Raw genomic sequence first — 55,872 nt, 5'->3', positions numbered from 1 at the left:
CATCTGTTCCGAGCCCCCAGATCAAAATGGCGCCCCTCGGCAAAGGCGCTTTCGACCAAAATGATTGAAATGATTTCACAACACTCCTGACGACCCTCATGCGACAGCATCACCAGCGCACCATAATCATCGGCCATCGCTCGTAGGACCCCGACCATAACACTGGAAAATCCCGGTAAGTCCGGAAGGCAGCACAACTGGTATTCCGTGGCTGAAAGCTCTCTCAACTCAAGCGCAGGCAAAGTCAGATCAGAGACAGCCAGTCTCACACGATCCGCAAGATCATCTAGGGAATGAAGAAACTCGACATAGGTGACACCCCCAAACCTGAGCAGTCGGCGCAGCCCTTCCATGTTCGGATGGGACACCAGATATGTTCCCAGATCTTCAAGGATTTCCGCCTGTGGTCGGTTGAGGTCAATACTCAGGGCCTCAAGCAACCGGGTCGTCATGTCATCGTCATAGATGAGCATGGCTTCAAACTCGACAAACCCAAGCCGCGCACCTTCGGTCACGCGAACCCAGCAGGATTGCCCGTAGGTCGCGCCGACAAAGGATTGTATCGCCCGGTTGATCAGACCATGCATCGGATGCCTCAGATTGGTGTCCTTGGCACTGTGGTCTGATAAACCTTAACAAATAGCCAAAATTCGCCCCGAGTTGCTGTGAATGCAACTGAGTATCAAGACGACTCTACCCACCTTGTCAGAAGTCCGTCGGCGCGCCGCCTTCGGCCTTGCGGCGTTCGACGAACTCGGCCAGTTCCTCGCGAATACCATCGTCCATCGGAGGGGCCTCAAAGCTCGAGATGATCTCTTTGAACATGTGATGCGCACGCTCAGCCGTCCAGATGCCTCCGGCGGCCTCCCAGCCTTCATAGTTCTTCCAGTCACTCAGGAAGGGCTGGTAGAAGGCCGTGCTGTAGCGATCCTGTGTATGCTGGATTCCAAAAAAGTGACCGTCATTGCCAACCGCTCGAATGGCATCCAAAGCAATCTCATCCGGCCCGGTCGCGGTCAGATCAGGGTTCATATAGCGCTGAATTTGCTGCAAAACCTCGCAATCCATAATGAACTTTTCCGGGCTGGCGATCAGGCCGCCCTCCAGCCAACCGGCGGCGTGGTACACCATGTTGGTGCCCGACTGTACGGCCGCCCAGAGCGAGTTTGAGGTTTCCCACACGGATTGCCCGTCTGGCACATTGGCCGCACAAACACCGGATGAACGCAGCGGCAGCCCATAATATCGCGCCATCTGCCCGGTCATCTGTGTCGAGCGCATGTATTCCGGCGTCCCGAAAGCGGGCGCGCCTGATTTCATGTCCACATTGGATGTGAAAGTTCCGATTACACATGGGATACCAGGGCGCACATATTGGAACAGAGCGATGGCGCACAAGGCTTCGGCTAGGGACTGTGCAACCGCACCTGCCATCGTTACTGGTGCCATTGCCCCCGCCAGCGTAAAGGGGGTTACGACAATCGCCTGCCCGCGCCGCGCCAATCTCAGGCAACCATCTATCATCGGATGGTCATGCTTCAACGGCGAGGTCGAGTTGATGTTGGTGTACATCCGTGGCGAGGCCTCGAATTCCTCGTGGCTGAGACCGCCCGCGATGCGCACCATCTCCATCACATCTTCAACACGTTCCTTACCCAACGAATAAGCGTGCATCGCCTTGTCGGTCAGGGTCAGCTTGTCATACAGAACATCCAGATGCCGGACACTGGCATGAATATCGACGGGTTCTACAGGATATCCGCCAGCGAAGTGAATACAGTTGAAGTACTGCGTCAGTTTCAGAAGATTCTGGCACATCTCGCGATTGCCCGGCACTTTCTTTCCGATTTCCATGTCCCAGTAATTGGGCGGAGATGAAACGTTGCCAAACAGGATATTCTTTCCACCTATCTCGATCCTGTGGTCAACATTTCGGGGGGTAATGGAAAACTGGCTGGGCGCCTTGGCGATCATCTCCATGACAAAATCGCGCCCCATGCGGACGTTGTCACCATTGATCGTGCACCCCGCTTCGCGCAGGATGCCGATTGCCTCTTCGTTGTAGAATTCGATCCCGATCTCTTCCAGAATACGCATGGCCCCTTCATGGATCGCTTCGATCCCGGCCTGATCCAGCGGTTCAGTCGGGCGATCTATATTGATGGGTGGGTCCCACGGCATCTGGTCAATCACCGCGCTACCCCTGCGCGCTGCCGCACCTGCGCGTCCTCCGCCGCGGCGTTTGCGTGTGTTGGTTTCGGCCATGGTTGCCTCCGTTCTGGCTTGGTACAAGCAAGACCCGAAGACGCGTTTCAGGCCGCTCCATCTGCGACAGAGCTTGTCGGTTTTCTATAATTGTTCGTCGATTTTCCGGATCAACACATCATTTTTCGGCCAGCCACGCTGGAATGTGACCGATATCCGGAAGGACCACATCCGCCATCGGTGCCAGCGCATCTGCTTCAGCCAATCCGGTCAAAACGCCAATGGTGATCATCCCGGCTGCGCGCCCCGCTTGCAGGTCATGAACACTGTCCCCCACCATTGCAATGCGCGACGGCTCGACCCCGACCTGTGCGGCAAAGGCCAGCAACTGACCTGGCCCGGGTTTGAACCCATGACCACTGTCATACCCGGCGACAAAATCGAAGTGTTCGCGTATTCCCGCAGATTCCAGATGCTGCAAAGCCGGATGCTCGCTGTCATTTGTCGCAAGGCCCAGTTTGATCCCGGATTGCTGCAACCCTTTCAGGAATGGACCCAACGGCACGGCAGGGGATTGAGGAGCCGCTGCGGCCTCGGCATTCATCATGTCTACAACTTCCTGCAATGTCACATCGTCAACATGCGCAATAAGCACCTCGGCGATTTCTTCGACTGTTGCGGCTATCACAATGCTATCCGTGGAATACCGCTCTTGCTCGAAGTCAAATCCGATGATGCTGCCGAGTTCCACAGCCCGGTCTACATCCCCCTTTGTCAGACGCATCAGCAACGACCGCCCGAAGGTTCCCCAGGTTTTGGCAAAATCGAACAAAGTGCCATCCTTGTCGAAGACGATTGCTTCTATTGGCATCGCGTGCTCCTGCGGAAAAGGTGTTCAGGTCCAGTGTACATCGCCACCGCCTGACAGAACCGCCCGCGCTTGGGCAGGGTGATCATAGGCGATCGAGTTGGCGTCACAAAACGCCATGACCCACGAATCGTCAAGCACTAGAAAATCGAGAACCGAAGCCAGAAAGTCCCGGTCACCGGCCCGATTGCGAACATCCCCGATCGAAGCACCTGTCGAGCCAAGAAAGACAGGCAAAAGCTCGTCATTGCTGACCAGCCAACCCAAGGCCGTCAGAGCAAGAGTCTCGGCTGAATCGGGCGAAATGGACATAAACAGTGCTCGGATCAGGTGATGGAAAGAGTTTGTTAACCAGACTCATAAACAATTTGTTCACGCATGCAATCAACGGTGAACGACTATGTCTGTGCAAGGCACCATCCTTGTCCTCGACGGGGTATCAACCAACCGCATAATGCTGAAGGTTCAACTGACCGCTGCCTGGTATCACGTGGTACAGGGTGGAAAACTTGAAGGGCTACAAGCCCTTGCGCGTCGCGTTCAGCCGGACCTTGTACTGACGGCACAGACATTGCCCGACGGAACAGCCGCAGATGTCAAGAAAGCCCTTACCGAAGTATCTGGCCTGGATGACGTGCCCGTTGTCGTACTTGCAGCACAGAATGACAAAAACGCGCGCCTGCGTGCCCTGAAAGACGGGCTGGACGATGTGTTGACGCATCCTTTCAAAGATACGTTGCTGCTGGCACGCATTCGCAGCCTTTTGCGTGCGCGCGCAGTTACTCAAGATTTGCAGGTCAGCAACGGATCACAACCTATTGGATTTGGGGAACCCGCCCCTGTCATGATCACCCCCCCGAACGCGGCCCGGGTTGATATCTTGACCAATACTGTCCGAACCGGTGCCCTTTGGCACAAGGCCTTGCAAGGCCAGCACCATTTCGATCTGTCCTGGCACCTTCAATCGAACTTGCAGGGCGTTTTGTCCGGACCGATACCGGACGCGATTGTGGTCGAACTGAGCTCGCACCCGTCCGCGCTGAATATCCTTGCAGATCTCAGGTCACGGGCAGCAACCCGGAACACTGTCCTGATTGGCGTCTTGCAAGACTACGATGCCGTGCAGGCCTCAGAAGCGCTGGACAGAGGAGCAGACGCCGTGTGCCTGGGGGGATTCTGCGCGCAAGAGATCCTGTTGCGGCTGAACAATCAGATTGCGCGCAAGGCGCGGCTTGATCATTTGCGCGTATCATTGAGAAAAGGGATCGCCGAGTCCTGGATTGATCCGCTGACCGGGTTGCACAATCGTCGTTACGCCATGCGGGCATTGGATCAGATCGTGCGCCAGTCTGCCCGTACCGGGTGTGGCTTTGCCGTCATGCTGGCGGATCTGGACCATTTCAAGGCCATCAATGACTGCCATGGCCACGGCGCCGGTGATTGTGTTCTGACGCTGGCCGCAAAACGCATGCAAAGCGCACTTGGATCCAAAGGTTTTGTCGCCCGTATCGGCGGTGAAGAGTTCATGTTCGCGGTGCCCGATGTGTCACAAAAGCAAGCCAGAAAACTGGCTGAGACCATCTGCGACAGCATTTGTCGCGCCCCGTTCCTGCTATCGGACCAAGGTTTACAGGTTAACGTCACGATCAGCATTGGGCTGGAGATGCCGCAATCGGGTCAGCCGGGAAAAGAACGCACGCCCGTTCCTGTAGAAGATATCCTGAAAGCCGCCGATAAAGCCCTTTACGCAGCAAAAAAAGCGGGGCGCAATCAGGTGAGTATCAGGCAAAGCGCCGCCTGAACCCGTCAATCCTTTTTCTTGTGTCCATGCGGCCCGCGTTCGACGATCTTTTGCAACCTGTCCGCATAAGACTGCCGCTCTGCGTCGCTCATGGCGGTGACGCGAGCCAGCCATCGTGTCTGCAAGGCTAGTTGCAGTTCTGCCGTTGCCTGCGACTGTTTCTGCAACAACACTTCAACGGCGACTGGTTCGAAGGGCACTGTGCGCAGTGCCAGGCTCAAGGCTTCAAAGTCCTGTCTGCGCCCCCTTAGGTCTTTTTCGCGTAGCGCAGACAGTTCCCCTCGCATCGCTTTTCGATCATCTTTCGGCAAAGAGCGATATAGCGCCGGGCCGAATCCCGGCGGTGCCTCGGTGTGATCTCCATCCTTCAGGCGCAGCACGGTTCCGACTGCAACACCGACAACCAACAGGTTCAGAGCCAATGACAAGACCAACAAAACCGTCATCCACCGGCGTTTCGGTTTAAGGGCAGCGTTCATTCGGTGCTCTCCAGAAAACTCGTGTCATATCCAAGGTCCGCCACAAAAAATGCCGCCTCTTGCGATGTCAGCAGATTGGCGGGATCGGGCAGGAACCCCGGCGCGGAAAAGCCGATCCAGAGCCCCGCCGCACTGGCGGCGATCAAGCCGCCCACCCCCTGCCAGCCACCAACGTTGTCCATCATTCGATGCCAGATCGAAGATTGAGGTCGAGGTTCAGGCCCTAGGCGACTAAGACGGAGTTTTTCAGCATCTGTCTGGATGCGCACGGCCAGATCATCGGGCAGCGCCGGTCGGTTCTGCCGAGCCTGCGCAAACAAATGATCCAGTTCCAGGTTTTCATCCGTCATCGTCATACCCCAGTTCTTCACGTCGCCCGGCCAGTATCGCGGTCAGACTTCGTTTGCCCCGCGCGGTCAAGCTTTCAACCGCTTCCACTGAAATTCCCATGATCCCGGCAATTTCAGTGTTGGGCAACTCTTCGATGTGGCGCAGAACCACAGCCTGCTTCTGCCTTTCTGGCAGCTCCGCCAGGGCAAGCTGCAACGCGTCCACGCGGGCTTCATCCTGCAGTCGGTCGGCCACGCTGGCTTTGCCATCTTCCGGCTCAGGAATATCCGACAACCTGCCGGGGGCCTTCCTGCGCCGGATGTCCACACACAGGTTCAGCGTTACGCGATACAGCCATGTCGAAACTTTGGCCTGACCCGGCACCCAATCCGGCGCCATCTGCCACAACCGCATCATCGCCTCCTGCGTTACGTCTTCTGCCTCGGCCCGATTGCCCAACATACGCAACGCAACGGAATAACAAAGCGGCCCAAGGCGATCGGTTAAAACCCGCGCAGCCTGTGCGTCACCATCAGCGAATTGGCTCAGCAACACATCGTCGCTGAGAGAGCTCGCGGTGCAATCCGCACCGCGAACATCGTGTAGGTGGGAGGTCAGGTCCTCCACCCTGCTTCAGTTGTCGATTGCACCTGACTTATGGTTCTTTTTCTTATGGTGCCGTCCCATCCGGTCTTTGGCATCGGCAAATTCCTGTTCCGATATTCCACCACTGTTATCTGCATCCATCCGGTCAAACATCTTGTCACCCCGGCGCGGTTTCGGCAACTCGTCCTGGCTTAGGAACCCGTCATTGTTCGCATCGTTGTTTTCGAACATTTTGGCGACCCGGTCGTTTGCTTTTTTCTGCGCAGCAGCCTGCATCTCCTCTAGGCTGAGCTGGCCGTCCCCATCGGTATCCGCGGCTGAGAAACGCTCGGTGTAATGTGCTTCCATCTCCTGCTGCGTCACTTGACCATCGCCATTGGCATCCAATTCCTGAAAGGACACTGGCTCACGACCACCCGGACCAGCCGCCAGAACGGACGTGCCGGTGATTGCAACACCCGACAGGACAATCGCCGTGATGAACTTTGCATTTTTCATTTCGGTTTTCCCTTGTTGACGCGGCCTGAGTGCCGCTGCTCATAACCATTCAAACGCGCGAGGCAGGGAATTCCGTCGCGGTGCCAGCAACTTTTTTTGAACCAGCGCGGTATTTCACGACGTGGTTCACCTGAGGTGCGTTGCAAAGCGACGCACCCCCCTTTAAAAACCACCCGTTCAGGCGCATTATCCGCCAAAGATTACTGCGCGAGTTATATTATGACGGATCAGACGATCGACACCACAACCCAGAACGAGCGAGAAACCTGGCCTGCATTGGTCAAAGGGTTTCGGTGCAAGTGCCCAAATTGCGGTGAAGGCAAGCTGTTGCACAGCTACCTGAAGGTGAATGACACCTGCTCGAACTGTGGGCAGGAACTGTTTCACCATCGCGCCGATGATGGCCCAGCTTATCTGACGATCCTGCTGGTCGGGCACCTGTTGGCCCCGGCCCTGCACGTCTCGTATGTGAACTGGCGCCCGGACCCATGGGTGATGGCCATCGGGTTTTCCATTGCTTGCGTTGCACTGTCGCTGTTTTTGCTCCCCCGTCTGAAAGGCGCTGTGGTCGCTTATCAGTGGGCGCGTCGTATGCACGGTTTTGGCAACGATTCATGAGCCGGAAGAAGCGATTGTTTTCCGCATGACGACCGACAAGACCGCCATCCGCGATGCCGCAACCGTCATCGTGCTGCGAAACAGGTGGACCAATCCGTCGATCCTGATGGGTCAACGTGGGTCCAAGGCCGTGTTCATGCCCAACAAATTCGTGTTCCCCGGTGGAGCTGTCGATCCGGCGGATGCAGATGTACCGCTTGCGACCGCACTGCCTGACCTGTGTTTTGAGCGGTTGGCGGAACAGGCGGAATCCGGAAAACAACACGCCCTTGCCGCCGCAGCAATTCGCGAGCTTTGGGAAGAGACTGGACTTGTCCTTGGCCAGACAGGACACTGGCCGGGCAGCGTTCCTGACGACTGGCAAAGCTTTTTCGCCATGGGTTACGTGCCGTCGGCAGCTGCGCTGCAATTTGTTTTTCGCGCAGTCACACCGCCCGGCCGCCCCCGCCGCTTCGATGCGCGGTTTTTTCTGGTCGATGCCGATGCGCTGCAGGGCGATCTGGATGATTTCAGCCATGCCTCGGACGAGCTGTCGCATCTGCAATGGGTGGAACTGGATCGGGCGCGTGAACTGGATCTGCCGTTTATCACTGAGGTTGTTCTGGCCGAGGTCGCAGCCCGGGTGACCTCACCCGAGCCGCCAGTATCGGTTCCGTTCTATCAGAACAACGAAGAAGCCAATCTGTTCCTGCGGCTCAGAGGCTATCCGATGCCCGAGCACGACTGACCAATCAGTTTCACCGCATCCGGCTGACAACCACCGTCACTTCGGGTTTTTTGCCGATTTCCACTTTTGCCGTCTGACGCACGATCCGGCGCATTTCGTCTTCCAGCTTGTCGTCATCTCGTAGGGTCTTGGCCGCCGCCCGCATTAGGAACTGGTTCAGGTCTTCTTCCAACACTTCGACCAATCCGGCGCGGGACGTTCCGACCTCGGGCAGGCCCATCGTGTCGCACCACGGTTCGCCCAGCGGCTCGTCTTCTTCATCCAGAACAACCGTCACAGTAACATGGCCGTTCAGAGCCATGCGAATACGGTCCCGTACCACGCCGTCCAACGCACCGATTTTCACCGTACCGTCCAGATAGGTACGCCCGGATTCGACATAGTCGACCACCACGGGTGCATTGCCGCTGAGGTCCAGCATGGTGCCGTTCACGGCCAGCACACCCGTTCTGCCGCCCTGCTCAGCCAGTTTGACATGCTCGCGCAGGTGCCGGTGCTCTCCATGCATTGGGATCACAATTTGCGGATCGATCAGCGCGTGCACCTTCTCAAGATCAGGTCGGTTCGCATGGCCAGAGACGTGATAGAGGCCCGAGCTGTCATCCACCACATCCACGCCCTTTTCACTGAGCTGGTTCATGATGAAAATCACGCCACGTTCGTTTCCCGGAATGGTTTTCGACGAAAACAAGAACAGGTCGCCTTCGGACAGTTCCAGACCACGGTACTTGCCACGGGCCAGTTGCGCGCTTGCCGCACGGCGTTCGCCCTGGCTGCCAGTCACGATCAGCATCAGGTTCTGGCGCGGCAGATCCAACGCTTCTTCCGCGCTGATCACCTTGGGGAAGTCCGACAGGATACCGGTTTCGGTCGCAGCTTCGATCATCCGCCGCATTGCGCGCCCTAGCAACACAACCGAACGCCCCGCGCGCGCGCCCGCCTCGGCTAGTGTTTTGACCCGTGCCACGTTCGACGCGAAGGTGGTTGCCACAACCATACCCTCGGCGTTTTCGACTAGCTTTGTAATCTCTGGCCCGACCTCGGATTCCGAACGGCCCGGATGCGCCGAGAAAACATTCGTGCTGTCGCAAACCAACGCTTTGACGCCCGGCTTGGCAATCTCGGCCCACAGGTCGGGATCAAAGGCTTCGCCCACGACTGGGTTTGCATCTAGCTTGAAATCACCCGAGTGCACCACGCGCCCTGCGGGCGTGTCGATGACCAAAGCAGCACTTTCCGGGATCGAATGTGAAACCGGAAGGAAGCCCACCGTAAACGGTCCGACTGAGATCGTTTCGGGCCAAGAGGACACGGTTGTCACCGCATCGGTCGGGTGCGCGTATTCTTCCATCTTGCGACGCGCGATATTGGCCGTGAAAGCCCGGGCATAAATCGGAGCTCCCAGTGCCTCATAGCAATGAGCCACGGCGCCGACATGGTCTTCATGCGCATGGGTGATGAAAACGCCATCCAGCCGGTCGGCCCGTTCTTTCAACCAAGAAATATCCGCATAGATCAGGTCGACGCCCGGTGTTGTGTCCATATCGGGAAAGGTGACACCCAGATCCACCAGGATCAGGCGTTCCTGCCCGGGCTGGCCATATCCGTACACGTAGGCATTCATACCAATTTCGCCCGCGCCACCCAGCGGCAGGTAGATCAATCTTTCACTGCTCATATCGAGCCATTATCCTTGTTATAGCGATGAATCACGGTCAAGCCGTGCATCGTCAAATCATCTTCGATTACGTCGAACCCCACGTCGGCCTGATCGAACAAGGGGGCCAACCCTCCGGTTCCCACGACTTTCATCGGCATTCCATATTCGGCCTTGATCCGCGCGATCAGCCCCTCGATCAGGCCGGAATACCCCCAATACACGCCTGACTGGATACAACCAACCGTATTCGTACCGATCACCTTCTCGGGACGCGTGATGTCGATATGCGGCAGTGCGGCTGCGCCCTGATGCAAAGCCTCAAGGCTGAGATTCACACCCGGAGCGATGACGCCCCCAACATAGGCACCGTCCGCGGCGACAACGTCGAAATTTGTTGCGGTACCAAAGTCCACCACAACGACATTGCCGCCATGACGGTCAAATGCACCAACTGCATTGGCCAGTCGATCCGGGCCCGGCACAGTCCCCTGATCCACGCGCGGCGGCACGGGCAACAGGCAATCCGGCCTACCTACCACCAGCGGCCTGCACCCAAAAAAGCGATCGGCAAAGATGCGCAGGTTGAACACCACGCGCGGCACGGTCGACGCAATGATGACATCCGAGATATTCGCCTCGATCCCGTAATGTTTCACCAGCGTCGAATACCAAGTGAAATAGGCGTCCGCCGTGCGTGCATGATGGGTCGAGGTGCGCAGGGTGCACAGAAATTCCTGACCGTTCCAGATCGAGAAGACTGTATTGGTATTGCCGCAATCAATGGCCAGAAGCATTTGCGCCCCTTTCAGAAATAGACATCCGCCGCAGGAATGCTCACGCGGCCTTTGGCGGTGTTTAAGACAAGGTTACCGCCTGCGTCTACCGTTTCGAAGGTCCCAACCGTCTCAGACGTGCCGGTACGGGCCGTAATAACCTCGCCCAGCCGGGCAGCACGGGACAGCCACGCGGTGCGAATGGGTTCGAACCCGTAGGTAACAAACTGAGTTTCATATTTGGCATAGGCTGAAGCAAGCTCGGTCAGAAAATCCTCGGGCGTGACGTTTGCACCGGTTTCCGACAAAAGAGAGACAGGTCGGACCGCGCCCGGTTCCACCGCGTCGGCGTCTGGGGCGTTGGCCAGATTCACACCAATACCGATGGACAGATACGCCACACCACGCCCCTGCCCGGCGCTTTCCAGCAAAATACCAGCAAGCTTGCCACCGTTCAGTAGTACATCATTGGGCCATTTCAACGACAGCCCCGCCGCACGCCCCGTCACAGAGACACAAGCGTCAAACAGAGCCAGTGCCGCAACAAAACTGCGCAGAGCCGCCTGTTCTGGAGCACCTTCAGGGCGCATCAAAAGGGTCGCGGCAAGGTTGCCCATAGGGTTGGCCCATGACCGTCCGCGTCGCCCACGCGCAGCCGTCTGATGATGCGCCATGATCCACACAGGACCACGGGCATTGGGGGCAATCCGCGCTGCTTCGTTGAGTGTGCTATCAACTTCCTGCACCTCGTGCAGGCCATAGCCTTGTGGCCACTTGGTCATATCAAAAAGGCCCGGTCACGCGACCGAGCCCCCTCTTTCAGATTGTGCAAAACGTTCAGTTGACAAGAGTTGCCGCCGCAGCCGCTGCCGCGCCCTCGATCCCAAACTGATAGAAGACCCCGATCAGCATCAGCGCCGCGGACCCCATCAGGGCGACCCACAGAACGGGTGTCGACCGCGTTTCAATCGGGTCTTCGTTCTCGGCCCCGAAATACATGTAGAACACAATCCGCAGGTAATAGAAGGCGCCAATTACCGATGCGATGGCTGAAACTACAACAAGGCCGGTCAAATCGGCACTTACACCAGCCCGCCAAACACCAAACTTCGCAAAGAAACCCAGCATCGGTGGCACACCGGCAAGCGAGAACATCAGGATCAGAACAGCAAGGGCCTTGCCCGGATCACGTTTGGAATACTGGCGCAGCGCATCAATGTCAGTGACGGGTTTGCCGTCGCGTTCCATCATCAGGATAAACGCAAACGTGCCGATGTTCATGGTCACGTAAATCGCCAGATACATCAGCATCGCCTGAATACCCAACTCGGTGCCTGCCGCCAGACCGATCAGCGCATAGCCCATATGGGCAATCGACGAGAACGCCATCAGTCGCTTGATGTCGCGCTGACCAATTGCGGCAACCGCCCCCAGCAGCATCGACAGCACCGACAGCAAAACGATCACTTGCTGCCAGTCTTTGACCACACCTCCGAAGGCGTCATGCAGCAGGCGTGCAAACAAGGCCATTGCCGCGACTTTCGGGGCGGTGGCAAAGAAGGCCGTAATTGGCGTCGGCGACCCTTCATAGACATCCGGTGTCCACATATGGAACGGAACAGCCGAAACCTTGAATGCCAGACCCGAAATCAGGAAGATCAGGCCAAACAACAGACCAACCGAGACATCCCCATGATGGACCGTCTGAATAATGCCCGAGAACAGTGTCGTGCCTGTGAACCCGTAAACCAGCGAAGCACCATACAGCAGCAGACCTGAACTGAGAGCGCCCAGAACAAAGTATTTCAGCCCTGCTTCGGTTGATTTCGCGCTGTCACGACGCAGCGCGGCAACAACATACAGCGCAAGGGATTGCAGCTCGAGTCCCATGTAAAGAGACATCAGATCGCCCGCGCTCACCATCATCATCATACCGACGGCTGCAAGGGCCACCAGCAACGGATATTCAAAGCGCAGCAGACCCCGGCGCGCCATGTATTCCTGGCTCATCACCAGCACGGCACCTGCCGACAAAAGGATGGCAACTTTGGCAAAACGCGCGAACCCGTCATCCACGAACATGCCATTGAAGGCTACGTTGGTGCCACTGCCCTGGGTAGCGATCCAGATCGCCAGAACCGCCATCAGGCCCGCCGTGGTCCAGACCAGAACCGAAGCCAGCCCGTCTTTCGAGGTGTAGACAGCCCCCAACAGAGCCACCATCGCATAGATCGCCAGAACGATTTCCGGCAGGATAATTGTCAGATCAGCCTGGATCATGTCTCCAAAGCTCCCTTAATGCGAAGCGGCAGTCTGGGTCGCAGCCTTAGCCGCGGCCAGAGCCGTGTCATAGTTCGAAATGAGTGCCGTCGTCGATTGGCCGATCACATCGGTCACCAGTGACGGGTAAACGCCCAGAAGGATCGTCATCACGATCAGCGGGGCAAAAATCAGCCGCTCGCGCGAGCTCATGTCGGTCATCGCCTTCAGGCTTTCCTTGATCAGATCCCCGAAGACAACGCGACGGTAGAGCCACAGCGCGTAGGCTGCCGAGAAGATCACACCGGTCGCCGCAACTGCAGTCACCCAGGTGTTAACCTGGAATGTACCCATGAGTGTCAGGAACTCACCAATAAACCCGCTGGTGCCCGGCAGTCCGACATTGGCCATGGTGAACAGCATGAAGACCAGCGCATAGGCGGGCATCCGGATGACCAGACCGCCATAAGCCTCGATATCGCGGGTGTGCATCCGGTCATAGATCACGCCGACACAGAGGAAGAGCGCGGCAGAGATGAACCCGTGGCTCAGCATCTGGAAAATCGCGCCGTCAATGCCTTGCTGGTTCGCTGCAAAGATGCCCATCGTGACAAAGCCCATATGCGCGACCGAGGAATACGCGATCAGCTTTTTCATGTCTTCCTGCACCAGTGCCACCAGCGAGGTATAAACAACCGCTATAGCTGACATCCAAAGCACAAGATCAGTCATCACCGCCGAGCCAACCGGGAACATCGGCAGGCTGAACCGCAGGAAGCCGTAGCCGCCCATCTTCAACAGGATCGCGGCCAGCACGACCGAGCCCGCCGTCGGCGCTTGAACGTGCGCATCGGGCAACCAGGTGTGCACCGGCCACATCGGCATTTTCACCGCAAAAGACGCGAAGAAGGCCAGGAACATCAGCGTTTGCATACCGCCGGTGACATAGATGCCCAACACGCTGAAACTCTCGGATGCGAACTGATGGGCCATCAGCGCTTCGATATCCGTGGTGCCCGCGTCAGCATACATTGCGACCATGGCCACCAGCATCAGCACCGAGCCAAGGAAGGTGTAAAGGAAGAACTTGAAGCTGGCATAGATACGATCCTTGCCGCCCCAGATACCGATGATCAGGAACATCGGGATCAGACCCGCCTCGAAGAACAGGTAGAACAGCACCAGGTCCAGCGCCATGAACACGCCCAGCATGAGCGTTTCCAGCAGCAAGAAAGCAATCATGTATTCTTTGACGCGGTCCGTCACATTCCAGCTGGCCAGAATGGTCAGCGGCATGATGAAAGTGGTCAGCAGCACGAACAGAACGCTGATTCCATCCACACCCATCTTGTATTTCAGGCCCATCAGCCATTCACCCTCTTCCACCATCTGGAAACCGGTGTTCGAAGGATCAAAGCCTGTGTAGATGCCAATTGACACCAGAAACGTCACAGTTGTCGCCAGCAATGCAATCCACTTGGCGTTGCGCTGCGCTGCAACGTCGCTGCCGTGCAGGAACAGCGCCAGAATGCCTGCTGCGATGGCGGGGATAAAGGTGACAATAGATAGGATATTGTCCATTAGTGTGCGCCTCCGCCGATCGACATCCAGGTGACAAGGGCCGCAATGCCCAAAACCATCCAGAAGGCGTAAGTAAAGATGTACCCGGTCTGCGCCTTGCCTGCGAGGCGGGTGAAGAAGGGAATCACGCCCATAGCAACCCCATTCAGGAAGCCGTCAATCGTGTTGCCGTCACCGCGTTTCCATAAGAACCGGCCAAGGGCGACAGTGGGTTTGACAAAGATCGCGTCGTAGATTTCGTCGAAATACCATTTGTTCAGCAGGAACAGGTACAGCGGACGCTGGTTTGCTGCCAGACGTGCGGGCAGAGACGTGTTCACGATGTAGAACCAATAGGCCACGATAAAGCCAAGCACCATCGCAACGAATGGTGAAACCTTGACCCATTTCGGAGCCGCATGCGCATCGTCCAGAATGTGGTTGTCCGGCGCCATATAAAGCGCCCCTTCACCCGGCTCGCCCGCAAACACATAATGGTGGTCCCCGCCCTCTGCGGCATTCTCACCATGCGCGGCGTCATCAGCATGGCTGTCATCGGCATGGCTGTCTTCGCCGTGCGACGCATCCGCCGCCGCGTGATCACTGGCCTCGGCATGCTCTGAGGCTTCTGCAACCGGAATACCGTAGAATTTGCCGACTTTATCCGCATGGCCAAAGAAGTTTCCGTACCAAATCATGCCCGCGAATACCGCACCCAGCGACAGTACACCCAGCGGCACCAACATCACCATCGGGCTTTCATGTGCGTGATCATGCGTGTGCTTGTCGCCGCGCGGCTCGCCATAGAAGGTCAGGAAGATCAGACGCCAGCTGTAGAACGAGGTGAACGCGGCAGCGACGACCAACAACCAGAAGCCATAGCTTGATCCGCCCGCATAGGCGCTCTCGATAATTGCGTCTTTTGACAGGAAACCGGCAAAACCAAAGGTGGTCAGCGGGATACCAACACCGGTAATCGCCAGGGTACCGATCATCATCGCCCAGAAGGTGTAGGGGATCTTCTTCCGCAGACCGCCATATTCGGTCATCTCCTGTTCGTGATGCATCGCGTGGATCACGGAACCGGCCCCAAGGAACAACAACGCCTTGAAAAAGGCATGCGTAAACAGGTGGAACATCGCCGCCGAATACATGCCCACGCCCGCCGCCACAAACATGTAGCCTAGCTGCGAACAGGTCGAATACGCGATGACACGTTTTATATCGGTCTGAACCAGACCAACAGTAGCAGCGAAGAACGCGGTTGAGGCGCCAAGAACAGTGATGAACCCTGTCGCACCCGGTGCGAACTCCATCAGCGGGGACATGCGACAGACCAAAAAGACGCCTGCGGTCACCATGGTCGCAGCGTGGATCAGTGCTGACACAGGCGTCGGGCCTTCCATCGCGTCCGGCAACCATGTGTGCAGGATCAACTGCGCCGATTTACCCATCGCACCGATGAAGAGCAGAACGCAGATCACTTCGATCGCGGTCCATTCCCCCCACAGGAAATGCAGCTTCTCTTCTGCCAGCGCAGGAGCAGAGGCAAAGATATCCGAGAAGTTGATACTGTCGGTCAGGAAGAACAGCGCGAAGATGCCCAGAGCAAAACCAAAGTCGCCAACCCGGTTGACCACAAAGGCCTTGATTGCCGCCGCATTGGCCGAAGGCTTGCGATAATAGAACCCGATCAGCAGGTATGAGGCGACGCCGACGCCCTCCCAGCCAAAGAACATCTGCACCAGATTATCCGCCGTCACCAGCATCAGCATGGCGAAAGTGAAGAAGGACAAATAGGCAAAGAAACGCGGCTTATAGCTTTCGCCTTCGCGCCATTGCGGATCGTGATCCATGTAGCCGAAGGAATACAGGTGCACGAGCGCCGAAACGGTTGTCACCACGATCAGCATGATCGCCGTCAGTCGGTCCAGACGGATGGCCCAGCTTGTCGAAAGCGAGCCGCTTTCGATCCAGCGCATGATCTCGATCTGCTGCGTTTGCCCGTCGAAGGTGAAGAACACGATCCAGGACAGCAGACAGGCCAGGAACAGCAGGCCCGTCGCGGTCCACATGGCCGCTTTCTCGCCAATGAACTTCCAGCCGAACCCGCAGAGCAGCGCGCCCACCAGCGGGGCAAAGAGGATGGTGGTTTCCATGTTCCCTTACCCCTTCATCATATTGACGTCTTCAACCGCGATCGTACCGCGGTTGCGGAAGAAACAGACCAGAATGGCCAGACCAATCGCCGCCTCGGCTGCTGCAACGGTCAGCACGAACAGCGTGAACACCTGCCCGACCAGATCGCCGAGGAAACTGGAAAACGCCACTAGGTTGATATTCACTGCCAGCAGCATCAGTTCGATGCTCATCAGCAGGATGATGACGTTCTTGCGGTTCAGGAAGAGACCGAATATGCCGATGACGAACAGCGTCGCCGCGACCGTAAGATAGTGTTCAAGTCCGATCATAGCTTCGCTCCTGGCGAGTCGGGGTAGTAGAGTTTGCAGCCGCAGGTGTAGTCGATGCGCTTGTGGTTTTTGGTTCGAGCAAAGAACTTCCGGATATCTTTCGTGAATGAATTTCGATGTTCGGATGCAATCTGCTTCAGTTCGGCGACTGTTGTCTCAGCGGTTAGTCCGATGGGACCTTCTGGCTTTTGTATCAGATCAATAGAACTTGGCACGTAACCGGCGATGTTGGTCGGCCTATATTCTCCATCGATAACGATACCTTCTCCGCTGCCGCAGTTTTGAAAGAACAGGCTTTGTTTCGGGCTGCAACCGTCTCCGGCATTCACACGTTGTCCAATGCGTCCATTGCCGATATTGACTACGGCTTCTCCGGAGAACGTTTCGAATTGCCCTCTACCGCCATTTATAAAGCTGCAATCGGAGTTCATTCGTTTTAACTTGTAACCCTCGTTCTGCGGCGCACTCTCACACGCCAACAGCGACGCCGGAGCTTGCGCAAGACAAGCCGTCATGGCTAAAACTTTCAAGAGTTCGCCTCTCACAATCCCTGCCCCGGTTTCACGTCCTTCAACTCCATCGCCTTGGCCGGGTCACGCATCATCTGGCCGATAATGTCCTGACGCTTGATGTCCTTGCGGTGGCGCAGCGTCAGAACGATGGCGCCGATCATGGCCACCAGCAGGATCAGGCCCGCCAGTTGGAACAGAAGGAAGTATTGATCGTAAAGGATGAGGCCAAGCGCCTCGGTGTTGTGGCGGTCTGTCGGGACCGGCTGGGCCAGATTGGCCGCAGCACCCTGTGCGCTGTCCCACGCCCCGAAAGCCATGACAAACTGCATCAGGATGATCAGACCAATCAGCAGGGCCAGCGGCATATAGCGCGCCATTTCGGCCTTGAGCTCGGCAAAGTCCACGTCCAGCATCATCACCACGAAGAGGAACAGAACCGCGACCGCGCCGACATAGACGATGACCAGCAGCATCGCCACGAACTCGGCCCCCAGCAGCACGAACAGCCCTGCCGAGGACAGAAACGCCAGGATCAGCCACAGGACCGAGTGCACCGGTTGGCGGCTGATCACCGTGAACAGCCCGCCGGTGATGGCGCTGATGGCAAACAGGTAGAAGGCAAAGACGGTCATTGATCCTCATCCTCGTTGTCGCCCATGACCTCTTGCGCCAGATCCAGCGCGCGGGTCATGGCCGGGATGCCGGCAAAGACCGACATCTGACCGATCGTTTCCACGATCTCTTGTTTCTTTGCGCCCGCTTCCAGCGCATGACGCACGGTCTGACGAACAGCCGAATCCGCCTGAGCGCCCTGACAGGTCAGCCCGGCCAGCGTCAGCAGCAGGCGTGTTTTGGCATCCAGCCCGTCCTTGTTGACGGTGTTGCCGAACATCATCTCCATGACCTCTTTGGGCATGGTCGGCCACAGCGCCTCGAACCCTTTGGGCGAGAAGCTTTCCATCGCCGGGTTCATCGCCTTGGCCATGTCCTGAGCTTGCTTCATCATCAGCTCGAACGGATTTGTCGGGCTGTCACTCATCGGTAAGGTGCGTCCAGTTCCAGATTGCGCGCGATCTCGGCTTCCCAGCGTTCGCCATTCGACAGGAGTTTTTCCTTGTCGTAGAACAGCTCTTCCCGGGTTTCCGTCGCGAATTCAAAGTTCGGGCCTTCGACGATGGCATCAACCGGGCATGCCTCTTGGCAGAAGCCGCAATAGATGCACTTGGTCATGTCAATGTCATAGCGCGTGGTGCGGCGGCTGCCGTCCGCGCGGGGTTCGGCATCGATGGTGATGGCCTGTGCCGGGCAGACCGCCTCGCACAGTTTACACGCGATGCAGCGCTCTTCACCGTTTGGATAGCGGCGCAGGGCGTGTTCACCGCGAAACCGCGGGGACAGAGGGCCTTTTTCGTGCGGATAGTTCAGGGTGGCCTTGGGAGCGAAGAAATACTTCATCCCCAGTTTGAAGCCGACCCAGAAATCCTGCAGCAGGAAGTATTTGGCAGCGCGGGTGTAATCGATGTTTGCCATATCAGCCTCCTACGCTCCAACGGGCGAATGCGCCCCAGAACCAGTCGAATTTCGCCGCAAAGGCCACAAAGACCACCCAAACCAGCGAGAATGGCAGGAAAACTTTCCAGCCCAATCGCATCAGCTGGTCATAGCGGTAGCGAGGCGTGATGGCCTTGACCATCGCGAAGATGAAGAAGAAGAACGCCATCTTGGCGACCATCCACAACACGCCATCGGGCAGGCCCGGGATTGGCGACAGCCAGCCGCCGAAGAACAGCAGCGAGGTCAGCGCGCACATCAGGAAGATGGCGATGTATTCACCGGCCATGAACAGCAGGAAGGGTGTGGCCGAATATTCGACCTGATAACCCGCCACCAGTTCCGATTCCGCTTCGGGCAGGTCAAACGGTGGTCGGTTGGTCTCGGCCAGCGCCGAAATGAAGAACAGAAAGACCATCGGGAAATGCGGCAGCCAGTACCAGCTGAAGAAGCCGAACGACCCATCCTGCGCGCGGACGATGTCACCAAAGTTCATCGACCCGGTCGAGATGATCACACCGATGATGATCAGACCGATGGAAACCTCGTATGAGATCATCTGCGCGGCTGAGCGCAACGAGCCCAAGAACGGGTACTTTGAGTTCGACGCCCAACCACCCATGATCACGCCATAAACCTCAAGCGAGGACACGGCGAAGACATAGAGGATTGCGACGTTGATGTCCGACAGGACCCAGCCATCATTGAACGGGATCACCGCCCAGGCGATCATCGCCAACACGAAAGAGGTGAGCGGCGCGAGGATGAAAACCGTGCGGTCGGCCCCCGCGGGGATCACGACCTCTTTGACGACGTATTTCAACGCATCCGCCACCGATTGCAGCAGACCGTAAACGCCGACCACGTTAGGGCCGCGGCGCATCTGGACAGCGGCCCAGATCTTGCGGTCGCCATAAACAAGGAACAACAGCGAGATCATCACGAAGGCAACAACAGCAAGCACTTGCGCCAGAATGATGATGGCTATTCCGCCGGGGGTGTTAAAGAATTCAGCCATTGGTCCTCACACCGTGGGTATTCCGTTTTTCGCGCGCGATGCAAAGGCCAGATGCCTGCGCAAACTGCGGCTGGGTCGGCGCGTTGGTGTAAACAGCATCTGCCGCCATTGCGCCACCCTTTTTCTTTCGTTTCACGCACATTTCCAGCGCAGTCAGGTGCCACCCGACCACAGCGCTGGTTTGCGATATGAAACTGCTTTCGTTCATTCCGCCGCAATCTTCTCAGCTTTGCGGGCTTGCGCCTGCGCCGAAAGCTCGGCCATCAGTTGCGAGGCCCGTGCGATCGGGTTGGTCAGATAGAAATCCTTGATCGCATTGCGGAAGGTCGCCTTGCCCAAAGACCCGGCCTCCAGCGCTTGAACCTCATTCTCGATCACATCGTCGATGCGGGCCAGATGGGGAACCGCCTCGATCAAGGCTGTGCGCAACTGCGCAAGCGAGTCATAGGGGAGTGTCGCCCCCAGTTCAGCCGACAGCGCACGCAGGATGGCCCAGTTTTCCTTGGCCTCACCCGGCGCAAACCCTGCGCGCATCGCCAGTTGTGGGCGGCCTTCCGTGTTTACGAACAGACCGTTTTCCTCAGTATAGGCCGCACCCGGCAGGATCACGTCTGCGCGGTGTGCGCCCCGATCCCCGTGGCTGCCCTGGTAGATCACAAAGGCGCCTTCGCCGATTTCGACCTCATCCGCACCAAGGTTATAGATCACATCCGCAGCATTGATCGCTTCCATGCCGCCTGCGTTGGTGGCATCCACATCCATCGCGCCCACGCGCGACGCCGCAGTATGCAGAATGATCAGGCCGCTTTCCGTATTTGCAGCAATTGTTTGCGCGGCAGCCAGAACAGCTCCTCCGTCCGCCTCCTGCAGCGCTCCCTGCCCGACGACGACCAGCGAGCGTTTACCCCTGATTTCATCGTCGCCCCCCATGTCGACAACCTTTTGCAGCGCCGCGCGGTCATCGCCCACATGATGGTACGCATAAGTTAGATCGACCGCTGGACCCACCAAAGCAACTTCGGCCCCGTGCGCCCACGCCTTGCGGATACGCGCGTTCAAAACCGGTGCTTCATCGCGCGGGTTGGTGCCGATCAGAAGAATACGCTCGGCCGTATCGATGTCCTCAATCGCGGCGGTCCCGGCATATGCGCCACGGTTTCCGGCCGGAAGCTTGGCCCCATCGGTGCGGCACTCAACAACTCCGCCTTGCCCTTCGATCATCTGTTTCAATGCGAATGCGGCCTCGACCGGTACCAGATCACCGACGATACCGGCTGGCTTCTCAGCACCTTTCAGCGATTCTGCGGCCTTGGTCAGTGCTTCCGACCATGAGGCCGGGCGCAGCTTGCCGTTTTCGCGGATGTAAGGTTTGTCCAGTCGCTGACGCCGCAACCCGTCCCAGACAAAGCGGGTTTTGTCGCTGATCCACTCTTCATTCACGCCGTCATGGTTCCGCGGAAGGAAGCGCATCACCTCGCGCCCTTTGGTATCGACACGAATGTTCGATCCCAGCGCGTCCATGACGTCGATGCTTTCGGTTTTGGTCAATTCCCACGGGCGCGCCGTAAACGCATAAGGTTTCGAGGTCAGCGCCCCAACCGGGCACAGGTCGATAATGTTGCCCTGCAGGTTCGAATCCAGCGTCTGGTTCAGATACGAGGTGATCTCGGCATCCTCACCACGCCCTGTCTGACCCATCTGAGTAATCCCAGCGACTTCGGTGGTAAAGCGCACGCAACGGGTGCAACTGATGCAGCGGGTCATTGCCGTGCCCACAAGCGGTCCCAGATCCAGATCATCAACCGCGCGCTTGGCTTCTTTGAACCGCGAACCGGACAGGCCATAAGCCATCGCCTGATCCTGAAGATCGCATTCGCCGCCCTGATCGCAGATCGGACAATCCAGCGGATGGTTGATCAGCAGGAACTCCATCACACCTTCGCGGGCCTTTTTGACCATGGGAGAGTTCGTCTTGACCACCGGTGGCTGCCCTTCTGGCCCCGGGCGCAGATCGCGTACCTGCATCGCGCAGGATGCAGCCGGTTTCGGCGGACCGCCCACCACTTCAACCAGACACATCCGGCAGTTTCCCGCAATCGACAGACGCTCGTGATAGCAGAAACGCGGCACCTCGACCCCGGCCTGCTCACAGGCCTGTATCAGGGTCATCGCACCTTCGACTTCAATTTCCTGCCCGTCGATATTGATCTTGCGGAGGTCAGACATGGCTCTCAGTTCGCTCTCAAATAAACGCCAATGGCGCTGTTTCTTTGGATTTCCTTCTGCCCCAAAGAGCAGAATGTTTTGGGGTTGTCGTAGGCCACGCCGTTTTTCGCCAGATAAGCCTCGCCCTTCGCCCGCATCCGATCCTTTTCAGCATCCGACTCGACATATGAGCGGATTTCCGTGTCCGAGTACCCCAGATTATTCGCTTTGGACCGCAGTCCCCACATCACACTGATCGCTTTCAATCGCCGCCCGCTGATCGACGGGCAGAACTCGGAAATCTCATTTGCAATGGCGATGTAGTAGAGTTCGTTGTCGATCTCTTTGACATCCCTCAAGGGCGGCTTTGCTTCTGCAACCACGGGCAAGGCCATCAGCGATGCGAGGGCGGCTAGTTTTGTAACAGACATGGGTTTTCCTTTCGTCTTGGACTGTCCAAGACGAAGCGGTTCGCGGCTGCTAGGCAATAACACCCTGCCCGCCCACCGGAGATATGGAAAAACACCGGTCATGGCCGCTGGCAGGTTCCTGCAAATGTCAGTTGATCATTGCTGATGCTAAGGTTCTGCGGGTCTGTATCCGGACCCACCTTCCACGAAATCCGTGACGACCCGAAGTTCTGGATGCAGAATTTGGTTCCTTCATGACGTCCGGCCTCGCGCGCACCATCGAGTGAAGCAGAGACGCCTTTGACGACAACCGTAAAGTCCGCGGGCGAGGTCTTCTTGTCGACCACCTTCGCCTTGGTTCTGAACGACTTGCCATCAAACAAAAGCCGATCTGCCGACGGTTTAACCAGACCGCAAGCGGAAACACCAACCAATGCCAGCGCAACAATAAGGGCTTTGGGGGCCTTCATACTTTCCCTCTTTGTTTTCTGTTCCGCTGCGTCGCTATCAAAACGCCGCGACCAATACCATAAGCCCGATCACGAACATGCACGCCCATCCGATCACATACAAAATTGTCCGCGGGCCGCTGGTTGGCTTGCCGATCCCCTTCAAGTGCACCACCAGCATCGCCAAGCGCGCAACCAGCGCCACCGAGGCCAGCAGGTTTACCCAGAACGGGCTGACGCCCAGCAGAATCGCCGCTGTAATGACTGTCACAAACGCAGGAAGTGTCTCCGTCCCGTTCAGATAGGCCCGGTTCAGACGATACGCCTTGTCGGCATAATCCTGGTCAGGTGTCGCACCGGGTGCCAGCCCCTTGGCTTGTTTGGCCAGTGCCGAAAACGGCGCTAGAAACAATACAACCAGCGTGAATAGCACAACCGACGCAATTGCGTGGCTATATTCTGCAAACACTTCCATCTCGTTCACTCCGCTGCCATCGCACCCATACGGCCCGATTTCTGAGCCTTGATGCGGTCTTCGATCTCTTCCCGGAAATTGCGGATCAGGCCCTGGATCGGCCAGGCGGCCGCATCGCCCAAGGCGCAGATCGTGTGTCCTTCGACCTGTTTGGTCACGTCAAACAACATGTCGATCTCTTCCAGCTCAGCCTCGCCGCGAACTAGACGATCCATCACACGCATCATCCAGCCGGTGCCTTCGCGACACGGCGTACACTGACCACAGCTTTCATGCTTGTAAAACTTCGACAGGCGCCAGATCGCCTTGATGATGTCGGTGGACTTGTCCATCACAATCACCGCTGCCGTGCCCAGACCCGACCCAAGATCGTTGCGCAGGTAATCGAAATCCATGATCGCGTCGCGCATGTTTTCACCGCGCACGCAGGGAACCGAGGATCCACCAGGAATAACCGCCAGCAGATTATCCCACCCGCCGCGAATGCCGCCGCAATGGGTTTCGATCAGCTGTTCGAACGGGATCGACATTGCCTCTTCGACGACGCAAGGGTTGTTCACGTGGCCCGAGATCGCAAACAGCTTGGTACCTGCGTTGTTCTGACGACCAAATCCAGCGAACCAATCCGCACCCCGTCGCAAGATGGTCGGCACCACCGCGATGGATTCCACGTTGTTCACAGTGGTCGGACATCCGTACAGCCCCGCGCCCGCCGGGAACGGAGGTTTCATCCGCGGCATGCCCTTCTTGCCCTCAAGGCTCTCGATCAGGGCGGTTTCCTCGCCACAAATATAAGCCCCTGCCCCGTGATGAAGGAAAAGATCGAAATCCCAGCCCGAACCGGCGGCGTTTTTACCAAGAAGCCCCGCGTCATAGGCCTCGTCAATCGCGGCCTGCAATGCCTCGCGCTCGCGGATATATTCGCCGCGCAGGTAGATATAGCAGGTATGCGCGTTCATCGCGAAAGAGGCGATCAGACACCCTTCAATCAACGTGTGGGGATCATGGCGCATGATCTCACGGTCTTTGCAGGTGCCGGGCTCGGATTCATCGGCATTCACAACCAGATAGGAAGGGCGACCGTCGCTTTCCTTTGGCATGAACGACCATTTCAGGCCAGTTGGGAAGCCCGCACCGCCGCGTCCGCGCAGCCCGGAATCCTTCATTGTCTGAATGATCCAGTCCCGGCCCTTTTCAATCAGGCCAGCTGTGCCGTCCCAATGCCCGCGGGCTTGCGCGCCTTTCAGCGTGCGTTCGTGCATCCCGTAGATGTTGGTAAAGATCCGGTCCTGATCCTTAAGCATCATTCGCTACCTTCAGCTGTCCTGACGCATGCGCCAGAGTTGAAAAATGTTCACACCCGCATAAATGAATGCCGCCAGAGCGGCAAAATCAAACAGCAGCGCGTGCCGGGCCGTCAAACCCAGCGCGGGGCCAATGAACAGGTTCATGGCAAGCCAGATCACCATCGTCACCGCTATGACGATGCCGATATGTCGGCCCTTTCGGGCTATGGCCTGATCCTTATCCTTGTCCATCATCCCCCGATGCGCCGATGGGGCACCCGTTTAGTCTTCGTAAGTGCCATCTTCCTTGGCACGTTTGGCAAATTCGGTTTCCTCACCCGCCGCAAGCTTGGCTGCCTGTTCAATCCAGCCATCGCGCTCGATCCGGCCCTTGAACTTCAACCGAGCATCTACCCATGCGACCTGTTCCGGCGTCCAGGCTGCGATCTGATCATAGTGGAAGAAGCCCAGCTCGTTCAGGGTCTGCTCCAGCTTGGGGCCTACGCCTTTCAACAGTTTCAGGTTATCTGCCTTGCCGTCGCGCGCGCCTGTCAGTGTTTCGGGCTGGTCCTCTTGCGCTGCCTTCGCCTCAGCGGCCTGTTTCACAGCAGGTTTCGCTGGGGCTGGCGCTTTGGGCGGCTTCGGTGCAGCTTTGGTCGCAGCCGCTTTGCCATCCTTGCCCAACCAAGGGGTCAGGATCGGAACCTCGGTCCCATCAATGCGCCTGACCGTATCGCCAATATCGGTGGCCAGTTCGACGCTGGCGTTGTACTGCGTTTTGCCGCTGTCATACTCCGTCAGGCTGGTCAGCCCCTTGAGCGGTTCAGCCGCATAGCGACCATTCTGCGGGCCCGGCGTCGGAACTTTCCCTGCCACCAGATCATCAAGGATCTTGCCAAAGCTCGCAGCGGTCAGGTCTTCGTAGTAATCCTTGCCGATCTGTGCCATCGGCGCATTGGTGCAGGAGCCAAGGCATTCGACCTCTTCCCAGCTCAGCTTGCCATCGGCGGACAGCACGTGTGGCTTGGCCGCGATCTTCTCCTTGCAGACAGCGATCAGATCCTCGGCCCCGCAAATCATGCAGGAGGTCGTGCCACAAACCTGAACATGGGCCACAGATCCCACCGGTTGCAGCTGGAACATGAAGTAGAACGAGGCCACCTCTAGCACGCGGATATAAGCCATACCCAGCATGTCGGCGACGGATTCAATCGCCGGGCGGCTCAGCCAGCCTTCCTGCTCCTGCGCACGCCACAGCAGAGGGATCACCGCACTGGCCTGACGGCCTTCGGGATATTTGGTAATCTGCGCTTCGGCCCATTGCTGGTTGGCAGCGGTGAAGGCAAAGCTTTCAGGTTGTTCGGGATGAAGACGGCGGAGCATTAGCGGTCAATCTCTCCAAATACGACGTCCATAGTGCCGATGATGGCGGCGACGTCGGCCAGTTGGTGGCCTTTGGCAACGTGGTCCATGGCTTGCAGGTGCAGGAAACCCGGGGCGCGCAGTTTGGCGCGGTAGGGTTTGTTGGTGCCGTCGGCAACTAGATAGACGCCGAACTCGCCCTTGGGGGCTTCGACAGCGGCATAGACCTCACCGGCAGGCACGTGGAAGCCTTCGGTGTACAGTTTGAAGTGATGGATCAGGCTCTCCATCGAGGTCTTCATATCCGAGCGTTTCGGCGGGGTGATCTTGCCACGCGCCAGAACGTCACCGGGGCACTCGCGGATTTTGGCGATGGCCTGACGGATCATCAGCAGCGATTGGCGCATTTCTTCCATACGGACAAGGTAGCGGTCATAACAGTCGCCGTTCTTGCCAACGGGGATCTGGAACTCGAACTCGTCGTAGCACTCGTAGGGTTGCGCGCGGCGCAGGTCCCATGCCAGACCCGATCCACGGACCATCACGCCCGAGAAGCCGTACTTCTGGATGTCATCCTCGGTCACGACGCCGATATCAGCGTTGCGCTGTTTGAAGATGCGGTTTTCGGTCAGCAGCCCGTCAATGTCATCAAGGACGTTGGGGAATTCGTGGCTCCACGCCTCGATATCGTCCAGCAGTTCCGGCGGCAGGTCCTGATGTACACCACCCGGACGGAAATAAGCGGCGTGCAGGCGGGCACCGCAGGCACGCTCATAGAACACCATCAGCTTTTCACGCTCTTCAAAACCCCAGAGTGGCGGGGTCAGTGCGCCGACGTCCATCGCCTGCGTCGTCACGTTCAGCAGGTGGTTTAGGATGCGCCCGATCTCGGAATACAGAACCCGGATCAGCGAGCCACGTCGCGGCACCTCGACCCCGGTCAGCTTTTCGATGGCCAGACACCAGGCATGTTCCTGGTTCATCGGTGCTACATAGTCCAGACGGTCGAAATACGGCAGGTTCTGCAGATAGGTCCGGCTTTCCATCAGCTTTTCGGTGCCACGGTGCAGCAAGCCGATATGCGGGTCGCAACGCTCGACGATTTCACCGTCCAACTCGAGCACCAGACGCAAAACTCCGTGAGCCGCAGGGTGTTGCGGGCCGAAGTTGATGTTAAAGTTGCGGATCTTCTGCTCGCCGCTCAGCGCGTCCGTGCTGCCGTCATCGTATCTTGAGCCGTCCATCACCGCCCTCGTTTCTTCTTTGCTTCGGCCCGAACCCGGACCTTTTCCGCCTCGGTCGCTTTGACCGCAGCTCCGGCCAGTAGAACCCCTAACGCGCCCAGAATGATCAACTCACCCATCATCTCAGCGTCGCTCCATCTCTTGCAGTTTCATCGCCATCATCCACAGCAGGACAATCACGACCGGAGAGATGATGCATGCAAACGCCCAGTTCTTGTTGATCCCGAAATGCGGCAGCAGCTTGATCATCGGAATGACCGTTGCAACAACCAGAATTATCCAGATCAGGAACTCCATGATTACGTCTCCTGTTTCTCATCCCCCGGCAGAATGTAGTTCGCACCTTCCCATGGGGACATGAAATCAAACTGACGGTATTCCTGCACCAGACTGACCGGCTCATAGACCACGCGTTTCTGCGCCTCGTCATAACGCACCTCGGTGTAGCCGGTGGTCGGGAAATCCTTGCGCAGCGGATGGCCACGGAATCCATAGTCCGTCAGAATCCGCCGCAAATCTGGATGTCCCGAGAACAGGATGCCGAACATGTCGAACACCTCACGCTCGAACCAGTTGGCTGAGGGGTGGATATCGACGATCGAAGGCACCATGTCATCTTCGCGGATCGAAACCCGCAGACGGACACGCTGGTTCTGGTACATCGACAGGAAGTGGTACACCACATCGAACCGCTTGGCACGTTCGGGGTAATCGACGCCGGTGATATCCACCAATGTTGAGAACTTGCAGTTTTGGTCCGACCGCAGGAATTCTACGAATTCCACCAGGTTCGACGGCGCCACATCGACGTTCAGCTCGCCATGGGTCACATCCCAGGACAGAACGCAATCGGCTCGTTTCAGTTCAAGCTGGGTGCCGAGTTCTTTGAGTGCTTCGCTCATCTACCCTTCCCCTCAGCGTACAATTGTGCCGGTGCGGCGGATTTTGCGTTGCAGCTGTAGCAGACCGTAAAGCAGCGCCTCGGCGGTTGGAGGGCAGCCAGGCACGTAAATATCCACCGGAACAACCCGGTCACAGCCACGCACGACGGAATAGGAATAGTGGTAGTAGCCCCCCCCATTCGCGCAGGATCCCATCGAGATCACATAGCGCGGCTCGGGCATCTGGTCGTAAACCTTGCGCAAGGCAGGAGCCATCTTGTTGGTCAGCGTGCCAGCCACGATCATCACGTCAGATTGGCGCGGAGAGGCGCGTGGCGCGATGCCGAAACGTTCCGCATCATAGCGCGGCATCGAAGTGTGCATCATTTCAACCGCGCAGCAGGCCAGACCAAAGGTCATCCAATGCAGCGAACCCGTACGGGCCCAGTTGATAATATCCTCGCTCGAGGTCAGCAGAAAACCTTTGTCCTGCAACTCGGCATTCAGGGCCTGAGTGGCGACTTCTTTGTCGACGCCAGCGGTATTTGCACCGGTCATCACTCCCATTCCAGGGCCCCTTTCTTCCACTCATAGGCAAAGCCGATGGTCAGCACGGCCAGAAACACCATCATCGACCAGAAGCCGACATCGCTGATATCGCGGAACCCGACAGCCCAGGGAAACAGGAATGCGATCTCAAGATCAAAGATGATGAAGAGAATCGAGACCAGATAGAATCGGACGTCAAATTTCATTCGCGCATCGTCGAATGCATTGAAGCCACATTCATATGCGCTGACCTTTTCGGGGTCGGGATTGCGGACAGCCAGTACAACGGCGGCAAGAATCAGGACGATTCCAAGGCCTACGGCAACGGCCAGAAACACCAGAATCGGGAGATACTCCCGCAGCAGGTCTTCCACGAATAGCTCCTTTCTTGCGCACGCATCTTGTCGGGTGCGCCGTCAATTGGCGTGTTGACTGGACATTCTCTATCCCCGCCGGGTCAGAGGGTCAACCGAACACAGCCCCCTCTGCCATCAAACATACGCTTGACAGCGCGGCATAGAATCGCATCACGAGCGATTTGCATTGGCTTACGGAAACTCGGTAAACTTACTTATTCCATGCAGGTTTACGTTTTTCGAAGAACGCCGCGATCCCTTCACGTGCCTCTTCCGTTTCCCAGCGCTCGACCAGTTCGTTGATGGTCTGGTCGATTGTGGCATCATCAATACGAGGTCCCAGAGTTCGAACCAATGCCTTGGCAGATGCAACTGCCCCCGGCGCGCACGAAAGATAGGGCCGGAGTTCATCTTCTATCGCAGCCGCAAGCTGCTCGGGAGGCACAGCCTTTGCCAGCAATCCCAAATCAACCGCTTCGGGCGCATCGAACAACCGGGCCGACATGAATACACGCCGTGCCCGCGCCTCACCCATACGAGCGATAACATAAGGGCCGATTGTCGCTGGGATCAGCCCAAGCCGGGTCTCGGTCAGTCCCATCTTCAGACTATCTACACCGATGGCGACATCGCACACGGCCGCCATTCCAACACCTCCGCCAAAGGCGTTGCCTTGCAGCGCCCCGATCAGGGGTTTGGGCATCGTGTTCAACGCCTGCAACATCTCGGCCAGCTTGCGCGCCTCGACAAACCGCGTCGCCTTGTCGGCCGCCATCTGGTCCTGCATCCACCCCAGATCACCACCAGCGCAAAACGTCTTTCCCGCAGCAGCCAGAACGACCGCTCTGACAGAGCCATCCTGACCCAGTTGCGACGCGGCCTGTGTCAGCTCGGCAATCATCTGACCCGAGAGCGCGTTGTGCTTTTCCGCCCGGTCCAGAGTTAACGTGGCAACACCGCGTTCGTCTGCTGAAATCGAGATTGTTTCGAACATGTTAGCCTCTCAACGCCTTGGCCATCTGCGCGGCCTCTTCGACCACATCGATATCCAGACCGGTTTGATAGCCCAACCGGTGCATATGCGCTGCAACGGTTTCAGTCGCGACATTACCCGCAGCCCCCGGAGCATATGGGCAACCGCCAAGCCCACCCACGGCCGCGTCGAACACACGCACACCCAGCGAAAGTGCCGCATCGATATTGTCGATTGCACGCCCATTGGTGTCATGAAAATGCCCGGCAAGCCGCGTCACAGGAACCCTTTCCCGAACCGCCAGAAGCATATGCGCAATCTTGTCTGGCGTGCCTTGCCCGATCGTGTCCCCCAATGACACCTCGTAACAGCCCAACGCAAACAACCGGTCGGCAATTTCGGCGACTTTCTCGGGCGGGGTCGGGCCATCATAGGGGCAATCCGTCACGCAAGAGACGTAGCCGCGAACCGGAAGGTCGATATGACGCGCCGCTTCGAGAATCGGCGTGAACCGTTCGATTGAATCGGCGATCGAGGCATTGATGTTTGCCTTGGAAAACCCCTCGGAAGCCGACGCAAAAATGGCAATCTCATCCGCTTTGGCGGCCAGCGCATCCTCATACCCGCGCATATTCGGCGTCAACGCCGCGTAGCGCACGCCGTCCGCGCGGGTAATACCGGCCAGAACCTGCGCCGACCCCGCCATTTGAGGCACCCATTTGGGAGAGACAAAGCTTGCAACTTCGATCCGTCGAAACCCGGCGCGACTGAGGCAATTGATCAGCGCCACCTTGTCGGCAACCGGTATCTCACGCGTTTCGTTTTGTAGCCCGTCGCGCGGTCCAACTTCGTAGATTTCGACCAGATCACCCATGTCAGAACCCCTTATGGTTTGTTCTCATTCCAAATACGGATAGCGCGACCGTGGCACGTCAAGCCGCGCGGGTACAGATCACTCTTCTTCCAAACGCACCAAAGCTGCCCCAGCCTCGACCTGCGCACCATCTTCAACCAGCACCTCGGCCACCACACCATCGCGCGCGGCCAGCAACGAATGCTCCATTTTCATCGCTTCAAGAATGGCCAAACGGTCGCCTTCCTGAACGGTCTGCCCCGCGGTGGCAAAAACTGCCTTGACCAGACCCGGCATCGGCGCCTCGATCACGTTGGTGTCACCCGTCGCGCTTGCATCCCGGTCCAGCGGGTCGATAACGTCGAAACTGTGACCGTAGTCGGTAAATACGGTCACAGTTGTTCCGCTGACAGCGACCCGCGGCATCGGTGCGCCGTTCAGCGTCCACTGCCCCGAGATCCGCTCGGCCACGACACGGTGTTCGCCCAGCTGCCAAAGCTGGCGATCCGGCCCGTCGACCTGCACGTCCAGATCAAGAACCTCTCCCTGATCAGACAGCTGCACCGCCCGGTGCAACGGAGCCCAGAGCGAAAACCCGGTGTCAGGCGTGACATTAACCAAATCCAGTGCGGTCATAGCAGCCGCAACTGCGGTTGTGGCCGAAGTCGGCGATTCCCGTACCAACCCGTCAAGATCGCGCCCGATCAGGCCCGTATCCACATCGCCCGAGGCAAATCCGTCATGGCGGGTCAGCGCTCCCAGAAAGGCGAGATTCGTAACGGTGCCCGCCACTTCGGTCTGCCGCAGCACTCGGTGCAACGTCTCAAGCGCAACCGCGCGGGTCGGACCATGCACCACCACTTTGGCAATCATCGGGTCATACCAGGGGCTGATCGTGTCACCTGTGCGAACACCACTATCCGCTCGGCAGTTGGCCGGGAAAACCAGATGGGTCAATGTACCTGTCGCCGGCAAGAACCCCTTTGGTACATCCTCGGCATAAAGCCGGGCTTCGAAGGCGTGACCCGAGATCGACAGATCATCCTGTTGCCTGGGAAGGCTCTCTCCTGCTGCAACGCGCAACTGCCATTCCACCAGATCGATGCCGGTGATAGCCTCTGTAACCGGGTGTTCCACCTGCAGGCGGGTGTTCATCTCCATGAACCAGAATCTGTCGGGGCGCAGCCCGTCCGAGGCATCAACGATGAACTCCACCGTGCCTGCACCCTTGTACCCGATCGCCTCGGCGGCACGCACACCGGCCTGCCCCATCGCCTCGCGCATTTCGAGCGTCATGCCCGGGGCTGGTGCCTCTTCGATCACTTTCTGATGGCGGCGTTGCAACGAGCAATCGCGTTCAAACAGATGCACCGCATGAGTACCGTCACCAAATACCTGCACTTCGATATGGCGAGGTTTGGCCACGAATTTCTCGACCAGCACTGCGTCATTGCCAAAAGCGGTTTTGGCTTCGCCGCGTGCGCTGTCCAATGCGGAACGGAAATCCTTGGGGCGTTCGACCAGACGCATACCTTTACCGCCGCCGCCTGCAACGGCCTTAATCAGCACCGGATACCCAATCGCATCCGCCGCACCCGCCAAATGTTCGGGATCCTGATTGTCGCCGTGATAGCCAGGCACCACGGGCACGCCAGCCTGTTCCATCAACACCTTGGCCGCATCCTTGAGGCCCATTTTGCGGATCGCATCCGCTGATGGGCCGATAAAGGTCAAACCCGCAGCCTCGACCGCGTCGACGAAATCGGGGTTCTCTGACAGGAAGCCATAACCGGGATGGATCGCCTGCGCGCCCGTATCCAGCGCAGCCTGAATAATCACATCGCCCTTCAGATAGCTTTCCGCCGGGGCGGGGCCGCCGATATGAATGACCTCATCCGCCATCTGCACATGCTTGGCCGCAGCGTCCGCATCGGAATAAACAGCCACACAGGACACTCCCATCCTCTGAGCGGTTTCCATAACCCGGCAAGCGATCTCGCCCCGGTTGGCAATCAGGATTTTGTTGAACATAGCTTACCCCTCAACCGCCAGATCTTCGACAAGGCGAAATCGTTCGCACAGCAGCTCCATCTCGGGATCAAACCCGCCATTGCGTTCGAAATACTGGCGATGCCCCTCTCTCCATCCCTCGAGCGTTTCATTTTCGCCCTCTGCCAACGCGAAATCCTCGGTTACGTCGCAGTATCGGCAGGTCGAGACGTCGACCGTTTCGATCACCAATGCCGGACGATCATCCCAATCCAGCGCAATGTCTCTCCGCCCGACAACAGGAGTGTCAGGGCTACCTTCGGGATAGTCGCGCAACGCACCGCAGGTTGCCGTTTTCCGCCCTGATCGTACCAGAGCCAGCAGCTCAGCACTCAGCCGGGCATTGTCACCAAACTTGAAAGTCTGGGCACCAGGATAGCGGGCCATGACGTCATTCAATGAAACGTTCATCTTACATCCTGAACACGCCGAAACGTGTCTCCTCAATCGGGGCATTCAGCGCCGCACTCAGCGACAAGGCGAGCACATCGCGGCTTTTGCGCGGGTCGATGATGCCATCGTCCCAGAGACGGGCCGAGGCATATAGCGGGTGCGATTGCTCTTCGAACATGTCCAGCGTCGGACGTTTGAATTCGGCCTCTTCCTCGGCCGACCAGGTACCGCCCTGTCGTTCGATCCCGTCGCGCCTGACGGTCGCCAATACGCCTGCGGCCTGCTCGCCCCCCATCACCGAAATCCGAGAGTTCGGCCATGTCCACAGAAACCTTGGCTGATAGGCGCGTCCTGCCATGCCATAGTTCCCGGCCCCAAACGAGCCGCCCACCAGCATCGTGATCTTGGGAACGCTCGTCGTTGCAACTGCCGTCACCATCTTGGCGCCGTGGCGGGCGATCCCTTCGTTCTCGTATTTGCGGCCGACCATAAAGCCGGTGATGTTCTGCAGGAAGACCAGGGGCGTTTTGCGCTGCGAACACAGCTCGACAAAATGCGCGCCCTTTTGCGCAGCCTCCGAGAACAGCACGCCATTGTTGGCAATGATCCCGACTGGGCACCCTTTGACATGGGCAAAGCCGGTGACCAGTGTCTCGCCAAAGCGGGGTTTGAACTCATCAAACCGAGAGCCATCGACCAGCCGTGCGATCACTTCACGGATGTCATAGGGCGTGCGCAAGTCGGCGGGAACGACACCCAGAATTTCATCCGGATCATAAGCTGGCTCCTCGGGTGCTTCGAACAGTAGGCCGGGCTTCAGCCCGGCACCCCCCAATGACCCGACAGCCCGCCGCGCCAATGCCAGCGCATGTGCATCATCTTCGGCCAGATAATCCGCCACACCCGACAGGCGTGTGTGCACATCGCCGCCACCCAGATCCTCGGCGCTAACAACCTCACCCGTTGCAGCTTTGACCAATGGTGGCCCTGCCAGAAAGATCGTGCCCTGTTCCTTTACGATGATCGTCACATCGGACATCGCAGGTACATAGGCCCCACCCGCCGTGCATGATCCCATCACCACGGCAATCTGAGGGATACCCTTCGCGCTCATCCGCGCCTGATTGTAGAAAATACGGCCAAAATGGTCGCGGTCGGGGAACACCTCATCCTGATTGGGCAGGTTCGCGCCGCCGCTGTCGACCAGATAGATGCAGGGCAGATGGTTTTCCTCGGCAATCTCCTGCGCGCGCAGGTGCTTTTTGACAGTCATCGGATAATAGGTGCCGCCCTTCACGGTGGCATCGTTACACACCACCATGACTTCGCGCCCCTGCACCCGGCCAATCCCCGCAATCACCCCGGCACATGGCGCGGCATCACCATACATCCCATGCGCCGCTGTCGCGCCGATTTCCAAAAACGGAGACCCCGGATCAAGCAGGTTCGCCACCCGCCTGCGCGGCAACATCTTGCCCCGAGATTCATGCCGCGCGCGGGATTTCTCGCCGCCCCCCATACGGGCTGCCTCGGCGGCGGCAGAGATCTGCGCCAGCGCGTCGAGATGAGCGGCGCGGTTTGTCTTGAAGCCCTCGGAGGCGGGCATGGCTTTGGATGTGAGTTTCATTTTCGTTCACCCTCCAGCAGCCGGTCTGCATACCGCAAATCCAGCCACCTCAAAGTTGCATTCTTTAATTGGCACTGTTTTTCAGACAAATCGGCACCGCAAATTGCTTGAGTAACTTCCGAAGCACGCTGCAAAGCATTGGCATACGAAAATCGCCTGACTTCCGTTAGGTTCGGGTTCACAGGCAATGATTTCGAAATTTCTTCACTTCGAAATAGAATATGCTCAACCAAAATGTCGTGACATATCTCGCCATAAGAGTTCGACTGCTCCCGTGTACAATATTCCAACGCTAACAAGACACAGTCGGTTTCCAGTTCGGTTTTCGAAACCGTCATCACCGTTTCTTCGCTGAGTCGCGCGCACCCATCTAACCAATCTTCAACGCCGAGGACGGGCTCATGGAACTGACTCGGATCATCGTCAGTACTCAGTGCTGCTGACGGAAAGATCAGAGCGACCGAGGCCGACCATAGTAACCTGCTTATGACGCGAGTCTCTCTCACGAACCAATCTCCCCCGCCGCCCGCGCCTTCAATTCCTTCCGGATCACCTTCCCCGTCACCGTCATCGGCAGTTCCTCCAGAAACGCCACCTCGCGCGGATAGGAATAGTGCGCCAAACGGTCTTTGACCCAATCCTGCAACTCCTGCTCTGCAGCCTCGGCTCCCGGCTTCAGCACCACATAGGCCTTGACAATCTCGGTTCGCAGCGGATCGGGTTTGCCGACCACGCCTACCGTCGCCACTGCCGGGTGGGTCAGCAGGCAGTCCTCGATCTCGGCCGGGCCAATGCGGTAACCCGCCGAGGTAATCACGTCGTCATCGCGCCCTACGAAACGCAGATAGTCGCCCTCCCACACGCCGCGATCACCGGTGATCAGCCAGTCGCCCCGGAACTTGTCGGCAGTCGCTTCGGGGCGATTCCAGTACTCCAGCAGCATCGAGGCCGAGCCGCGCCGGATGGCCACGTCGCCCTCTTCACCGGTCGGGTTGCCGTCTTCATCAATCACCGCAACCTCATGCCCTGGCACCGGTTGGCCGATACAGCCGGGACGCACAGGGAAATCTTCGGCGCAAGATGATACGACCATGTTGCACTCGGTCTGACCGTAGAACTCGTTGATAGTCAGACCAAACGCCTGCCGCCCCCAGGCCAACATCTCGGCCCCCAGCGGCTCACCACCCGATGCAACCGAGCGCAGGCCAGGGATCACCTGATCCGCTGCCTTGAGCATTCGCAGCGCCGTTGGTGGGAAAAAGACGTTCCGCACCCCGCCACGCGCGATGATGTCAGCGCAGGCCTCGGGGGTGAATTTCTCAAGCCGCGCGGCAACGACGGGAATGCCCAGCGCAAGACCCGGCATCAGCACGTCGAACAGCCCGCCGATCCACGCCCAATCCGCCGGGGTCCAAAGACAGTCACCTTCGCGCAAGTGATTATGGCTGATCGAAACTCCCGGCAGATGCCCGGTCAGAACCCGGTGTCCATGCAGCGCGCCCTTCGGGCTGCCGGTGGTGCCCGAGGTGTAGATCAACACTGCCGGATCATCTGGGCTGGTCGCGACGAATGGTACAGCAAGGCCTTCCTCGCCAATTTCCGACGCGATCAAAGGCGCAGCCAGATCACCCAACAGATCAGCCCCTTCGGCGTCGGTCAGCACAATCCGGGCACCTGCGTCACTGACCCGCGACCGCAACGCGTCCTGCTTGAACAGTTTGAACAAAGGGACCGACACCGCGCCGATCTTCCAGATCGCCAGATGGGCCGCCGCACACCAGGGAGATTGGCTTAGCAATACTCCAACGCGATCACCGGGCTGCACATGGCGCAATAATGCTCGGGCTATTCCGTCCGTCATTTGCGACAGCTGCGCATAGCTGATGCGCTGCGGGTCCGGTCCGGTTAAATCGATCAGCGCAACCCGATCCCCCGCATGCCGCAGGCACTGCTGCGCCATGTTCAGACTGTCCGGCAGATCCCAGCCTCCATCCGGGCGCAAACCCGGTATGCGCTCAGCGCTTAGCACGGTGATTATTCCCTATATTTCCTGCACTTATCGATTCATCTGCAGCCAGTTCTTTCACGTTTACTTGATGCAGATCAGAGTGGGCAATTTCAGTCGCTGCAACACCAAGGTCATCAACGAAACCAAAGGCACGACAATGACCAAGAAACTCGCCGCTTTGACTCTTTCCACCGCGTTGGTGGCTCTGGCCGCCCCTGCGTTTTCCCAATCTCAGGGGGATTGGACTCTCGGTATCGGTGTGGGGTACCTGGACCCGAAATCCAACAACGGAACTCTGGCCGGCCTTAGCGCCGATATCGACTCGGATACGCGCCCGATCTTCACCGCCGAGTATTTCATCCAGGACAATTTGGGGATCGAGCTGCTGGCCGCGACCCCGTTCAAACATAACGTCACCTTGGGCGGAAGCGTGGACGCTGGCAGCGTCAAACATCTGCCGCCCACCTTGTCGCTGAACTATCACTTCCCGACCAATAGCGCCTGGAAGCCCTATGTCGGTGCCGGTCTGAACTATACCATCTTCTTTGACGAGCAATCTGCCCTTGGCAACCTCAAGGTCGATGATTCCTTCGGCGTATCGCTGCAAGCCGGTCTCGACTATATGATCACCGACAAAGGTGCGGTCCGTCTGAATGTGCGCTGGTTCGACATCGACTCGGACGTCACGCTGAACGGAGCCGATATTGGCACTGCAAACATCGACCCTTGGCTGGTCGGTATTTCCTACGTTCATCGCTTCTGATCCTTTGATCGAAACGCCCCGCTGCAAACTCGTCTGCGGGGCGTTTTCGTTCAGCGCATTTCGTTCATCATTTCCCGGCCGATCAGCATCCGTCGAATCTCGCTGGTGCCTGCGCCGATCTCCATCAGCTTGGCGTCCCGGAAAATCCGGCTGACCGGTGCATCCGACAGAAACCCTGCCCCGCCCAGCGCCTGAACCGCCTGATGCGCCTGAACCATCGCCTGTTCGGATGCGTAGAGACAGCACGCCGCTGCGTCCTGCCGAGTGACGTCTCCTCGATCACAGGCCTTGGCCACCTCATAGACATAGGCCCGTGCCGAGTTCATCGCGGTATACATGTCGGCAATCTTGCCCTGCATCAGTTGGAAGCTGCCAATCGGTTTGCCGAATTGCTTGCGCTCGGCCAGATACGGCATCACCTCATCCAGACAGGCGGCCATGATGCCGGTTCCGATCCCGGCCAGAACCACGCGCTCATAGTCCAGACCTGACATGAGCACGGCTACGCCCTTGCCCTCTTCTCCCAATACGTTCTCGAACGGCACTTCGACATCTTCAAAGATCAGTTCAGCCGTGTTCGACCCGCGCATCCCCAACTTGTCGAAATGGGGTGAAGTCGAAAAACCCTTCATCTCTTTTTCAATCAGAAATGCAGTAATACCCTTCGATCCGGCATCGGGGTCTGTCTTGGCATAAACCACCAGTGTATCCGCGTCTGGCCCGTTTGTGATCCAGTACTTGTTGCCGTTCAGTCGGTAATGGTCGTTGCGTTTTTCCGCCCGCAGCTTCATCGACACCACGTCCGAACCTGCGGAAGGTTCCGACATCGCCAGCGCACCCACATGTTCTCCCGATACTAGGCGCGGCAGGTATTTCTGTTTCTGCTCTTCCGTACCGTTCAGCTTGATCTGGTTCACACACAGGTTGGAATGCGCCCCATAAGACAGCGAAACCGAGGCAGAAGCGCGCGCAACTTCTTCGACAGCAATTGTATGCGCCAAATAGGACATGCCCGCACCGCCGTATTCTTCTGGCACGGTGACACCCAAAAGACCAAGCTCTCCCATTTCTTTCCACAGTTCATTCGGAAAGCTGTTCTTGGCATCAATCTCAGCCGCCATCGGCTTGACACGCTCCTGCGCCCACCGATGCACCATCTCGCGCAGGGCGTTCACATCCTCACCCAGATCAAACTTCATCGTGGCCATGAACATCTGTGTCCTCCCTCCGCATTAATGAACAAGTGTTCAATAAATCTCTAACAGCGAATCTGTCTTCGGTCAATCTTTGTGAAAGCCCGGACCAAAACGCGAAACGCCGCCCAAACCGGGCGGCGCTCTCAAGGGTCGAGTGTGCGCTGAAAGCGCACTCTGTTTTGCTAGGATTGATAAACTGCGCCCACTTCGGCTCGGATGATGCGCGCGATCACTTGGCAATCCTCCAGTGAAAAGGTCAGCGGCACACGCATATCCATGATGCCTGCCAGAACACGATCACTTTCCGGCATTCGTTCGCTTTCAAAATATCTCCAGCTGTCATAGCGCGACGTGAACCCTGTTGGCTCAGCCCCGCCAAACCATTTGATCTCGACCCCACGCGCGGCGCAGCGGCTGATAACGTCGGCTATCCGCTCAGGCGACCAATCCAACAGCAGGAACTGGATCGAAGACCCGACATAGGTTTCCTCTTCGGGTCGCTCGACAATCGTCAGGCCCGGAGTGCGGCGCAGCCCGGTCTCGATCTCGCGATAGCGCTCGTTCCACCGTGTCACCTGCCGGTCCAGATCCCGCAACTGAGGGCGTAGGATGGCGGCACGCAAATTGTCCATGCGACCGGACACATTGGGTGTGGTGTACTTTATCCGCTCGAACACTTCAGGTCCCGGCGCTGCCAGATGGCGTTCATACAGCATGTATGACCCCGACAGCATTGTGGCCTTGGCCGCCAGTTCCGCGTCATCAGTAACCAGCAAACCGCCCTCGCCCGAGTTCACGTGCTTATAGGTCTGGCAGGAATAACACCCGATCGCCCCCTGCCGCCCCGACAACTGACCACGCCAGGCCGCGCCCATCGTGTGTGCGCAGTCCTCGATCACGATAACGCCTGCCGCGTCACACATCTGCATCAGACGATCCATGTCACACAGATGCCCGCGCATATGGCTGAGCATCAGGACACGGGCCTGATCCAGTTTGCCCTCAAGATCCTCCAGATCGATGGTCAGGTTTTCGGTGACGCCGACAAAGATCGCCCGCGCTCCGACCGATGCAATTGATCCCGGCACCGGAGCCAGAGTGAACGCATTGGTCAGAACCGGGTCGCCCGGCTGCACACCGACGGCCCGCAACGCGGTGGCAAGCGCATAACCGCCAGAGGAAACCGCCAAGCAATACTTGGCCCCCATCTGTGCAGCAAACTCCTGTTCCAACAGGGCCGTTTCCCCCAACTCACCGGGGACCACGTTATAGCGATGCAGCCGCCCGTGACGCAGGACAGCCAGCGCTGCCTCGATTGCGTCGTCTGGAAGGGGTTCCTGCTGCGTGAAATTACCAATGAATGTTTCCGTCATGGTCTTTTTCTGGATCTCCGACAGGGTCCGGTCAAGGTTTCAGGCTGCCGCACCGATCAGATCAGGCACAAGATCGGGCAAGTCGTCAAAGTGATGCAGCAGGGCTTCGGGCTCCAGCGCTGCCATGTCCTCCCCTGACGGCCCGAAAGTCACCAAAACCGATGGGACCCCTGCCGCTCGGGCGGTATTGCGGTCGGTATCCGAATCTCCGATCAGCACGCACCAGGCTGGATCTCCCCCGGCCCGTCGCGCAGCCTCGCGCAGAGGGGCCGGGTCCGGCTTGCGCACCGGCAGCGTATCCGCACCTACCAACGAGGCAAAACGGTCCCGCACTCCCATGCGCGTCAGTAACAATTCGGCCAGATGTTCCGGCTTGTTGGTGCAAATGCCGACACCGTAGCCCGCGTTACTCAGCATCTCGACGGCCTGCAACGCTCCCGGATAGAAACTTGTGTGGGTGTTGATATCTTGCGCGTAAGCCTCAAGCAGAACCGGATAATAGGCCTGAACGGTGTCCTCGTCGTAAGCTCCAACGCGTTTCAGCCCTTGGGTCAACATCATGCGACCGCCACGCAGCGCGATGCCTGCATCCTGCCCATGGACCAGCACATCACCATGCCCCATTTCGCGGAAACAATGGTTCGCTGCCGCCAGCAAATCGCCTGATGTATCCGCCAATGTGCCGTCCAGATCGAAGATGACGGTCCGCATGTTGCCTCCTGTTTCGGCAGGTTTTCGCCGTGTCCTGTTTCAATCGGCAATCTTGTTTGATGGCCGAACAGCTTGCGCCTTTGCCCCCAGCGGATAAAACGGTCGGCAACAAAACACAAAGAGAAAACGATTTCATGACCATTGCCCTTGTCATCCTTGCCGCCGGAAAAGGCACCAGGATGAATTCGGACCTTCCCAAAGTCCTGCATCCCATCGCTCAGGCTCCGATGCTTGTTCACGCGATGCGTGCCGGGTCTGTTTTGTCGCCCGAACGCACGGTGATCGTCACCGGCCACGGGTCCGAAGCTGTAGCAAAGGTTGCTCAGGACGAAGACGAAGATGCCCGGATAGCCGTTCAGGAGGAACAATTGGGTACAGCCCATGCGGTTGGTCAGGCCCGGACAGCACTGGACGGGTTCAACGGTGATATCGTAGTTCTTTACGGCGACACCCCGTTTTTACAACCCGATACGCTGGAGCGGATGGTCGAGGCACGGTCCCGAAATGACCTGGTCATCCTTGGGTTCGAAGCGGCTGATCCGGCCCGCTATGGCCGGTTGGTCATGAATGGCGACACGTTGGAACGCATTGTCGAATTCAAAGACGCATCAGATGATGAGCGCGCCATAACATTTTGCAACTCGGGCCTTTTGGCCTGTGATGCCCGGTTGCTTTTTTCGCTGATTGACGCCGTTGAAAACAACAATGCCTCAGGCGAATACTATCTGACAGACGTAGTTGAGATCGCCCGCAACCGCGGTCTGAACGTAACCGCCGTCGCCTGTGACGAGGCGCAGACGCTGGGCGTGAACTCACGCGCTGATCTGGCCGCCGCCGACGCCGTATTTCAGGCGCGCGCGCGGGCAGAACTGCTGGATATGGGTGTCACATTGATGGCAGCGGATACGGTATACCTGTCCGCAGACACTGTGATTGGGCGTGACACAGTAATCGAACCCAACGTGGTTTTCGGCCCCGGAGTGACTGTCGAAAGCGGTGCGACCATCCGGGCCTTTTCCCATCTGGAAGGGTGCCATGTCAGTCGCGGTGCCATCGTCGGCCCCTACGCGCGGCTGCGTCCGGGCGCAGAATTGGCCGAAAACACGCGGGTTGGCAATTTCGTCGAAATCAAGAATGCAGAAATCGCCGAAGGCGCGAAGGTCAACCACCTCAGCTATATCGGGGACGCATCAGTGGGTGCTGAGACGAATATCGGCGCGGGAACAATCACCTGCAACTATGATGGTGTGATGAAGCACAAGACCAACATAGGTGCGAATGTCTTTATCGGCTCCAACACCATGCTCGTGGCCCCGGTCACGGTGGGCGATGGCGCAATGACAGCGACAGGCACAGTGGTGACCAAAGACGTAGCGCCCGAGGCGTTGGCCGTGGCGCGCGCCAAGCAGGAAAACAAACCCGGCTACGCGCGAAAACTGTTTGATATGTTGAAGGCGAAGAAGGCTCGCCGCGATAACGAGGCCTGAGATATGTGTGGAATTGTAGGTGTCTTGGGGCAGCATGAAGCAGCCCCTATTCTGGTAGAAGCCCTGAAACGGCTGGAATATCGCGGCTATGACAGTGCCGGGATTGCAACCGTCAATGACGGTGTCCTGGGTCGTCGGCGTGCGGTCGGCAAGCTGGTCAACCTCAGCGATCTGTTGGTGCATGATCCGCTGCCGGGAAAATCCGGCATTGGTCACACCCGCTGGGCCACGCATGGCGCGCCTTCCGTCAACAACGCGCATCCCCACAAGGCGGGCCCAGTGGCCGTGGTTCACAACGGGATTGTCGAAAACTACCGCGACCTGAGGGCGGAACTGGCCAAACACGGCGTCGCCTTCAAGACTGAAACCGACACGGAAACCGTCGCGCTGATGACGGAACATCACCTCAACACAGGCATGTCCCCGGTCGAGGCCGCTTTCAAGACCATCGACAAGTTGGAAGGGGCCTTCGCCCTTGCATTCCTGTTCGATGGTGAGGACGACCTGATTGTAGCCGCTCGCAAAGGATCACCTCTGGCCATCGGCCACGGGGATGGTGAGATGTATGTGGGTTCGGACGCCATTGCCCTTGCGCCGCTAACCAATCAGATCACCTATCTCGAGGAAGGCGACCGCGCGGTTCTGACCCGAACATCGCTGGAAATCCGCAACGAGGCCGGTGAACTGGCCAACCGGGAAAAGCGCAAGATCAAGCTGGATCATGCGCGCGCCGACAAGGGCGAGCATAAGCATTTCATGGCCAAGGAAATCGCTGAACAGCCTATCGTTGTGGCTGAGGCCATCCGATCCTACCTGCCCACGGGCGGTGATCGCGTGGTGTTACCCGACGCCGAGCTGGATTTCAGCAAGTTGGACCGTCTGACCATGGTCGCCTGCGGCACCGCGTTTTACGCCTGCCTGACTGCGAAATACTGGTTCGAGCAACTGGCAAAGATGCCGGTGGAAGTCGATATCGCCAGCGAGTTCCGCTATCGCGAACCTCCGATCACGGGTCGCACACTGGCGCTGTTTGTCAGTCAGTCAGGCGAAACCGCCGACACCCTGGCCGCGCTGCGCTATTGCGAGGGCAAGGCGGACAAGATCGTTTCCGTCGTCAATGTCCCCGAAAGCTCGATTGCTCGGGAAAGCGATATCGCCCTGCCGATCCATGCTGGCGTTGAAATCGGTGTGGCTTCGACCAAAGCCTTCACCTGTCAACTAAGCGTTTTGCTGATGCTGGCGCTCAAGGCAGCGGCCGACCGCGGCACTCTGACCGATGAGGAAATCGCCGATCACACCGCTGCGCTGCGCGGATTGCCGACCGTGCTGAACACGGCATTGGATCAGAACCGGGCGATCCGCAAAGCAGCCCAACGCCTGTCCGAGGCGCGCGACGTTCTGTTCCTGGGCCGTGGCCTGATGTATCCTCTGGCAATGGAAGGGGCGCTGAAGCTCAAGGAAATCAGCTATATCCACGCCGAAGGGTATGCATCGGGCGAGTTGAAACACGGACCCATCGCCCTGATCGACAAGCATATGCCTGTTGTCGTCATGGCACCCCGCGACACCGTGTTCGACAAGACCGTGTCGAACATGCAGGAAGTGATGGCGCGCAAGGGCAAAGTGATCCTTGTGTCTGATGATGATGGAATTGACGAGGCCGGAGACGGCGTCTGGAGCACAATCCGGATGCCTCATATTCACACCAGTCTTGCGCCGATCCTTTATTCGGTTCCCGCACAGTTGCTGGCATACCACACGGCTGTAGCCAAAGGGACGGATGTAGACCAGCCGCGCAATCTGGCAAAATCAGTGACGGTAGAGTGACCCATGTCCAAACAGTTTCCCCAGCTTGATGACGCGCATCAAAAGTTCATCGAAGATCAGCATATGTTCTTCGTCGGCACCGCCGGGACCGAGGGAAAGGTCAATATCTCGCCCAAAGGTATGGACTCGCTGCGGGTGCTGGGGCCAAACCGCATCGTCTGGATGAACCTGACTGGCAGCGGCAACGAGACGGCGGGGCATCTGATGCAGGTCAACAGGATGACACTGATGTGGTGCTCCTTCACCACGCGCCCACTGATCCTGCGCACATATGGCACAGCCCGCGCTCTGCACGTCGGAGATGACGGCTGGGATGAACTGGCCAATCTTTTCCCCAACCACCGCAGCGCGCGACAGATCTATGACCAGTCGATCGAAATGGTTCAGACCTCTTGCGGGTATGCAGTGCCGTTCATGGAATTCCAGTCCGACCGCGACACGATGCAGAAATGGGTCGATGGCAAGACGGACGGCGACATCCGGTCTTATTGGGCCGAAAAGAACAGCCAGACGATTGACGGCGAACCGACAGGCGTTCCGGTCTGACCCCGATGCTGACCTCTTTTCTTGATCAGATCAAAGCCCATGCCGACCCCGAACGTGCGGGTCAGATGGCCAGTTATCACAAGGCGGATCGCGTCTATCTGGGCGTCGCCAACCCGGTTCTCAACGATCTGACCAAAGCATGGCGGCAAGAGCTGGATGTGAATAAACGCGTCGCGCTGGCCAAGGCGCTGTGGCAAACCGATATCCACGAAGCGCGCCTTGCCGCGGCCAAGCTTCTGACCCAGGCCCGCATCCGGCCCGACGATCAGGTTTGGGACCTGCTTCAAAGCTGGCTACCGGATTTTGACGCCTGGGCCGTCGCCGATCATGCCTGCATGGCGATGCAAAAACGACTGATGGCCGACCCCGAGAGACTGAATGCCGTCGAACAGTGGACACAGTCCGATCACATGTGGACCCGGCGCGCGGCCCTTGTCGCAACACTGCCCTGGACCAAACAGAACCACCCCAAGCCCGAAGACCTGCAACGTCGCGACTGTATCCTCGGCTGGGCCGCCGGATATGTCCCTGACCGCGACTGGTTTATTCAGAAATCAATCGCCTGGTGGCTCCGGGAACTGTCCAAACACGACCCCGAACGTGTGATCGCGTTTCTGGACAAACACGGTGATGCCATGAAACCGTTCGCCCGACGCGAAGCAGCCAAATACCTGAAAAGTCAGTCGGCATAGACCGCGACTTCGACCAGTTCGTCTAATGGCACCAGAAGGGCCCGCATGGCATCCAGCGACAAGCGGCTGCCGCTACTTTCCGGGCCTGCGGCAGGAACCAGGGTGATATAGGCCTGCGCGCCGGTTCTGGGCACAACAACCCGGGCCGTTACCTCGCTATCGACCAGTGGCGTCTGCATCCAGCGCCCTGGTGTGGTCGGATCACCAAGCCCGGCAATGGTTGTTTTGGCTCCGACCCAACTGGGACGTGCCGCAACCGGCTCGGGCTGAAGAACCTCCTCAGCGACAACTGGCGCAGTTTCAACGTCCGATACGGCCGCAGCCGCCTCATCCCCCGACCCGAACACACGTTCCGTCGTTGCCCGGACAGTATCGCACCCGGTCAAAACAACGCATAGAAAAACAAATACCTTTTTCATGCCCGGAAACTACAACCCCATGCGGGTGTGATCCAGTGCAAAGCGCAGTTCGCACTTGTCGCAGGCTGGTTACAGCTTTACCTATGTCGCATGTCTGCTCCGCTCATCGACCCGTTTGCCCGCGCCATCACGTATCTCCGCGTCTCCGTCACGGACCGCTGTGATTTTCGCTGTGTCTACTGCATGTCCGAAAACATGACTTTTCTGCCCAAGAAAGACCTTCTTACGCTGGAAGAGCTGGATCGCATGTGCTCGACCTTTGTGAGAATGGGCGTCGAGAAACTGCGCATTACCGGCGGTGAGCCATTGGTTCGTCGCAATATCATGACCTTCTTCAACGCTATGACCCGCCACTTGGAAAGCGGTGCGTTGAAAGAACTGACGCTCACGACAAACGGTTCGCAGTTGCATCGCTTTGCCGAAGATCTTTATGCCGCCGGTGTGCGCCGTGTGAATGTTTCTCTGGATACGCTGGATGACGACAAATTTGCAAAAGTCACGCGCTGGGGCCGCCTCAAACAGGTACTGAATGGCATCGACGCGGCGCAAAAGGCCGGGCTGCGAATCAAGATCAACGCTGTTGCGCTCAAGGGATTCAACGAACCCGAACTGCCCAAGATCACTGAATGGTGCGCCGAGCGCGACATGGACCTGACCTGGATCGAGGTCATGCCGATGGGCGATATCGGTAACGAGGATCGACTGGATCAATACTGGTCTCTCAAGGATGTGCGCAAAGAGTACGAAAACCATTACACGATCACTGATCTGGCAGAACGCACAGGCGGACCAGCCCGCTATATCAGGCTGGAAGAAACAGGTCAGAAGATCGGCTTCATCACGCCCCTGTCCCACAATTTCTGCGAAAGCTGCAACCGCGTGCGCCTGACCTGCACCGGCGAGCTTTATATGTGTCTGGGGCAGGAGGACATGGCGGATCTGCGGGGCGCATTGCGGGATCACCCCGATACCGAACAGCCGCTTGAAGATGCCATCCGTGCGGCGATTAACCTGAAGCCAAAAGGTCATGACTTCGACTATTCTCGCCAGTCCGTTGATGGTCGGATGAGCCGCCATATGAGCCATACAGGCGGCTGATATATGCCGGATCACCAAGACCGCCCCACAGCACTGTACCACCTGTACTGCGCCCTGATCTCTCTGGCCGCACCTCTGGTCTGGAGAACCGTCCGAAAGAAACTTGAGGCTGCCGGTGTACCAGCCAATCGCCAACAGGAGCGTCTTGGCCATGCCAGTATGCCCCGCCCCGCAGGGCAGTTGATCTGGTTCCACGCCGCCAGTGTCGGCGAAAGCCTGTCGGTCCTCACTCTGATCAATCGGCTGGCCGACCGCCTTCCCAAAACCGAGTTTCTGATCACCTCAGGAACGCCAACCTCAGCGGCCCTGATCGAAAAGCGACTGCCGCCTCGCACCCGACACCAGTACCCACCGCTTGACACTGCCGGCCCGGTTCAACGCTTTCTGGACCATTGGCAACCCGATGCCGGGATCTTCGTCGAAAGCGAGATCTGGCCGCGGCTGATTGTCGAAAGCGCGGGGCGCGACATTCCGCTGGCTCTGCTGAATGCTCGATTGTCGGACAAATCTGTCGCCGGATGGAAGAAGCGCCCTAAAACAGCAAGGTTTGTCCTGAATAAATTTCGCCTGCTCTTAACGCAAAACAACAAAACAGCAGCCAACCTGATTGCCATGGGTGCCCCAGCCCAACGGGTGCAGCCCGGCACCAACCTCAAGGCCATGTCCGATCCTCTACCTGTGGACCAGAGCACGCTGGACGACATTCGTGCGCAAATAGCCGCCAGACCTGTCTGGATCGCCAGTTCCACCCATGCCGGAGAAGAGGACAGCGTTCTGACAGCCCACAAGGCGTTATTGCAACATTGGCCCGACCTTCTGCTGCTACTGATCCCACGCCACCCCGAACGACGCGGCGAGGTTGCAGAACTTCTGAACAACGCCGGGCTCAAGGCATCCTTCCGGTCAAAAAATGCACCGATCACAGATACGACGCACGTGTATGTTGCCGACACACTGGGCGAAACCGGAACCTGGTACGCGCTTTGCCCGATCGTGTTCCTTGGGGGCTCACTGAAAGAGATTGGCGGACACAACCCGTTTGAACCGGCACAGGCTGGGGCCGCCGTGGTCACCGGCCCAGGGTATTTCAACTTTGCAGAAACCTTTGCCCCGCTGATCGACGCCAAGGGCGCTGTCGAGGTCCAGACATCCGCTGACCTCTCTGAGGCCGTTTCACATTGGCTGTCGGACCAGAATGCCCTTCAAGCCGCCAGAACGGCTGCACAATCCTGCGTCAATACGCAGTCGACCGCCTTGGATGCCGTCGTCGAAACCCTCTGCACGGTGCTTGATCTGCAAGCAAAGGATCCCGCTTCATCTGGCTAGAAATATCCCGGGGGTGTGGGGGCAGAGCCCCCACCCTCACCATCAGGCGGCTGGCATCCGCTGTTCGACAATCTCTGCCCACCAGCTGCATCCGGCCGGAATGGCTTCGTCGTTGAAATTGTATTCCGGGTGATGAACCATTGCGGTGTCACCGTTGCCCACAAGAATATAGGCGCCTGGGCGCTCTTCCAGCATGAAGGCAAAATCTTCGCCCCCCATGACCAACGGTGCCTCGTCGCAATCACCGGACACCGACCGGGCCACATCCGCCGCAAACTCTGTTTGCTCGTCGCTGTTCACCATTACCGGGTACCCGCGAATGTAAGTCACGTCAGCGGTGCCGCCAAACGTGGCCGCTACACCGTTGCAAATCTCGTTGATCCGCTTTTCAGCCAGATCCCGCATGCCCTTGCTCATTGTGCGCACGGTGCCTTTGATCTGCACGGTCTGAGGGATCACATTGAATGCCTTGGATGACGTCTCAAACGATGTCACAGACACCACGACCTGGTCTATTGGGTCGGCATTGCGCGAAGAAATCGTTTGCAACGTAAGGACTGCCTGCGCTGCCAGAACTGTAGTATCCACAGTCTCATGCGGCTTGGCGGCATGTCCGCCGCGACCCTCAAAGGTGACATCGAACTGATCAGTTGCCGCAAAGAACGAACCCGGCCGGATTGCGAACTTGCCAACAGGCTGCCCCGGCCAATTATGCATGCCGTAGACTTCCTGAATGTTCCAGCGGTCCATCATTCCGTCTTCGCACATTTCGCGGCCCCCGCCGCCACCTTCCTCAGCAGGTTGGAAGATCACGACAACAGTGCCGTCAAAGTTGCGGGTTTCCGACAGGTACTTTGCCGCCCCCAGCAACATCGCGGTGTGCCCGTCATGGCCACAAGCATGCATCGCACCCGGCGTTTTCGAGGCATAGTCCAACCCCGTTGCCTCATGTATCGGCAAAGCATCCATATCTGCGCGCAGGCCGATCACCTTTCCCTTGCTGTCCGACTTGCCTTTGATCACCCCGACAACACCGGTACGTCCGATACCGGTCACAACCTCATCGCAGCCGAACTCCTTCAGCTTCTCGGCCACTTTCGCGCTGGTGCGGTGGGTTTCGAACAGGATCTCGGGATTTTCGTGCAGATCCCTTCGCCATTCCGTGATTTCATTCTGCAATTCGGCAAAGCGGTTCTTGACTGGCATGTCTTTTCTCTCTCCTGATTCAGGTCAAGCCGCTGGCATCCGGCGCTCGACCATTTCCGCAAACCACGAGCACCCAATGGGGATGATCTCGTCATTGAAATTGTATTCGGGGTGGTGCAGCCCGGCACTGTCACCGTTGCCCAAAACAATGAATGCCCCGGGCCTCTCTTCCAGCATGAACGAGAAATCCTCGCCCCCCATCACCATCGGCGCTTCAATGCAACTGCCCCCAACCGACACCGCGGCCTCTGCTGCATATCCCGTCTGAGCTTCGGCATTGATCGTCACCGGAACACCGCGTTTATAGGTGACGTTCACAGACCCGCCAAATGTTGCAGAGATCCCTTCCGAGACTTCCTTCAGCCGTTGTTCGATCAGGTCGCGCAACTCGTTGGAATGGGTCCGAACAGTGCCGCGGATCCGTGCTGATTGCGGGATCACGTTGAACGCTTTCGAGGACGTCTCGACCGAGGTCACAGACAGCACGGCCTGCAAAATCGGATTCGCATTGCGCGACACAATCGTCTGCAACGCCACGATCAGCTGCGACAGCATCACCGTTGTATCAATCGTCTGATGAGGTTTTGCCGCGTGGCCGCCGCGCCCTTCAAGATGGATGTCAAACTCATCCGCTGCCGCCAGCAACGGCCCCGAACGAATGGCAAACTGCCCGGCAGGAATACCCGGCACATTGTGCATCGCATAGACTTCCTGAATGCCGAACCGATCCATCAGACCGTCCTTGCACATGGCCTCGGCACCATTTCCACCCTCTTCGGCAGGCTGAAAGATCACGATTGCCGTGCCATCAAAATTGCGGGTTTCCGCCAGATACTTGGCGGCCCCCAAAACCATCGCCGTATGGCCGTCATGACCACAGGCATGCATCGCATTCGGTATTTCCGAGGCATAGTCCAACCCGGTCTGTTCCTGCATCGGCAGGGCGTCCATATCGGCGCGCAGGCCAATCACACGGCCCCGTGTGTCGCTTTTGCCGCGAATGACACCAACGACTCCGGTGCGACCGATGCCAGTCACGACCTCGTCGCAACCAAACTCGTTCAGCTTTACCGCAACCAGCGTACTGGTGCGGTGAGTGTCGTACAGAATTTCCGGGTGTTGGTGAATGTCACGCCGCCAACCGGTGATCTCATCATGCATCTCTGCGAGACGGTTCTTGATCGGCATGTCATTCTCCCTGTTTCATGCGACAGGCAATCGTCGTTCCACAAGCTCGGCAAACCAGCTGCAACCGGCGGGGATCGCGTCGTCGTCAAAGTTGTATTGCGGGTGGTGGCACATGGCCGTATCCCCGTTCCCGATAAAGATGTACGCGCCGGGGCGTTCTTCAAGCATATAGGCAAAATCTTCGGACGGCATGATCGGGTCCGTGCTGTCGTTGACCTTGCCCGCAACCGCAGCTGCCGCCTCGGCCGCATAGCCCGTTTCGGCCTCGGAATTCACTGTCACCGGGTATCCGGGTGTCCAGATAACTTCCGCCTTCGCGCCAAAGGCCGAGGCTGTATCCTCGGCAATCCGGCGCACGCGTTCTTCGGCGATTGTACGATACTCGGGGTCAAGTGTCCGCACGGTTCCCTGCAAACGCACCGTATGAGCGATCACGTTCGACGCAACGCTATCCGTCACAAACGTCCCAACGGTGAGGACAACTCGCTTGATCGGGTCAACGGTCCGGGACACCACCGATTGCAAGGCAACAACGATATGCGAGGCCACCAGCGTCGTATCCACCGCCTCGTGCGGTGCAGCGGCGTGTCCGCCCTTGCCAGTGACGGTGATTTCAAACTCATCGGACGAGGCCAGCAACGCGCCGGGGCGAATTGCGAATTCGCCCACCGGAAGACCGGGCATATTGTGCATGCCATAGACCTCGTGAATGCCCCAGCGGTCCATCAGCCCGTCCTGACACATGGCCAGACCGCCGGCCCCGCCTTCCTCGGCGGGCTGGAAGATCAGAACCACAGTGCCATCGAAATTGCGCGTCTCGGAAAGGTACTGCGCGGCCCCAAGCAGCATCGAAGTGTGCGCGTCATGTCCGCAGGCGTGCATCTTGCCCGACACGGTCGAGGCATAGTCCAGCCCTGTCGCCTCTTCAATCGGAAGCGCATCCATGTCCGCCCGCAGGCCGATGACGCGCCCCTGCGTATCCGTGCGCCCTTTGATCACCCCGACAACGCCCGTTTTGCCAATGCCCGGAGTGATCTCGTCCACTCCGAACTCTTTCAGACGGGCGGCAACAAAGGCCGCAGTTTCATGGACGTCATACATCAGCTCCGGATGGGCGTGCAGGTGGCGGCGCCATTCGGTAATCTCGCCATGCATTTCCGCAAGTCTGTTTTTTACGGGCATCTCAAGACCTTTCTCTCAACCGCTGGCACCGTATTACACCGGGCTAGGCGCATAGTTTTTCAACCAATCGCTGCATGAATTTATGACCGGCTTCGAATTGTTCAATTGTAACAAACTCATTCGGCTGATGTGCCTGCGCTATGTCTCCGGGCCCACATATCACGGCAGAATACCCGGCCTCCTGAAACTGGCCTGCCTCGGTCCCGTAACTGACCACATGGCTTGCGTTGTCTCCGGTCAGGGCGCGTACCAGTGCTTCGGCTTCACCATCCTCTTCCGGGATCAACCCCGGAATCGCGAAGTTTTCAGTCAGTTCGATGCGGGTATCCGGGTGAACGGCCTGCATCTGAGCCTCAATGTGCCGAACCTGTTCGAAATAGGCATCTCGCCATTGGGCCTGCGTTTCGTCGGGCACGGTCCGAAAATCCATCATGAACCGGCAGTCTTTGGCAGTAATGTTATGGGCCGTTCCGCCTTCAATCATACCGACATGGCAGGTTGTCCAGGGTGGATCGAATACGGCGGCAACGGCACTGGGTTGCGCCGCCAAGTTCCGCGCGTTCTGCTGGTTGGCCCAGTCGATCAATGGGGCCGCTGCCATGATGGCGTTGACGCCTGTGTGCATGATCGAGCTGTGAACTTCGAACCCGACGATATGGGTGTCAAAGCCGAAACCGCCCTTGTGACCTGTTACCGCCTGCATCATCGACGGCTCACCCACGATCACCGCCGAACCTTTGGGGAGAACGTCGTGCATCGCCTCGATCATCGGCGGCGCCCCGGTACAACCGACTTCCTCATCAAAACTCAGCGCAAGTTGGAGCGGTCGCCTCACATTTGCGTAATGCGCCTCGACCAGCGCCCAGATGGCAAGCGCATCAAATCCCTTCATGTCGCAGGTGCCGCGCCCGAAATATTTGCCGTCCTTCTCGGTCACGGTGAAGGGGTCGGTGTCCCAGGGTTGCCCGTCAACCGGTACTACATCCGTGTGCCCGGACAGCACAACTGAGCCTTCTTCCAAAGGGCCGACATGCGCAAAGATCGCCGCCTTATGCGGCTGATTCGGATCAGGCCAGCGGTGCGACGTGATCCCATGGCTTTGCAGGTATTCGTCCACCCAGTCGACCAACGGCAGGTTGGTGTCACGACTCACGGTTGGAAATGAGATCAGCTTGGTCATGATCTCAAGCGGCGTCAGGCGCTTGCCCATCGGGTCAGTACCCACTGTCTGTGGTCAGGATAAAGTGACCCGGTTCAACCTCGTGATATTGAGAGGGTTCCGGTTTGAAATCGACAGGGTGGATCGGTGACGGGATCGGTTTGAAGTTCAGGTCTTTTTCCGTCTTTCGCTTGTTCGGGTCAGCAATTGGAACTGCCTTCATCAACGCCTGCGTATAGGGGTGTTGTGGGTTTTCAAACACACGCGCACGCGGGCCCAGTTCCACAATGCGACCCAGATACATAACGCCGACATAGTGGCTGACACGTTCAACCACGGCCATGTCATGGCTGATGAACAGATAAGACAGTCCCAAATCGGATTGCAGTTCCATCATCAAGTTCAGAACCTGTGCCTGAACCGACACGTCGAGGGCCGAGACCGCCTCATCCGCGATGATCAGTTTGGGGTTCAGGGCCAGTGCGCGGGCAATCGCGATCCGCTGACGCTGCCCCCCGGACATTTCATGCGGGAAACGACGCATGAAGCTGCGCGGCAGCTGCACCTTGTCGAACAATTGTGCGACGCGGTCCTGCAACTCGGATCCCGACGCCACGCCATAGTTGCGCATCGGCTCGGCAACCTGATCGACCAATTGCATCTGTGGGTTCAGCGAGGCGAACGGGTCCTGAAAGATCATCTGCATGTCCAGCCGCGCCTTGCGCAGGCCGGACGGGTCCAGCTTCATGATATCGACACCGTCCAGATTGACCTCGCCCGCCATCGGCTCGACCAGCCGCAGGATCGAACGCCCGGCCGAGGACTTGCCGCACCCGGATTCGCCCACAAGGCTGAGCGTCTGACCTTTGTTCAGTGTGAATGACACATCCTCGACCGCATGAACGTTCGAGATCGTGCGCCGCAGAAGACCACCTTTGACCGGAAACCGCGTGGTCAGGTTCTTTACCGTCAACAAAACTTCTTCGGTTCCGGGGATTGGTGCAATTTTCTGCCCCTCGACACCCAGCAACTTCATCGGTTCGGGCGCCGACTTACCCTGCATTTCACCCAGCTTCGGCACTGCAGCCAAAAGCGCCTTGGTGTAATCATGCTGCGGGTTTTCAAAGATTTCCCTGACGGTCCCCTCTTCGACCTTGTTGCCGCGATACATGACGACAACACGGTCAGCCATCTGCGCCACAACCGCCATGTCATGGGTGATGAACATTACCGCCGTACCGGTTTCGCGCTTGAGGCGATCCATCAGGGCCAGGATCTCGGCCTGAATAGTCACGTCTAGCGCCGTGGTGGGTTCATCCGCGATCAGCAAGCGGGGTTCGCAGGCCATCGCCATTGCGATGACGACACGTTGGCGCATCCCGCCCGACAGCTCATGCGGGTACTGTTTCAAACGACGCTCAGGCTCGGGGATACGAACCTGGCGCAACAACTCAAGCGCACGGTCCTCGGCCTGTGACTTCGACATCTGCTTGTGGATGCGCAGACCTTCGGTCAACTGGCGACCAACGGTAAAAACTGGGTTCAGCGCCGTCATCGGCTCCTGAAAAATCATCCCGATCTCGTTGCCGCGAATCTGTTTCATCAGATCCGGATCGGCTTTGGACAGGTCCATTTCGCCCCCATCGCGGCGATCGAACAGAAGTTCACCACCCGCGATTTCGCCGCCTCCAAACTCGACCAGCCGCATCAGCGACAGCGACGACACCGATTTCCCCGAGCCCGATTCGCCAACGATACAAACGGTTTCACCCGGTTTGATCTCGAACGAGACATCCTCAACACCGACAACGGGGCCATCCTTCGTCTGAAACTCCACCCGCAGTTTTTTAATCTGTGCAATAGGCTGATCCAGCACGCGCGCGCTCCCTTGACGACGGTATTCTTTTTCTGAATTCCGAACGCTAAGGCGGGCCGCCGGGAAAAGTCAAACCCATTACACATTTTCGCGACGGCACTACTTGCAATTTTCTCAGGTTCTGTTTCGATACGCCATGTAACCGACCTGGGGAGGCGGCGCAGACTGAAATCGTTAGCGCTATTATCTTTGTTGATCAAAACCTTACCTTGGGGCGGCAACGCCAAACCCGCAGGCCTTGCGGAGATAATCGAGACACGAACGTGTCCAACTTGGGAGTAACTTATGAAAATCAAAACCCTTTTGCTTGGTGCGATTGCAAGCACGGCGATGGCCCCTGCGGCCTTTGCTGAGCGTGGATCGGACGGCAATGTCAGCATCATTTACTGGCAGGCTCCGTCGATCCTGAACCCGTACCTGTCCTCGGGCACCAAAGACATCGAATCGGCTTCGTTGGTGATTGAACCGCTCGGTCGCTATGACCAAGACGGGAACCTTGTAGCCTATCTCGCCGAGGATATCCCGACCGTGGAAAACGGTGGTGTTTCGTCGGATCTGAAATCGATCACGTGGAAGCTGAAATCCGGTTTGGTCTGGTCCGATGGATCGCCCGTGACGTCGGCCGACGTAAAGTTCACCGCGGATTATTGCATGCATCCGGAAGGTGGTTGCGCCCAGCTTGCCAAGTTTGAAGGCGTCGAAAGCGTCGAGGCAATCGACGATCTGACCATCAAGGTCAACTTTGCCGAACCAAAGCCGAACCCCTA

General features: G+C 58.0%; 61 protein-coding genes (3 of these 61 running past the window's edge). 11 read left to right on the top strand and 50 right to left on the bottom strand.

Annotation, left to right across the window (positions count from 1 at the left end):
* Positions 1 to 3, bottom strand: the 5' portion of a protein-coding gene (locus ACR0BK_RS06770) for a diguanylate cyclase domain-containing protein (protein ID WP_480554128.1). It extends 990 nt beyond the left edge of the window; only the first 3 of its 993 coding nucleotides appear in the window; its start codon is at positions 1 to 3; the stop codon falls past the left edge of the window.
* Positions 1 to 587: the 5' portion of a heme NO-binding domain-containing protein gene (locus ACR0BK_RS06765; protein WP_480476128.1), read on the bottom strand. Its footprint begins 1 nt before the window's first position; the window shows 587 of its 588 coding nt (coding positions 1–587); it begins with the start codon at positions 585 to 587; the stop codon is cut by the window's left edge — 2 of its three bases fall inside, at positions 1 to 2. Before ACR0BK_RS06765 ends, ACR0BK_RS06770 begins: the two co-directional genes overlap by 4 nt.
* 118 nt (positions 588 to 705) lie before the next feature.
* On the bottom strand, positions 706 to 2,265 hold the full coding sequence (locus tag ACR0BK_RS06760; protein ID WP_480476126.1) for a trimethylamine methyltransferase family protein: 1,560 nt from the start codon (positions 2,263 to 2,265) through the stop codon (positions 706 to 708).
* A 118-nt stretch (positions 2,266 to 2,383) separates the two neighbouring features.
* Positions 2,384 to 3,076 (bottom strand): HAD family hydrolase, encoded by a 693-nt coding sequence (locus ACR0BK_RS06755; protein ID WP_480516416.1) that lies wholly within the window; start codon positions 3,074 to 3,076, stop codon positions 2,384 to 2,386.
* Between the two features lie 24 nt (positions 3,077 to 3,100).
* Positions 3,101 to 3,385, bottom strand: coding sequence for a DUF3572 domain-containing protein (locus ACR0BK_RS06750; protein WP_480476122.1), 285 nt, complete (start codon positions 3,383 to 3,385; stop codon positions 3,101 to 3,103).
* A gap of 88 nt (positions 3,386 to 3,473) precedes the next feature.
* Between ACR0BK_RS06750 and ACR0BK_RS06745 the strand changes: the two genes are divergently transcribed.
* Entirely contained in the window at positions 3,474 to 4,874 is a 1,401-nt protein-coding gene (locus tag ACR0BK_RS06745; RefSeq protein WP_480476120.1) for a diguanylate cyclase domain-containing protein, read from the top strand.
* Between the two features lie 5 nt (positions 4,875 to 4,879).
* Here ACR0BK_RS06745 and ACR0BK_RS06740 read toward each other — a convergent pair whose 3' ends face one another.
* From ACR0BK_RS06740 to ACR0BK_RS06725, 4 genes are read right to left on the bottom strand one after another with little or no spacing between them, the layout of a single operon-like run.
* Positions 4,880 to 5,353 carry a periplasmic heavy metal sensor gene (locus tag ACR0BK_RS06740; RefSeq protein WP_480476118.1) on the bottom strand — a complete coding sequence of 158 codons (474 nt, stop codon included), beginning with the start codon at positions 5,351 to 5,353 and terminating at the stop codon, positions 4,880 to 4,882.
* Positions 5,350 to 5,703: a hypothetical protein gene (locus ACR0BK_RS06735; RefSeq protein ID WP_480476116.1), complete on the bottom strand. Its 354-nt coding sequence runs from the start codon at positions 5,701 to 5,703 to the stop codon at positions 5,350 to 5,352. Before ACR0BK_RS06735 ends, ACR0BK_RS06740 begins: the two co-directional genes overlap by 4 nt.
* Positions 5,693 to 6,310, bottom strand: coding sequence for an RNA polymerase sigma factor (locus tag ACR0BK_RS06730; RefSeq protein WP_480516414.1), 618 nt, complete (start codon positions 6,308 to 6,310; stop codon positions 5,693 to 5,695). The genes ACR0BK_RS06735 and ACR0BK_RS06730 overlap by 11 nt, the downstream gene beginning before the upstream one ends.
* 6 nt (positions 6,311 to 6,316) lie before the next feature.
* Positions 6,317 to 6,787, bottom strand: a complete 471-nt coding sequence (locus ACR0BK_RS06725; RefSeq protein WP_480516412.1) for an EF-hand domain-containing protein — start codon at positions 6,785 to 6,787, stop codon at positions 6,317 to 6,319.
* Positions 6,788 to 7,006: 219 nt separating this feature from the next.
* Here ACR0BK_RS06725 and ACR0BK_RS06720 point away from each other — a divergent pair, with 219 nt between their 5' ends.
* Entirely contained in the window at positions 7,007 to 7,405 is a 399-nt protein-coding gene (locus ACR0BK_RS06720; RefSeq protein WP_480516410.1) for a DUF983 domain-containing protein, read from the top strand.
* A gap of 25 nt (positions 7,406 to 7,430) precedes the next feature.
* Positions 7,431 to 8,132, top strand: a complete 702-nt coding sequence (locus ACR0BK_RS06715) for an NUDIX hydrolase (protein ID WP_480554127.1) — start codon at positions 7,431 to 7,433, stop codon at positions 8,130 to 8,132.
* A gap of 10 nt (positions 8,133 to 8,142) precedes the next feature.
* Here ACR0BK_RS06715 and ACR0BK_RS06710 read toward each other — a convergent pair whose 3' ends face one another.
* The 32 genes from ACR0BK_RS06710 to ACR0BK_RS06555 all read right to left on the bottom strand — a co-directional run bounded on the left by ACR0BK_RS06710 (position 8,143) and on the right by ACR0BK_RS06555 (position 37,077).
* A complete protein-coding gene (locus ACR0BK_RS06710; protein ID WP_480554126.1) occupies positions 8,143 to 9,810 on the bottom strand; it encodes a ribonuclease J in 1,668 nt (555 codons plus the stop codon).
* Positions 9,807 to 10,586, bottom strand: a complete 780-nt coding sequence (locus ACR0BK_RS06705) for a type III pantothenate kinase (RefSeq protein ID WP_480476108.1) — start codon at positions 10,584 to 10,586, stop codon at positions 9,807 to 9,809. Before ACR0BK_RS06705 ends, ACR0BK_RS06710 begins: the two co-directional genes overlap by 4 nt.
* 11 nt (positions 10,587 to 10,597) lie before the next feature.
* Positions 10,598 to 11,347: a biotin--[acetyl-CoA-carboxylase] ligase gene (locus ACR0BK_RS06700; protein ID WP_480476106.1), complete on the bottom strand. Its 750-nt coding sequence runs from the start codon at positions 11,345 to 11,347 to the stop codon at positions 10,598 to 10,600.
* A 55-nt stretch (positions 11,348 to 11,402) separates the two neighbouring features.
* Positions 11,403 to 12,845 (bottom strand): NADH-quinone oxidoreductase subunit NuoN, encoded by a 1,443-nt coding sequence (gene nuoN, locus ACR0BK_RS06695; RefSeq protein WP_480476104.1) that lies wholly within the window; start codon positions 12,843 to 12,845, stop codon positions 11,403 to 11,405.
* 15 nt (positions 12,846 to 12,860) lie between these two features.
* A complete protein-coding gene (locus ACR0BK_RS06690) occupies positions 12,861 to 14,405 on the bottom strand; it encodes an NADH-quinone oxidoreductase subunit M (RefSeq protein WP_480516404.1) in 1,545 nt (514 codons plus the stop codon).
* Entirely contained in the window at positions 14,405 to 16,543 is a 2,139-nt protein-coding gene (gene nuoL / locus ACR0BK_RS06685) for an NADH-quinone oxidoreductase subunit L (protein WP_480516402.1), read from the bottom strand. The genes ACR0BK_RS06690 and nuoL overlap by 1 nt, the downstream gene beginning before the upstream one ends.
* Before the next feature lie 6 nt (positions 16,544 to 16,549).
* Positions 16,550 to 16,855 carry an NADH-quinone oxidoreductase subunit NuoK gene (gene nuoK, locus ACR0BK_RS06680; RefSeq protein ID WP_005984024.1) on the bottom strand — a complete coding sequence of 102 codons (306 nt, stop codon included), beginning with the start codon at positions 16,853 to 16,855 and terminating at the stop codon, positions 16,550 to 16,552.
* Positions 16,852 to 17,385: a hypothetical protein gene (locus ACR0BK_RS06675; RefSeq protein WP_480554125.1), complete on the bottom strand. Its 534-nt coding sequence runs from the start codon at positions 17,383 to 17,385 to the stop codon at positions 16,852 to 16,854. Before ACR0BK_RS06675 ends, nuoK begins: the two co-directional genes overlap by 4 nt.
* A gap of 11 nt (positions 17,386 to 17,396) precedes the next feature.
* Positions 17,397 to 17,999, bottom strand: a complete 603-nt coding sequence (locus ACR0BK_RS06670) for an NADH-quinone oxidoreductase subunit J (RefSeq protein WP_480516396.1) — start codon at positions 17,997 to 17,999, stop codon at positions 17,397 to 17,399.
* A complete protein-coding gene (locus ACR0BK_RS06665) occupies positions 17,996 to 18,406 on the bottom strand; it encodes a carboxymuconolactone decarboxylase family protein (RefSeq protein WP_170476531.1) in 411 nt (136 codons plus the stop codon). The genes ACR0BK_RS06670 and ACR0BK_RS06665 overlap by 4 nt, the downstream gene beginning before the upstream one ends.
* Positions 18,403 to 18,897 (bottom strand): NADH-quinone oxidoreductase subunit NuoI, encoded by a 495-nt coding sequence (nuoI, locus tag ACR0BK_RS06660; RefSeq protein ID WP_480554123.1) that lies wholly within the window; start codon positions 18,895 to 18,897, stop codon positions 18,403 to 18,405. Before nuoI ends, ACR0BK_RS06665 begins: the two co-directional genes overlap by 4 nt.
* Before the next feature lies 1 nt (position 18,898).
* Positions 18,899 to 19,936 (bottom strand): NADH-quinone oxidoreductase subunit NuoH, encoded by a 1,038-nt coding sequence (gene nuoH, locus ACR0BK_RS06655; RefSeq protein WP_117868407.1) that lies wholly within the window; start codon positions 19,934 to 19,936, stop codon positions 18,899 to 18,901.
* Positions 19,929 to 20,144: a hypothetical protein gene (locus ACR0BK_RS06650; RefSeq protein ID WP_480506309.1), complete on the bottom strand. Its 216-nt coding sequence runs from the start codon at positions 20,142 to 20,144 to the stop codon at positions 19,929 to 19,931. The genes nuoH and ACR0BK_RS06650 overlap by 8 nt, the downstream gene beginning before the upstream one ends.
* Entirely contained in the window at positions 20,141 to 22,162 is a 2,022-nt protein-coding gene (nuoG, locus tag ACR0BK_RS06645) for an NADH-quinone oxidoreductase subunit NuoG (protein WP_480554122.1), read from the bottom strand. Before nuoG ends, ACR0BK_RS06650 begins: the two co-directional genes overlap by 4 nt.
* A 5-nt stretch (positions 22,163 to 22,167) precedes the next feature.
* The gene (locus ACR0BK_RS06640; RefSeq protein WP_480554121.1) at positions 22,168 to 22,572 is read right to left on the bottom strand and encodes a DUF5333 domain-containing protein; all 405 of its coding nucleotides are present in this window, start codon (positions 22,570 to 22,572) and stop codon (positions 22,168 to 22,170) included.
* A 98-nt stretch (positions 22,573 to 22,670) separates the two neighbouring features.
* Complete coding sequence (locus ACR0BK_RS06635) at positions 22,671 to 23,021, bottom strand: hypothetical protein (protein ID WP_480554120.1); 351 nt, start codon at positions 23,019 to 23,021, stop codon at positions 22,671 to 22,673.
* 37 nt (positions 23,022 to 23,058) lie between these two features.
* Positions 23,059 to 23,475, bottom strand: a complete 417-nt coding sequence (locus ACR0BK_RS06630; RefSeq protein ID WP_480554119.1) for an MAPEG family protein — start codon at positions 23,473 to 23,475, stop codon at positions 23,059 to 23,061.
* A 5-nt stretch (positions 23,476 to 23,480) separates the two neighbouring features.
* On the bottom strand, positions 23,481 to 24,779 hold the full coding sequence (gene nuoF / locus ACR0BK_RS06625) for an NADH-quinone oxidoreductase subunit NuoF (RefSeq protein WP_209504919.1): 1,299 nt from the start codon (positions 24,777 to 24,779) through the stop codon (positions 23,481 to 23,483).
* A 12-nt stretch (positions 24,780 to 24,791) separates the two neighbouring features.
* Entirely contained in the window at positions 24,792 to 25,013 is a 222-nt protein-coding gene (locus ACR0BK_RS06620; protein WP_209598087.1) for a DUF5337 domain-containing protein, read from the bottom strand.
* 30 nt (positions 25,014 to 25,043) lie between these two features.
* The gene (gene nuoE / locus ACR0BK_RS06615; RefSeq protein ID WP_480476081.1) at positions 25,044 to 26,144 is read right to left on the bottom strand and encodes an NADH-quinone oxidoreductase subunit NuoE; all 1,101 of its coding nucleotides are present in this window, start codon (positions 26,142 to 26,144) and stop codon (positions 25,044 to 25,046) included.
* Entirely contained in the window at positions 26,144 to 27,367 is a 1,224-nt protein-coding gene (locus ACR0BK_RS06610) for an NADH-quinone oxidoreductase subunit D (protein ID WP_480554118.1), read from the bottom strand. Before ACR0BK_RS06610 ends, nuoE begins: the two co-directional genes overlap by 1 nt.
* Before the next feature lie 123 nt (positions 27,368 to 27,490).
* Entirely contained in the window at positions 27,491 to 27,664 is a 174-nt protein-coding gene (locus ACR0BK_RS06605) for a hypothetical protein (protein ID WP_170569030.1), read from the bottom strand.
* 2 nt (positions 27,665 to 27,666) lie between these two features.
* Positions 27,667 to 28,269, bottom strand: coding sequence for an NADH-quinone oxidoreductase subunit C (locus ACR0BK_RS06600; RefSeq protein WP_480554116.1), 603 nt, complete (start codon positions 28,267 to 28,269; stop codon positions 27,667 to 27,669).
* Positions 28,270 to 28,281: 12 nt separating this feature from the next.
* Positions 28,282 to 28,815, bottom strand: coding sequence for a NuoB/complex I 20 kDa subunit family protein (locus tag ACR0BK_RS06595; RefSeq protein ID WP_209504454.1), 534 nt, complete (start codon positions 28,813 to 28,815; stop codon positions 28,282 to 28,284).
* Complete coding sequence (locus tag ACR0BK_RS06590; protein WP_209504455.1) at positions 28,806 to 29,171, bottom strand: NADH-quinone oxidoreductase subunit A; 366 nt, start codon at positions 29,169 to 29,171, stop codon at positions 28,806 to 28,808. Before ACR0BK_RS06590 ends, ACR0BK_RS06595 begins: the two co-directional genes overlap by 10 nt.
* A 193-nt stretch (positions 29,172 to 29,364) precedes the next feature.
* Positions 29,365 to 30,147: a crotonase/enoyl-CoA hydratase family protein gene (locus tag ACR0BK_RS06585; RefSeq protein ID WP_480554115.1), complete on the bottom strand. Its 783-nt coding sequence runs from the start codon at positions 30,145 to 30,147 to the stop codon at positions 29,365 to 29,367.
* 1 nt (position 30,148) lies between these two features.
* Complete coding sequence (locus tag ACR0BK_RS06580; RefSeq protein WP_480554114.1) at positions 30,149 to 31,000, bottom strand: hydroxymethylglutaryl-CoA lyase; 852 nt, start codon at positions 30,998 to 31,000, stop codon at positions 30,149 to 30,151.
* A 78-nt stretch (positions 31,001 to 31,078) separates the two neighbouring features.
* Positions 31,079 to 33,010, bottom strand: a complete 1,932-nt coding sequence (locus tag ACR0BK_RS06575) for an acetyl/propionyl/methylcrotonyl-CoA carboxylase subunit alpha (RefSeq protein ID WP_480554113.1) — start codon at positions 33,008 to 33,010, stop codon at positions 31,079 to 31,081.
* Positions 33,011 to 33,013: 3 nt separating this feature from the next.
* The gene (locus tag ACR0BK_RS06570; protein WP_480493839.1) at positions 33,014 to 33,439 is read right to left on the bottom strand and encodes an ASCH domain-containing protein; all 426 of its coding nucleotides are present in this window, start codon (positions 33,437 to 33,439) and stop codon (positions 33,014 to 33,016) included.
* A 1-nt stretch (position 33,440) separates the two neighbouring features.
* On the bottom strand, positions 33,441 to 35,048 hold the full coding sequence (locus ACR0BK_RS06565) for a carboxyl transferase domain-containing protein (protein WP_480554112.1): 1,608 nt from the start codon (positions 35,046 to 35,048) through the stop codon (positions 33,441 to 33,443).
* Positions 35,045 to 35,554 carry a hypothetical protein gene (locus tag ACR0BK_RS06560; RefSeq protein WP_480545728.1) on the bottom strand — a complete coding sequence of 170 codons (510 nt, stop codon included), beginning with the start codon at positions 35,552 to 35,554 and terminating at the stop codon, positions 35,045 to 35,047. Before ACR0BK_RS06560 ends, ACR0BK_RS06565 begins: the two co-directional genes overlap by 4 nt.
* The gene (locus ACR0BK_RS06555) at positions 35,551 to 37,077 is read right to left on the bottom strand and encodes an AMP-binding protein (protein WP_480554111.1); all 1,527 of its coding nucleotides are present in this window, start codon (positions 37,075 to 37,077) and stop codon (positions 35,551 to 35,553) included. Before ACR0BK_RS06555 ends, ACR0BK_RS06560 begins: the two co-directional genes overlap by 4 nt.
* 136 nt (positions 37,078 to 37,213) lie before the next feature.
* On the opposite strand from ACR0BK_RS06555, the gene ACR0BK_RS06550 reads away from it, so the two are divergent.
* Positions 37,214 to 37,819, top strand: coding sequence for an OmpW/AlkL family protein (locus ACR0BK_RS06550; RefSeq protein WP_480554146.1), 606 nt, complete (start codon positions 37,214 to 37,216; stop codon positions 37,817 to 37,819).
* 50 nt (positions 37,820 to 37,869) lie between these two features.
* Here ACR0BK_RS06550 and ACR0BK_RS06545 read toward each other — a convergent pair whose 3' ends face one another.
* From ACR0BK_RS06545 to ACR0BK_RS06535, 3 genes are all read right to left on the bottom strand, one after another.
* Positions 37,870 to 39,033: an isovaleryl-CoA dehydrogenase gene (locus ACR0BK_RS06545; RefSeq protein WP_267362877.1), complete on the bottom strand. Its 1,164-nt coding sequence runs from the start codon at positions 39,031 to 39,033 to the stop codon at positions 37,870 to 37,872.
* A gap of 164 nt (positions 39,034 to 39,197) precedes the next feature.
* Positions 39,198 to 40,388, bottom strand: a complete 1,191-nt coding sequence (locus ACR0BK_RS06540; RefSeq protein ID WP_480554109.1) for a DegT/DnrJ/EryC1/StrS family aminotransferase — start codon at positions 40,386 to 40,388, stop codon at positions 39,198 to 39,200.
* Positions 40,389 to 40,427: 39 nt separating this feature from the next.
* Entirely contained in the window at positions 40,428 to 41,099 is a 672-nt protein-coding gene (locus tag ACR0BK_RS06535) for an HAD-IA family hydrolase (protein ID WP_480476059.1), read from the bottom strand.
* Between the two features lie 134 nt (positions 41,100 to 41,233).
* Between ACR0BK_RS06535 and glmU the strand changes: the two genes are divergently transcribed.
* From glmU to ACR0BK_RS06515, 4 genes are read left to right on the top strand one after another with little or no spacing between them, the layout of a single operon-like run.
* Complete coding sequence (gene glmU / locus ACR0BK_RS06530) at positions 41,234 to 42,586, top strand: bifunctional UDP-N-acetylglucosamine diphosphorylase/glucosamine-1-phosphate N-acetyltransferase GlmU (RefSeq protein ID WP_480554108.1); 1,353 nt, start codon at positions 41,234 to 41,236, stop codon at positions 42,584 to 42,586.
* A gap of 3 nt (positions 42,587 to 42,589) precedes the next feature.
* Entirely contained in the window at positions 42,590 to 44,413 is a 1,824-nt protein-coding gene (glmS, locus tag ACR0BK_RS06525) for a glutamine--fructose-6-phosphate transaminase (isomerizing) (RefSeq protein WP_480516368.1), read from the top strand.
* 3 nt (positions 44,414 to 44,416) lie between these two features.
* Positions 44,417 to 44,959, top strand: coding sequence for a pyridoxamine 5'-phosphate oxidase family protein (locus ACR0BK_RS06520; protein ID WP_480554107.1), 543 nt, complete (start codon positions 44,417 to 44,419; stop codon positions 44,957 to 44,959).
* Between the two features lie 5 nt (positions 44,960 to 44,964).
* Positions 44,965 to 45,651, top strand: a complete 687-nt coding sequence (locus ACR0BK_RS06515; RefSeq protein ID WP_480554106.1) for a DNA alkylation repair protein — start codon at positions 44,965 to 44,967, stop codon at positions 45,649 to 45,651.
* Here ACR0BK_RS06515 and ACR0BK_RS06510 read toward each other — a convergent pair.
* Positions 45,639 to 46,070: a hypothetical protein gene (locus ACR0BK_RS06510; protein ID WP_480554105.1), complete on the bottom strand. Its 432-nt coding sequence runs from the start codon at positions 46,068 to 46,070 to the stop codon at positions 45,639 to 45,641. The two genes, ACR0BK_RS06515 and ACR0BK_RS06510, sit on opposite strands and share 13 nt — an antisense overlap.
* A 90-nt stretch (positions 46,071 to 46,160) precedes the next feature.
* Between ACR0BK_RS06510 and moaA the strand changes: the two genes are divergently transcribed.
* On the top strand, positions 46,161 to 47,168 hold the full coding sequence (gene moaA / locus ACR0BK_RS06505) for a GTP 3',8-cyclase MoaA (protein ID WP_480476047.1): 1,008 nt from the start codon (positions 46,161 to 46,163) through the stop codon (positions 47,166 to 47,168).
* Between the two features lie 3 nt (positions 47,169 to 47,171).
* Positions 47,172 to 48,494, top strand: a complete 1,323-nt coding sequence (locus ACR0BK_RS06500) for a 3-deoxy-D-manno-octulosonic acid transferase (protein WP_480554104.1) — start codon at positions 47,172 to 47,174, stop codon at positions 48,492 to 48,494.
* 42 nt (positions 48,495 to 48,536) lie between these two features.
* On the opposite strand, the gene ACR0BK_RS06495 is transcribed toward ACR0BK_RS06500, so the two are convergent.
* From ACR0BK_RS06495 to ACR0BK_RS06475, 5 genes are read right to left on the bottom strand one after another with little or no spacing between them, the layout of a single operon-like run.
* Positions 48,537 to 49,700 carry a M20 aminoacylase family protein gene (locus tag ACR0BK_RS06495; RefSeq protein WP_480476043.1) on the bottom strand — a complete coding sequence of 388 codons (1,164 nt, stop codon included), beginning with the start codon at positions 49,698 to 49,700 and terminating at the stop codon, positions 48,537 to 48,539.
* Between the two features lie 24 nt (positions 49,701 to 49,724).
* Positions 49,725 to 50,888, bottom strand: coding sequence for a M20 aminoacylase family protein (locus ACR0BK_RS06490; protein WP_480554102.1), 1,164 nt, complete (start codon positions 50,886 to 50,888; stop codon positions 49,725 to 49,727).
* Between the two features lie 15 nt (positions 50,889 to 50,903).
* A complete protein-coding gene (locus ACR0BK_RS06485) occupies positions 50,904 to 52,070 on the bottom strand; it encodes a M20 aminoacylase family protein (protein ID WP_480554101.1) in 1,167 nt (388 codons plus the stop codon).
* Between the two features lie 43 nt (positions 52,071 to 52,113).
* Positions 52,114 to 53,280: an acetylornithine deacetylase gene (gene argE, locus ACR0BK_RS06480; protein WP_480554145.1), complete on the bottom strand. Its 1,167-nt coding sequence runs from the start codon at positions 53,278 to 53,280 to the stop codon at positions 52,114 to 52,116.
* A gap of 4 nt (positions 53,281 to 53,284) precedes the next feature.
* On the bottom strand, positions 53,285 to 55,105 hold the full coding sequence (locus tag ACR0BK_RS06475; protein WP_480554099.1) for an ABC transporter ATP-binding protein: 1,821 nt from the start codon (positions 55,103 to 55,105) through the stop codon (positions 53,285 to 53,287).
* Between the two features lie 285 nt (positions 55,106 to 55,390).
* On the opposite strand from ACR0BK_RS06475, the gene ACR0BK_RS06470 reads away from it, so the two are divergent.
* Positions 55,391 to 55,872: the start of a peptide ABC transporter substrate-binding protein gene (locus ACR0BK_RS06470; RefSeq protein WP_480476033.1), read on the top strand. Its footprint extends 1,225 nt past the window's final position; 482 of the gene's 1,707 nt are visible here — the first part of the coding sequence; it begins with the start codon at positions 55,391 to 55,393; the stop codon falls past the right edge of the window.

It is taken from the genome of Ruegeria sp. AF1, assembly GCF_056542125.1.
This window is presented reverse-complemented; position numbering and strand designations above follow the sequence as displayed.

Coding starts and splice junctions, on each gene's coding strand:
- ACR0BK_RS06735 (WP_480476116.1), bottom strand. CDS start 5,703: ATGACGGATGAAAACCTGGAACTGGATCATTTGTTTGCGCAGGCTCGG.
- ACR0BK_RS06670 (WP_480516396.1), bottom strand. CDS start 17,999: ATGACCGTCTTTGCCTTCTACCTGTTTGCCATCAGCGCCATCACCGGC.
- ACR0BK_RS06610 (WP_480554118.1), bottom strand. CDS start 27,367: ATGGACGGCTCAAGATACGATGACGGCAGCACGGACGCGCTGAGCGGC.
- ACR0BK_RS06725 (WP_480516412.1), bottom strand. CDS start 6,787: ATGAAAAATGCAAAGTTCATCACGGCGATTGTCCTGTCGGGTGTTGCA.
- ACR0BK_RS06535 (WP_480476059.1), bottom strand. CDS start 41,099: ATGCGGACCGTCATCTTCGATCTGGACGGCACATTGGCGGATACATCA.
- ACR0BK_RS06575 (WP_480554113.1), bottom strand. CDS start 33,010: ATGTTCAACAAAATCCTGATTGCCAACCGGGGCGAGATCGCTTGCCGG.
- ACR0BK_RS06485 (WP_480554101.1), bottom strand. CDS start 52,070: ATGCCCGTAAAAAACAGACTTGCGGAAATGCATGGCGAGATTACCGAA.
- ACR0BK_RS06665 (WP_170476531.1), bottom strand. CDS start 18,406: ATGAGTGACAGCCCGACAAATCCGTTCGAGCTGATGATGAAGCAAGCT.
- nuoK (WP_005984024.1), bottom strand. CDS start 16,855: ATGATCGGACTTGAACACTATCTTACGGTCGCGGCGACGCTGTTCGTC.
- ACR0BK_RS06570 (WP_480493839.1), bottom strand. CDS start 33,439: ATGAACGTTTCATTGAATGACGTCATGGCCCGCTATCCTGGTGCCCAG.
- ACR0BK_RS06520 (WP_480554107.1), top strand. CDS start 44,417: ATGTCCAAACAGTTTCCCCAGCTTGATGACGCGCATCAAAAGTTCATC.
- ACR0BK_RS06635 (WP_480554120.1), bottom strand. CDS start 23,021: ATGAAGGCCCCCAAAGCCCTTATTGTTGCGCTGGCATTGGTTGGTGTT.
- ACR0BK_RS06620 (WP_209598087.1), bottom strand. CDS start 25,013: ATGGACAAGGATAAGGATCAGGCCATAGCCCGAAAGGGCCGACATATC.
- ACR0BK_RS06490 (WP_480554102.1), bottom strand. CDS start 50,888: ATGCCGATCAAGAACCGTCTCGCAGAGATGCATGATGAGATCACCGGT.
- ACR0BK_RS06640 (WP_480554121.1), bottom strand. CDS start 22,572: ATGTCTGTTACAAAACTAGCCGCCCTCGCATCGCTGATGGCCTTGCCC.
- nuoF (WP_209504919.1), bottom strand. CDS start 24,779: ATGCTTAAGGATCAGGACCGGATCTTTACCAACATCTACGGGATGCAC.
- ACR0BK_RS06580 (WP_480554114.1), bottom strand. CDS start 31,000: ATGGGTGATCTGGTCGAAATCTACGAAGTTGGACCGCGCGACGGGCTA.
- nuoG (WP_480554122.1), bottom strand. CDS start 22,162: ATGTCTGACCTCCGCAAGATCAATATCGACGGGCAGGAAATTGAAGTC.
- ACR0BK_RS06600 (WP_480554116.1), bottom strand. CDS start 28,269: ATGAGCGAAGCACTCAAAGAACTCGGCACCCAGCTTGAACTGAAACGA.
- ACR0BK_RS06495 (WP_480476043.1), bottom strand. CDS start 49,700: ATGCCAGTCAAGAACCGCTTTGCCGAATTGCAGAATGAAATCACGGAA.
- ACR0BK_RS06545 (WP_267362877.1), bottom strand. CDS start 39,033: ATGTTCATGGCCACGATGAAGTTTGATCTGGGTGAGGATGTGAACGCC.
- ACR0BK_RS06510 (WP_480554105.1), bottom strand. CDS start 46,070: ATGAAAAAGGTATTTGTTTTTCTATGCGTTGTTTTGACCGGGTGCGAT.
- ACR0BK_RS06740 (WP_480476118.1), bottom strand. CDS start 5,353: ATGAACGCTGCCCTTAAACCGAAACGCCGGTGGATGACGGTTTTGTTG.
- ACR0BK_RS06565 (WP_480554112.1), bottom strand. CDS start 35,048: ATGAAACTCACATCCAAAGCCATGCCCGCCTCCGAGGGCTTCAAGACA.
- ACR0BK_RS06710 (WP_480554126.1), bottom strand. CDS start 9,810: ATGAGCAGTGAAAGATTGATCTACCTGCCGCTGGGTGGCGCGGGCGAA.
- argE (WP_480554145.1), bottom strand. CDS start 53,280: ATGGGCAAGCGCCTGACGCCGCTTGAGATCATGACCAAGCTGATCTCA.
- nuoH (WP_117868407.1), bottom strand. CDS start 19,936: ATGGCTGAATTCTTTAACACCCCCGGCGGAATAGCCATCATCATTCTG.
- ACR0BK_RS06720 (WP_480516410.1), top strand. CDS start 7,007: ATGACGGATCAGACGATCGACACCACAACCCAGAACGAGCGAGAAACC.
- ACR0BK_RS06500 (WP_480554104.1), top strand. CDS start 47,172: ATGCCGGATCACCAAGACCGCCCCACAGCACTGTACCACCTGTACTGC.
- ACR0BK_RS06760 (WP_480476126.1), bottom strand. CDS start 2,265: ATGGCCGAAACCAACACACGCAAACGCCGCGGCGGAGGACGCGCAGGT.
- ACR0BK_RS06705 (WP_480476108.1), bottom strand. CDS start 10,586: ATGCTTCTGGCCATTGATTGCGGCAATACCAATACAGTCTTCTCGATC.
- glmS (WP_480516368.1), top strand. CDS start 42,590: ATGTGTGGAATTGTAGGTGTCTTGGGGCAGCATGAAGCAGCCCCTATT.
- ACR0BK_RS06700 (WP_480476106.1), bottom strand. CDS start 11,347: ATGACCAAGTGGCCACAAGGCTATGGCCTGCACGAGGTGCAGGAAGTT.
- ACR0BK_RS06540 (WP_480554109.1), bottom strand. CDS start 40,388: ATGACGGAAACATTCATTGGTAATTTCACGCAGCAGGAACCCCTTCCA.
- nuoE (WP_480476081.1), bottom strand. CDS start 26,144: ATGCTCCGCCGTCTTCATCCCGAACAACCTGAAAGCTTTGCCTTCACC.
- ACR0BK_RS06750 (WP_480476122.1), bottom strand. CDS start 3,385: ATGTCCATTTCGCCCGATTCAGCCGAGACTCTTGCTCTGACGGCCTTG.
- nuoN (WP_480476104.1), bottom strand. CDS start 12,845: ATGATCCAGGCTGATCTGACAATTATCCTGCCGGAAATCGTTCTGGCG.
- nuoL (WP_480516402.1), bottom strand. CDS start 16,543: ATGGAAACCACCATCCTCTTTGCCCCGCTGGTGGGCGCGCTGCTCTGC.
- nuoI (WP_480554123.1), bottom strand. CDS start 18,897: ATGGCAAACATCGATTACACCCGCGCTGCCAAATACTTCCTGCTGCAG.
- ACR0BK_RS06715 (WP_480554127.1), top strand. CDS start 7,431: ATGACGACCGACAAGACCGCCATCCGCGATGCCGCAACCGTCATCGTG.
- ACR0BK_RS06745 (WP_480476120.1), top strand. CDS start 3,474: ATGTCTGTGCAAGGCACCATCCTTGTCCTCGACGGGGTATCAACCAAC.
- ACR0BK_RS06585 (WP_480554115.1), bottom strand. CDS start 30,147: ATGTTCGAAACAATCTCGATTTCAGCAGACGAACGCGGTGTTGCCACG.
- ACR0BK_RS06755 (WP_480516416.1), bottom strand. CDS start 3,076: ATGCCAATAGAAGCAATCGTCTTCGACAAGGATGGCACTTTGTTCGAT.
- ACR0BK_RS06595 (WP_209504454.1), bottom strand. CDS start 28,815: ATGGGAGTGATGACCGGTGCAAATACCGCTGGCGTCGACAAAGAAGTC.
- ACR0BK_RS06630 (WP_480554119.1), bottom strand. CDS start 23,475: ATGGAAGTGTTTGCAGAATATAGCCACGCAATTGCGTCGGTTGTGCTA.
- ACR0BK_RS06605 (WP_170569030.1), bottom strand. CDS start 27,664: ATGGAGTTCCTGATCTGGATAATTCTGGTTGTTGCAACGGTCATTCCG.
- glmU (WP_480554108.1), top strand. CDS start 41,234: ATGACCATTGCCCTTGTCATCCTTGCCGCCGGAAAAGGCACCAGGATG.
- moaA (WP_480476047.1), top strand. CDS start 46,161: ATGTCTGCTCCGCTCATCGACCCGTTTGCCCGCGCCATCACGTATCTC.
- ACR0BK_RS06650 (WP_480506309.1), bottom strand. CDS start 20,144: ATGAACGAAAGCAGTTTCATATCGCAAACCAGCGCTGTGGTCGGGTGG.
- ACR0BK_RS06515 (WP_480554106.1), top strand. CDS start 44,965: ATGCTGACCTCTTTTCTTGATCAGATCAAAGCCCATGCCGACCCCGAA.
- ACR0BK_RS06550 (WP_480554146.1), top strand. CDS start 37,214: ATGACCAAGAAACTCGCCGCTTTGACTCTTTCCACCGCGTTGGTGGCT.
- ACR0BK_RS06690 (WP_480516404.1), bottom strand. CDS start 14,405: ATGGACAATATCCTATCTATTGTCACCTTTATCCCCGCCATCGCAGCA.